Raw genomic sequence first — 57,671 nt, 5'->3', positions numbered from 1 at the left:
CTGAATCAGATCGGCAAAACACATGGTATATGTTAAATCCAAATAAACTGAACAAAAAGTATAGCACGCAAAAATTTGCTTTTATTGTAGATGAAGAGGAAAAAAATTCAATATTAAGAGCTGTACGATTTGTTAACAACACTTCTGTTGATTTGCCTTCTAATTCGTCTTTTTTGGAAAAGTTACTTTATACCAAAAAATTTGTTCCTTCATGTCTTTATTCAAGCTCCGAGAAAGCAGAAACCGGTGATGCCGTTGTTATAAATATAAACACAGCTCAAAAAAATAAAGAATGTTAACTCTATATTTGTTAAGTTTTCGTAAGTGCTAAATTAGTATAAAGCTCTTAAGGTGTTTTGATGTCACTCTAACTATGGCGAAGCGTTGTTGCCTGGCTCGAAAAAAGTGATGTATGTCATTCCCGCGAAAGCGGGAATCCAGAAAAAACACTTAAAATAAGCAAAATTATATAAAACTTTACTATATAATTCGTTTAAATATTCTCTGGATTCCCGCTTTCGCGGGAATGACATCAAAAATTTGATTCATGCAACAAGGCTAGCCACGAAGTGGCTGTGACCATCCAGTTCTTGTCATGCTGAACAAGTTTTGCGCATCTCTAGCAAAAGATCCTGAAATAAATTCAGGATGACTATTATTTTCTGGATGGCCACGGCGTCAAGGAACGCCTCGCCATGACGATTCCGGGAGCCATGCAATAAGGTCTTTAGTCGCTCGCCATGACGATTTGGGCAAGTTCTAGAGCCACGCAACAACGCCACTTTCTTAAAAAAAAGTTTTATTATTAGCACTATCTTTAAACTAATATTTAAAGATAAAGGTAAAAAACTTGCTTAATAAATAATGTTATCTTAATCTTTTATTAATTTATAGAATTATAAAGGTTATGAATCAGCTGTCTATCTTACTCTTTATATTAACGCGAATAGTGAATTAATGAGAGTATAAAAAAGAATAAGAAAAAGTAGACAGGATAAGGGATCATAGGCTATTTTTTTGGTTTAAAAACTAAAGGAAATAACCTATGAAAACTGATTTTACCTCATTATTTTGTTTTGTCGATGATTTGTTTAAAGAATTTGATAAAAATACTCTAGCAATTAATAGTAGCAAAGCTAAACCTGGTCCGAAAAGTTCTTTAACTAAAAGTGAAGTTTTAACCATATTAATAGGCTATTATCAATCATCATCAGATTGCTTTAAAAATTATTATAAATACACAATTTTACCTATACATTCCAAAGATTTTAAGCTAGTTTGTTATGAGCATTTTAATAAATTGATAGGAGAATATCTGCCTTATCTTACGATTTTACTAAATCATCTATTTGATAAATGCACCGGTACTTCGTTCGTAGATTCAACTTCTATTGCTGTTTGTAAGAATTATCGTATTTATTCACATAAGGTTTTTAATGGCTTAGCTGCTCGAGGAAAAACAACAAAAGGATGGTTTTTTGGACTTAAATTGCATTTGATTATAAACCCGCAAGGCTCTTTAATAAAGGCATCTTTCAGTAGTGGTAATAAAGATGATCGCAAACATTTTTCTTCTAGGATTAAAGATATTTTTGGCAAGGTATTTGGTGATCGTGGTTATATAAGTAAAGAGTTATTTAATGATTTACTTGATAAAAATATTCAGCTTATTACAAGAATTAAGAAAGGTATGAAAAATATCTTAATGCCTCTTAATGATAGAGCACTACTGCTAAAACGAGCTTTAGTTGAAACGGTTATCGGCAAAATAAAATTGCTCAATAAGTTCGAACATTCAAGGCATAGATCAGTCAAAAATGCCTTCTCTCATATGATCGCTTCTCTTATCAATTACCAGTTGCTCCCTACCAAGCCTTCTATCGACACGATACTTAATTCTTCATCTCTTTAATTCGCTATTCGCGTTATATTACTATCGGTATCATTATTTGGTTGTCAATTAGCACCTAATTATAAAAAGCCGACGATAGAATTACCTGATAGCTTTGATAAATCTTATATTGAAAAGAAAGAAGTTGTAACTCAGCAAAAAAGATGGTGGGCTAAATTCAATGACCCTGATCTGGAGGCTTTAATTACCGAATCGCTAAACGCCAATTCCGATATACTTATCGCCATGACGAACGTTTCGCAAGCTCAAGCACAATTAAATCTTAATAATGCCCAAAGATTTCCGCAAATTAATTTGCAAGGTTCGGCTAATAGGACAAAAAACGGTAAGCAAGTCAATTCTAAAAATAACAATAATAATATCAATCACAATATAGTTAATAATTTTAGCTTAGCCGGTGTATTAAACTATGAAATTGATTTATGGGGTGCAGCGGCAAATGCCGATAAAGCCGCACAGGCTTTATTAGTTTCAGCCGAAGAGAATAAGCAGGCAGTACGGGAAAGCGTCGCTACCAACACGGCAATAGCCTATTTTAATTTGCTTGCTTTGCATAAACAAATATATCTAACGAGTCACTTAATTACTATACAAAAGAAAATATACGAATTAAATAACAAGCTTTTCTTAGCAGGAACCAGCAACGAAATAGATTTAAGTCAGGCACAATCGTTACTAACGGTTACCGAATCTGAATTACCGATTTTGCAGCAGCAATTACAGGAGCAAAAACACGCTCTGGCAATTCTATTAGGGAGAACTCCTAAAGGTATAGTTAACGGCAGCTTTAATCATAATCAAACTATTGATAAATTAGTTGCTCCGACGGTTCCGGAAATATTACCGTCAAAGCTGTTAGAGCAACGTCCCGATATACGAGCGGCTGAGCAGAATTTAATTGCTGCGAATAGTAATATCGGTGTAGTGCGAGCGGCTTATTTTCCGAATTTATCATTAACGGGATTATTGGGGGTAGGGAGTAATAAAGCCGCTAACCCGGATATTGCATGAGATATAGGAGACAAAATCCTCGTAAAGCTGTATAATACTGGTATTTCATTAGAATAATACAAAGGATTTTGTCATGACAAATTGTATAGCATATAGTTACCAGTTTTCCAAAGTAAAAAATCGGACAATAGAGATAAATTTCACTGGAGGTGATATTAGTAGCGATGGAGGTGTGTTGTTATTAAGAGAAGCAGATAAAAGGCTTGGTATAACAGAGGAGCTTGCTAAAATATTTCCTGATAGACGAGATGGTAGTAAAATTACCCATAATATGGCAACAATGCTGAGGCAACGAATTTATGGTATTGCATTAGGTTATGAAGATTTAAATGACCACAATTATCTACGAAAATGTCCTGCTATGCAAACAGCTATGGAAACAATTGATGATATGGCAAGTAGTTCTACCTTATGTCGTATAGAAAACAATGCTGATAGACACTTTGCAATTAAAGTGCATGAACTAATGCTTGATAAATTTATTAAGTCTCATAAAATAGTACCAAAGCAGCTAATACTTGATTTTGATGCTACGGATGATGAAATTCATGGGCAACAGGAAGGTAAGTTTTATCATGGTTATTACGGTCATAATTGCTTTTTACCTTTGTATGTTTTTTGTGGAAAGCATCTGTTAGTTAGTTATCTTAGGACGTCAAAGCAGGATCAAGCAAAACATTCTTGGGCAATATTATCATTGTTAGTAAAACGTTTTCGCCAAGCTTGGCCAGAGGTAAAGATTATTTTTCGTGGTGATAGTGGATTTTGTCGTCATCAGATGTTTGATTGGTGTGATATTCATAATATAAAATATATTGTAGGAATGCCCCAAAATAACAGACTAAATGAGTTACTGAAACCTACAATGGAGAAGTCAAAAGCAGCATTTATTATAACCCAAGAAAAGCAACGTCTTTTTAGTGAGTTTCCATATAAGGCTGGTAGTTGGAGTCATGAACGTAGAATAATTGGTAAGGCAGAAATGACAATGCTTGGAGAAAATCCAAGGTATATAGTAACTAATTTATCAGATAAACCTGAAGATTTATACGACAAAGTTTACTGTGGTCGTGGTGATATGGAAAACCGTATAAAAGAGCAACAACTAGAATTATTTGCAGATCGTACTTCTTGTCATAGATGGTGGGCTAATCAGCTCAGAATGATTTTATCGGGTCTTGCATACACTTTAGTAGAATATATCAGAGGTAATTTATTACAAGGTAGTGCATTAGCAAAAGCACAAATAGGTACAATACGTTTAAAATTATTAAAAATTGGGGTAGCCCGGATATTGCATGAGATATAGGAGACAAAATCCTCGTAAAGCTGTATAATACTGGTATTTCATTAGAATAATACAAAGGATTTTGTCATGACAAATTGTATAGCATATAGTTACCAGTTTTCCAAAGTAAAAAATCGGACAATAGAGATAAATTTCACTGGAGGTGATATTAGTAGCGATGGAGGTGTGTTGTTATTAAGAGAAGCAGATAAAAGGCTTGGTATAACAGAGGAGCTTGCTAAAATATTTCCTGATAGACGAGATGGTAGTAAAATTACCCATAATATGGCAACAATGCTGAGGCAACGAATTTATGGTATTGCATTAGGTTATGAAGATTTAAATGACCACAATTATCTACGAAAATGTCCTGCTATGCAAACAGCTATGGAAACAATTGATGATATGGCAAGTAGTTCTACCTTATGTCGTATAGAAAACAATGCTGATAGACACTTTGCAATTAAAGTGCATGAACTAATGCTTGATAAATTTATTAAGTCTCATAAAATAGTACCAAAGCAGCTAATACTTGATTTTGATGCTACGGATGATGAAATTCATGGGCAACAGGAAGGTAAGTTTTATCATGGTTATTACGGTCATAATTGCTTTTTACCTTTGTATGTTTTTTGTGGAAAGCATCTGTTAGTTAGTTATCTTAGGACGTCAAAGCAGGATCAAGCAAAACATTCTTGGGCAATATTATCATTGTTAGTAAAACGTTTTCGCCAAGCTTGGCCAGAGGTAAAGATTATTTTTCGTGGTGATAGTGGATTTTGTCGTCATCAGATGTTTGATTGGTGTGATATTCATAATATAAAATATATTGTAGGAATGCCCCAAAATAACAGACTAAATGAGTTACTGAAACCTACAATGGAGAAGTCAAAAGCAGCATTTATTATAACCCAAGAAAAGCAACGTCTTTTTAGTGAGTTTCCATATAAGGCTGGTAGTTGGAGTCATGAACGTAGAATAATTGGTAAGGCAGAAATGACAATGCTTGGAGAAAATCCAAGGTATATAGTAACTAATTTATCAGATAAACCTGAAGATTTATACGACAAAGTTTACTGTGGTCGTGGTGATATGGAAAACCGTATAAAAGAGCAACAACTAGAATTATTTGCAGATCGTACTTCTTGTCATAGATGGTGGGCTAATCAGCTCAGAATGATTTTATCGGGTCTTGCATACACTTTAGTAGAATATATCAGAGGTAATTTATTACAAGGTAGTGCATTAGCAAAAGCACAAATAGGTACAATACGTTTAAAATTATTAAAAATTGGGGTAGTAATTATCCGTAATACTAGGCGTATTAAGTTTTTGTTATCTTCATCATATCCTTACCGACAGGTATGGAATCATGTGATGAAGAAATTAGCATTAGAATAACCTAGATTAGCACTGTTCCCGGTGCTTAGAAAAAATGGGGTAAGGGGCATTACATCTAAAATTTGAAAATAACGGCTTCAAAGCACTTTTTGGCAAAATTTTTACAAAAGTATCATTGCTAATATTATAAATTACTCAATTTCTTACTTTAAATCTCACTTCATGCAATATCCGGGTTAAGTGTTTTTTCTGGATTCCTGCTTTCGCAGGAATGACATATAGCACTTTTCTCGAGCCACGCAACAACGCCGTACCGACGTGGCAATGACAATACCTATACACCGTTACTAAGAACGACATCGTTTTTTAAAAAATTATTTGGTTATTGCTGTGAACATATCCGAGTTCTTCATCAAGCGCCCGGTATTTACTAGTTTATTCATGCTGACAATTTTATTGTTTGGCGTGTTTATAGCTAGAAGCTAATAAAACGGCTATAAAAAAAGACTTATGACATATAGTATAGATTTTCGTAGAAAGGTATTTAAGATAAAGAACAAAGAAGGTTTAAGTTATGTACAAACAGCCAAGCGTTTTGATGTAGGGAAGACAACATTAGTGCGTTGGGCAAAACGTTTGGAGCCTTCACGTACTCGTAATAAACCTGCAACAAAAATCAACATGGAAGCATTAAAACAAGATGTCAAGGACTATCCTGATGCTTATAATTATGAGAGAGCTGAACGTTTAGTTGTAAGTACACATGGCATTTGGAGAGCTCTTAAACGCTTAAATATTACATATAAAAAAAACACTGAATCACCCAAAAGCCAAAGCAAAAGAGAGGTTATGCTTTCAAAATAAAATTACTCAATATACACATGATGGAAAACCTATAGTATACTTGGATGAAAGTGGTTTTATGCATGACATGCCTCGTACTCATGGATATTCTATGAAGGGAGAAAGATGTTTTGGTACACATGATTGGGGAGCTAAAGGACGTACTAATGCTATAGGAGCCTTGCTAGACAAAGCACTTTTGACAGTTAGTCTTTTCGAACATAATATTGATACACAAACTTTTACTCATTGGGTAAAAGAGGATTTAATGCCTAAATTACCAGATGGTTGTGTAATTGTTTTAGATAATGCTGCTTTTCATAAGAATAAAGATATGCAATATTATATCAAAAATGCTGGGCATATCCTTGAATATTTACCGGCATATAGCCCAGATTTAAATCCAATTGAACATAAATGGGCTCAAGCTAAATCTATTAGGAGAAAATATCAATGTGATATTGATCAACTCTTTAGCCCGGATATTGCATGAGATATAGGAGACAAAATCCTCGTAAAGCTGTATAATACTGGTATTTCATTAGAATAATACAAAGGATTTTGTCTCCTATATCTCATGCAATATCCGGGTTAGCGTGTTACCGGATATTGATTTTCCGACGATTCAGGTTTCGGTAACCTTGCCCGGTGCCGATCCGTCTACTATGGCTTCTTCTGTTGCGTTGCCTTTGGAAAAGCAATTTTCTAATATTGCTAATATTGAGTCAATGAATTCAATTAACACCTCCGGCAATACACAAATCACCTTACAATTTTCCTTAGATAGGAATATAGATGCTGCCGCACAGGACGTGCAGGCGGCTATTTCATCGGCAGCAAAGCAATTACCTACCGATTTGGCCTAACCCTCCTTCTTATCGCAAGGTAAATCCGGCTGATGCTCCCATATTTTACCTATCTTTAACTTCCGATACTATGCCGTTATACCAAGTTGATTATTATGCGGAAACAATCATTGCTCAACGATTCTCAATGTTGTCGGGTGTGGCACAGGTACAAGTATATGGATCGCAGCAATATGCAATAAGGGTGCAGCTTGATCCGAGTAAACTAGCCGTTAATATGATAGGGATCGAGGAAGTAGCGAATGCACTTATGCAAAGTAATGTTAACCAGCCGACCGGAGCTTTATACGGGAAAGATATTTATTCGACGATTTTAGTCCCGGGGCAATTACAAAATGCTCAAGAATATAATGATTTGATATTAATGTATCGTAATGGCAATCCTTTATTTCTTAAAAATATCGGCATGGCAATAGATAGTGTTGCTAACAATAAAATAGCTGCTTGGTATAATAATAAACCCGGCATAATTTTGGCTATCCAGAAACAGCCTAACACTAATACTTTGGAGATTATCGATTCAATCAAAAAAATATTACCTTCATTACGTCGGCAGATTCCTGCCGGAGTTGATATAAATATTTTGTTTGACCGATCAGACTCTATTAAAGAATCGGTACATGATGTACAATTTACGCTACTCTTAGCTCTTTTGCTGGTGATAATAGTTATATTCATTTTCCTACATAATTTTTCTTCGACTATTATACCGGCACTGGCATTGCCTTTGTCGATAATAGGCAGCTTTTCGGTTATGTATATTCTAGATTTTAGCATAGATACCCTATCTCTTATGGCTATGACGTTAGCAGTCGGGTTTGTTGTCGATGATGCTATAGTAGTGCTAGAAAACATAACAAGACATATAGAAAATGGGCAAAGTAGATTACAAGCGACGATAGACGGCACCAAAGAAATTGTTTTTACTGTAATTTCCATGACTTTATCGCTAATAGCGGTTTTTATACCTTTATTATTAATGGGAGGAATTTTAGGCAGGTTATTAAATGAATTTGCCGTAACTATAACCTCGGCTATATTATTTTCAGGAATTATTTCTATTACAATTACTCCCGTATTATGTAATATGTTTTTAAAAGAAGGTAGGAATAACGAGTCATCCGAGAAAACTGAAAGAATAAGTGAAAAAGCCTTTGAATATATCAAAGAGAAATACCAAAAAAGCCTTGTAACGGTTATGGATTACGGCAGGGCTACTATGCTAGTGTTTATTATCATGATTTTAGCAACTATTTATCTTTTTACTATCGTATCCAAAGGCTTCTTACCGGACGAAGATTCAGGACAAGTATTAATTTCTACGGAAACCGCACAAAATATTTCTTTTGATGCGATGGTAAATCTACAAAAACAGGTTGTGGATATAGTGCTGCAAAATCCTTATATTGGAGCACTTGCTTCTTCGGTCGGTGCATCGGGGAGAAATTCTTCGATGAATCAAGGAATGGTGTTTATAAGCCTCAAGCCGAGAGATCAAAGACCCGGTTCCAATAAGGTAATTAATGAGCTTCGGGCAAAGCTCAATGATCTAACGGGCATAAAAGTTTATATACAAAATGTTCCGACGCTAAGCATTGGTGGACAGTCAACAAAAAGCCAGTATCAATATACGATGCAAGGCATCGATCAAGATGAGTTATTTAGTTTTGTGCCGAAGCTCCAAGCAAAACTTAGCAAAATAACGGGTTTTATTGATGTGACCTCGGATTTACAAATTGCACAACCGCAAACTAAACTAGAAGTTGACAGGTATAAAGCGGCACAGCTTGGAGTATCGTTGGAACAGATACAAACAACTTTATATAGTGCTTACGGTGCACAGCAAATTTCTACCCTCTATACTCCGACTGCTCAATATTTTGTGATTATGGAACTCGCACCGGAATATCAGACGGATCCATCCATGCTATCTTTACTTTATATTAAATCATCTAACGATGTCCTCGTGCCTTTATCTTCTGTTGCCAAAATAATTAATACCGTCGGACCGCTTAGTATTTCTCATTTCGGGCAGTTACCTTCCGTTACGGTTTCTTTTAACCTCAAACCGGGTTTTTCTTTAAGTTATGCGGTGCCGCAAGTGGAAGCGGCTATAAAAGAGTTGCAAATGCCTGCTAGCATAACGGGAGGCTTTCAAGGAACGGTTCAGGCTTTTCAGTCTTCTCTGTCTGATATGGGGCTACTTATGCTGCTTGCCGCTATATTAATCTATATAGTTCTTGGCATGTTATATGAGAATTTTTTGCACCCGATCTCCATCCTTGCAGGCTTACCGACTGCAGGTTTCGGTGCTCTTCTCACGTTAGTCTTATTCCATAAAGAACTTGATATTTATGGGTTTATCGGTTTGATTATGTTAATCGGTATCGTCAAGAAAAACGCTATCATCATTATTGATTTTGCCCTAGAAATTCAAAAGACTAGTAATAAAACTTCTAAAGAAATTATTTATGAAGCGTGTTTAGTTAGATTTAGACCGATTATGATGACGACGCTTGCGGCTTTAATGGGAGCGTTACCGATTGCTTTGGGACTAGGAGCTACCGGCGGCGAACGGCAATCTTTGGGTCTTGCGGTGGTTGGCGGATTACTAACCTCGCAATTATTAACTTTATATATTACGCCGGTAATCTTTTTATATTTAGAAGCGGCAAAAAACAAATGTACATTTTATATTTTTAGCAGGTAGTATTTGTTTAATGTATAGGCGTTGTTGCGTGGCTCGAAAAACCCCATCATGGCGAGACGCCTCTTGGCGTCGTGGCTCTAAAAAAGTGCTGTATGTCATTCCCGCGAAGGCGGGAATCCAGAAAAAACACTTAAAATAAGCAAAATTATATAGAAATTTACTATATAATTCGCTTAAATATTCTCTGGATTCCCGCCTTCGCGGGAATGACATCAAAAATTCGATCCATGCAACAAGACTGCTCAAGTCACGGCATGACACTGAACGCTTTGCAAAAATTCTATCCACGCAACAATGCCGCCTCGCCATTAAAGCTATATCTAATAAATGGACAAATAATAAACAATAAAGTAAAATCTGGTGTTATAATATATTTTTACTTATAAAATTTAGCATAAAGTGAACAAAAAATTTAACAATTCAAGATTTAATTTTATAGATTTCTTTACTTTATGTACAGTTATTATATTGATAACACTTGGCTTTTGGCAGCTTAGCCGTTTAAAAGAAAAAAAACTATTTCTAGAGGCTATGGATTATAATCTGACTAGCCCTGCCGTAGATTTAAATGCTTTAGAGGATAATTTAATTTACCGTAAAGTAAAAATTACCGGACATTTTTTAGTCGGTGCAGATATACATTTATACGGGCGTAGATCAATGTCGAAGGAAAAAGACGGTTATTATTTAGTGACGCCTTTTAAGACTACGAACGATAAAATTATTTTAGTAGCTCGCGGCTGGTTTAGTAATCGCCATAAAAACGCTATTTCTAGTGCTGCGAATGAGCAAACGCACGAAATTATCGGTGTCACTATGCCGACTGAAAAAATACGTTCTTTTATTCCCGATAATGACATAAAAAATAATGTCTGGTTTACTTTGGATTTGGTAGGTGCTTCTGACATTTTAGGGCTAAAGTTAGAAAATTTTTATGTAATTTTGGACGGCAAAGACATTAGCGGCTTAGATATTCTTATTCCTTTATCGATGAATCATTTAGCAAATATTAGAAACGATCATTTAGAATATGCTTTAACCTGGTTTGGACTCGCTATTTCTTTAATTGTGATTTATTATTTGCGTAAGACTAAACTCAAATCTTGAAATATACTATTCTTGGGTGGTTTTGGGTGTTGTTGCGTGGCTCGAATTTTCTATGTCATTCCCGCGAAGGCGGGAATCCAGAGAATATTTAAACGAATTATATAGTAAATTTTTATATAATTTTGCTTATTTTAAGTGTTTTTTCTGGATTCCCGCCTTTAGCTAGAATGACATATAGCACTTTTTTAGAGCCATGCAACAACGCTTGTATCAAGCTTTATGCAATATGCTGTATTATACTTACATCAACATTTATATTATTATCTCCGATTATTTTAACAAAGTTTAAGTCTTCCTCTCTCTCGACTTGATCTATCTCAGCAGGAGGAATATTACCGTAATCAATTATAGGTGCAGGTTCTGTTTTAGATATCAAGAGTTTTAGTATTTTAAGTTCTATCTCATTCTGCTTAGAGAAGTTACCCGTTATATCTTTAGCAGCAGAATAAGCGTTTAAAGCATCGGTATATTGTTTTTTTGTAAGTAAATAATCTCCTTTTTGAACATGTAAATCATGGTTTTGCAGATTCTTTTTTATTAATTCTTCAAAACATTTCAAAACGCCGGTAGAGTAGCCGGCAATTTTATAATATTTTATTGCTAAATTTAAATAGTAATCATTGTTTTTATTATACTTTATTGCTAGTTGCTCTAATACATTACCGATTCCTTTGTATGATGAAGTGTATGGTAAAGTTTTACAATCAATAGCCTGATTAAAATTCTTCCATGCGTTGCTAAACTCCCCTTTCTTACTATAAATCGTGCCGAGGTTGAAATGGGCTAAAGCTTTAGTTTCGCTTATTTCTTCAGGGGAATTATATTCTTCTAACCACCATATAGCTTCTTCATAATATTGTTCATCTATAGATTTCATTAGTTCCATATCCTTGATAAAAGGCGTATAGATTTCTTTTATTGTTTGTTTGCAATGCACTATTACGCTGTTGAATAAATAGTCTGATTGTTTCTTCAACTCTAAAGGAGGAGTTTTTAAAATTTCTGTGAAAAATGATAAATATTCGGTTTGTTGTTTAAAGATATAGCTATAATTATGTATTTGCTCTTGCTGCTGCGGTGCTTCTAAAAATTTTTCGATAATATCTAAGAGCTTGATAATCAAATTTTTAGGATTAGCATTACTTTTTTCCATTAGCTCATGAAACTTAAATATCTGCTGTAACCCTTGAAAATATTTAAGTTTTTCGATAGGTAGAAGGGTATAATTTTTATCCGCCGGCGGTAAAAGCTTTTTAATGAAAATGTTATTGTCATAATTATCAAAAAATATATGACAATTGACAGGTTTATAACAATTAAAATTTTTTTTATCGAAAGTATGGGCTATGATATCCATTACGTTTGTAATATTAAGTTCTATTGTAGTGTATAACTTATCTATAATATCTTGATATCCATTAAGATTAAAATTTAAAGGTTTTAGTTTTATGTTAACGGCGTCTAACTTAAAATCTTCAAATTTTATTTTAGGAATAAAAAGCCCAACTTCTTGAGGAATTTTAGGAAAAATTTTGATAAATGAAGATTCAAGCGAAGATAAATTATTTAAAAACTCCTTAGTACTTGTATCACTTTTGTTTATAATACTCCCTATTAATCTATTAATATTCTCTAATTCTCGTTCCCCTTTAGTTATAACTAACGCCACACTATGTTTTAATTTTTCTAGCTCTGATTTTGGAAAAATATTAATAAAATTTGCAATTATGGGATAGAATCCGCCGCTTTCTTCCGTTATTGAAGATTCGGGAGTGACAATTATAAATTGCAGGTCATTATTAGCTTTAAACAATCTCTTTAGAGAAAAAAGGTTAATTAATATTTGAGTTATATTTCTCGGTGAATCCTTATTTATCTCAAAGCCCGGACAGTCCCAAATTACGGTATCGCCAATTTTATATTTATTAGGGATATTGGGAGAGGTAGAAGGTTCGTTATGTATCTCTAAATCAAGATTACTAGAATTTTTTAATTGATAGACTTTTTGATCGGGATTATGAACAATTTCCAGTTTATCGTTAATTAATGACGATATCAAAGCACTTTTGCCGCCGCCTACAGCTCCTAATACTAAAACCCCTTTTCTTGTTATTTCCTCAGTTTTGTTATAAATTTCCGTCAATGAGGTAAATATTTGCTTTATTAATTGTAATTGTTGTAATCGTTCCTTCATATTCTTAATCTTTAAAATTAATTCTTGCCGTATCGCTCTTCCCGTTATTGTCAATAACCATTATAATATATTCTCCGATTTTTGCTTGCCATAATAATGGTTCATCGGCTTTAACTCTACTTATTAACTCATCGTTAACAAACCAAAAAATATCGGAAACGCTAGAATCAACGGTTGCCGCAAGATTTATCTTATCACCATTTTTAATTGAATAAACAGAATTTTTTATAGGAGAGGTAATTTTCGGCTTTTGATAGTGTTGATTTACCAAATTACTACAACAATTATCACAGTAGTTTTTGCCTAAAGGTTTCGGTAACAAATGAATACCGGCTTTTTTATATACCGACAGTAAATCGGTCGGCCAAAAATTTACTATTCTATATTCGGTTTGTCCTTCTATAAAGCTACAAGCCGGCATACCGGTATTGATATTTATTAAAATTTTCCTATATATTCCCGACGGTTTTATCGGTGATTTGCCTTTAATAAACCAGGTGTCGGTTTTAACTGGACACATGCCGTTATAAATATCGCCGGTGTCAGCACAGACTGTAACTTTGGTAATATCAAGCTCCTTTGCTTTATCAAGAATCAAATCTTTATCTTTGGTTTTATTTATTACCGCATTTATAATATTAAAAAACAAAGGAGCGGCAGCTTCTACTCCCGTAAACGACCCTCTAACTTGACCTTTAAAATCTCCGATCCATACGGCAAGCACGTATTTGCCGAATATACCGACCGTTAAAGCATCCCTAAACGAGCTAGAAGTACCGGTTTTCCAATATATCGGCAAGCTTTCTATTTTATTATATATGTGCGGGCGGGCGGTACCTTTTAAAATATCGAGAGTTAAGTAGCTCGCTTCTTTAGACAATAGTGTTTTAGATGTAAATCCTTGTTCTTGCTTTCTTAATTCTTTTAGCGGTTGATATGAACCTAACCCGGATATTGCATGAGATATAGGAGACAAAATCCTCGTAAAGCTGTATAATACTGGTATTTCATTAGAATAATACAAAGGATTTTGTCATGACAAATTGTATAGCATATAGTTACCAGTTTTCCAAAGTAAAAAATCGGACAATAGAGATAAATTTCACTTCATGCAATATCCGGGTTAGAGCTATTTTTCAGGAAGGTAGACGAAATTATGGATCTAGACCCATTAAAAAGGCTTTGTTGAGGCAAGGCATAATTGTTAGTCGTAGGAGAATTACAAGACTAATGAATGAAGCTGGCTTAGTATGTAAAACTAAGTATAAATTTAAAGCAACTACTGATTCTAAGCATAATAAGCAAGTTGCTCCTAATTTATTGGATAGACAGTTTAAAGTTTCTAATGTTAATTGTTATTGGGTTGGTGATATCACCTATATCCCAACTGGAGAAGGATGGTTATATTTAGCAACAGTTATTGATCTATTTTCTAGAAAAGTAATAGGCTGGTCAATGAATAGTAATATGAAAGCTGATTTAGTTAATAATGCTTTGCTAATGGCAATATGGCAACGTAAACCACCTAAAAAGCTTATTTGGCATACTGATAGAGGTAGCCAATATTGTTCTGATAGTCATTTAAAACTTATAAAACAACATGGTATTATACAGAGTATGAGTCGTAAAGGAAATTGCTGGGATAATGCTGTTGCTGAAAGCTTTTTTCATACTATAAAAACAGAATTAATTTATCAACATAAATTTAAAACTAGGGAGGAAGCAAAACATGCTATATTTGAATATATAGAGGTATTTTATAATCGTATAAGAATGCATTCTGCTAACGATTATCTATCACCAGTACAATACGAAAAAATACAAAAATGTGCGTAAAAAACTGTCCGGAAAACTGTTGACAGATCAGTTTGTACATAACTTAAACCTTCTTTGTTCTTTATCTTAAATACCTTTCTACGAAAATCTATACTATATGTCATAAGTCTTTTTTTATAGCCGTTTTATTAGCTTCTAGCTATAGAAAACAATGCTGATAGACACTTTGCAATTAAAGTGCATGAACTAATGCTTGATAAATTTATTAAGTCTCATAAAATAGTACCAAAGCAGCTAATACTTGATTTTGATGCTACGGATGATGAAATTCATGGGCAACAGGAAGGTAAGTTTTATCATGGTTATTACGGTCATAATTGCTTTTTACCTTTGTATGTTTTTTGTGGAAAGCATCTGTTAGTTAGTTATCTTAGGACGTCAAAGCAGGATCAAGCAAAACATTCTTGGGCAATATTATCATTGTTAGTAAAACGTTTTCGCCAAGCTTGGCCAGAGGTAAAGATTATTTTTCGTGGTGATAGTGGATTTTGTCGTCATCAGATGTTTGATTGGTGTGATATTCATAATATAAAATATATTGTAGGAATGCCCCAAAATAACAGACTAAATGAGTTACTGAAACCTACAATGGAGAAGTCAAAAGCAGCATTTATTATAACCCAAGAAAAGCAACGTCTTTTTAGTGAGTTTCCATATAAGGCTGGTAGTTGGAGTCATGAACGTAGAATAATTGGTAAGGCAGAAATGACAATGCTTGGAGAAAATCCAAGGTATATAGTAACTAATTTATCAGATAAACCTGAAGATTTATACGACAAAGTTTACTGTGGTCGTGGTGATATGGAAAACCGTATAAAAGAGCAACAACTAGAATTATTTGCAGATCGTACTTCTTGTCATAGATGGTGGGCTAATCAGCTCAGAATGATTTTATCGGGTCTTGCATACACTTTAGTAGAATATATCAGAGGTAATTTATTACAAGGTAGTGCATTAGCAAAAGCACAAATAGGTACAATACGTTTAAAATTATTAAAAATTGGGGTAGTAATTATCCGTAATACTAGGCGTATTAAGTTTTTGTTATCTTCATCATATCCTTACCGACAGGTATGGAATCATGTGATGAAGAAATTAGCATTAGAATAACCTAGATTAGCACTGTTCCCGGTGCTTAGAAAAAATGGGGTAAGGGGCATTACATCTAAAATTTGAAAATAACGGCTTCAAAGCACTTTTTGGCAAAATTTTTACAAAAGTATCATTGCTAATATTATAAATTACTCAATTTCTTACTTTAAATCTCACTTCATGCAATATCCGGGTTAAGTGTTTTTTCTGGATTCCTGCTTTCGCAGGAATGACATATAGCACTTTTCTCGAGCCACGCAACAACGCCGTACCGACGTGGCAATGACAATACCTATACACCGTTACTAAGAACGACATCGTTTTTTAAAAAATTATTTGGTTATTGCTGTGAACATATCCGAGTTCTTCATCAAGCGCCCGGTATTTACTAGTTTATTCATGCTGACAATTTTATTGTTTGGCGTGTTTATAGCTAGAAGCTAATAAAACGGCTATAAAAAAAGACTTATGACATATAGTATAGATTTTCGTAGAAAGGTATTTAAGATAAAGAACAAAGAAGGTTTAAGTTATGTACAAACAGCCAAGCGTTTTGATGTAGGGAAGACAACATTAGTGCGTTGGGCAAAACGTTTGGAGCCTTCACGTACTCGTAATAAACCTGCAACAAAAATCAACATGGAAGCATTAAAACAAGATGTCAAGGACTATCCTGATGCTTATAATTATGAGAGAGCTGAACGTTTAGTTGTAAGTACACATGGCATTTGGAGAGCTCTTAAACGCTTAAATATTACATATAAAAAAAACACTGAATCACCCAAAAGCCAAAGCAAAAGAGAGGTTATGCTTTCAAAATAAAATTACTCAATATACACATGATGGAAAACCTATAGTATACTTGGATGAAAGTGGTTTTATGCATGACATGCCTCGTACTCATGGATATTCTATGAAGGGAGAAAGATGTTTTGGTACACATGATTGGGGAGCTAAAGGACGTACTAATGCTATAGGAGCCTTGCTAGACAAAGCACTTTTGACAGTTAGTCTTTTCGAACATAATATTGATACACAAACTTTTACTCATTGGGTAAAAGAGGATTTAATGCCTAAATTACCAGATGGTTGTGTAATTGTTTTAGATAATGCTGCTTTTCATAAGAATAAAGATATGCAATATCCGGGTTAGCGTGTTACCGGATATTGATTTTCCGACGATTCAGGTTTCGGTAACCTTGCCCGGTGCCGATCCGTCTACTATGGCTTCTTCTGTTGCGTTGCCTTTGGAAAAGCAATTTTCTAATATTGCTAATATTGAGTCAATGAATTCAATTAACACCTCCGGCAATACACAAATCACCTTACAATTTTCCTTAGATAGGAATATAGATGCTGCCGCACAGGACGTGCAGGCGGCTATTTCATCGGCAGCAAAGCAATTACCTACCGATTTGGCCTAACCCTCCTTCTTATCGCAAGGTAAATCCGGCTGATGCTCCCATATTTTACCTATCTTTAACTTCCGATACTATGCCGTTATACCAAGTTGATTATTATGCGGAAACAATCATTGCTCAACGATTCTCAATGTTGTCGGGTGTGGCACAGGTACAAGTATATGGATCGCAGCAATATGCAATAAGGGTGCAGCTTGATCCGAGTAAACTAGCCGTTAATATGATAGGGATCGAGGAAGTAGCGAATGCACTTATGCAAAGTAATGTTAACCAGCCGACCGGAGCTTTATACGGGAAAGATATTTATTCGACGATTTTAGTCCCGGGGCAATTACAAAATGCTCAAGAATATAATGATTTGATATTAATGTATCGTAATGGCAATCCTTTATTTCTTAAAAATATCGGCATGGCAATAGATAGTGTTGCTAACAATAAAATAGCTGCTTGGTATAATAATAAACCCGGCATAATTTTGGCTATCCAGAAACAGCCTAACACTAATACTTTGGAGATTATCGATTCAATCAAAAAAATATTACCTTCATTACGTCGGCAGATTCCTGCCGGAGTTGATATAAATATTTTGTTTGACCGATCAGACTCTATTAAAGAATCGGTACATGATGTACAATTTACGCTACTCTTAGCTCTTTTGCTGGTGATAATAGTTATATTCATTTTCCTACATAATTTTTCTTCGACTATTATACCGGCACTGGCATTGCCTTTGTCGATAATAGGCAGCTTTTCGGTTATGTATATTCTAGATTTTAGCATAGATACCCTATCTCTTATGGCTATGACGTTAGCAGTCGGGTTTGTTGTCGATGATGCTATAGTAGTGCTAGAAAACATAACAAGACATATAGAAAATGGGCAAAGTAGATTACAAGCGACGATAGACGGCACCAAAGAAATTGTTTTTACTGTAATTTCCATGACTTTATCGCTAATAGCGGTTTTTATACCTTTATTATTAATGGGAGGAATTTTAGGCAGGTTATTAAATGAATTTGCCGTAACTATAACCTCGGCTATATTATTTTCAGGAATTATTTCTATTACAATTACTCCCGTATTATGTAATATGTTTTTAAAAGAAGGTAGGAATAACGAGTCATCCGAGAAAACTGAAAGAATAAGTGAAAAAGCCTTTGAATATATCAAAGAGAAATACCAAAAAAGCCTTGTAACGGTTATGGATTACGGCAGGGCTACTATGCTAGTGTTTATTATCATGATTTTAGCAACTATTTATCTTTTTACTATCGTATCCAAAGGCTTCTTACCGGACGAAGATTCAGGACAAGTATTAATTTCTACGGAAACCGCACAAAATATTTCTTTTGATGCGATGGTAAATCTACAAAAACAGGTTGTGGATATAGTGCTGCAAAATCCTTATATTGGAGCACTTGCTTCTTCGGTCGGTGCATCGGGGAGAAATTCTTCGATGAATCAAGGAATGGTGTTTATAAGCCTCAAGCCGAGAGATCAAAGACCCGGTTCCAATAAGGTAATTAATGAGCTTCGGGCAAAGCTCAATGATCTAACGGGCATAAAAGTTTATATACAAAATGTTCCGACGCTAAGCATTGGTGGACAGTCAACAAAAAGCCAGTATCAATATACGATGCAAGGCATCGATCAAGATGAGTTATTTAGTTTTGTGCCGAAGCTCCAAGCAAAACTTAGCAAAATAACGGGTTTTATTGATGTGACCTCGGATTTACAAATTGCACAACCGCAAACTAAACTAGAAGTTGACAGGTATAAAGCGGCACAGCTTGGAGTATCGTTGGAACAGATACAAACAACTTTATATAGTGCTTACGGTGCACAGCAAATTTCTACCCTCTATACTCCGACTGCTCAATATTTTGTGATTATGGAACTCGCACCGGAATATCAGACGGATCCATCCATGCTATCTTTACTTTATATTAAATCATCTAACGATGTCCTCGTGCCTTTATCTTCTGTTGCCAAAATAATTAATACCGTCGGACCGCTTAGTATTTCTCATTTCGGGCAGTTACCTTCCGTTACGGTTTCTTTTAACCTCAAACCGGGTTTTTCTTTAAGTTATGCGGTGCCGCAAGTGGAAGCGGCTATAAAAGAGTTGCAAATGCCTGCTAGCATAACGGGAGGCTTTCAAGGAACGGTTCAGGCTTTTCAGTCTTCTCTGTCTGATATGGGGCTACTTATGCTGCTTGCCGCTATATTAATCTATATAGTTCTTGGCATGTTATATGAGAATTTTTTGCACCCGATCTCCATCCTTGCAGGCTTACCGACTGCAGGTTTCGGTGCTCTTCTCACGTTAGTCTTATTCCATAAAGAACTTGATATTTATGGGTTTATCGGTTTGATTATGTTAATCGGTATCGTCAAGAAAAACGCTATCATCATTATTGATTTTGCCCTAGAAATTCAAAAGACTAGTAATAAAACTTCTAAAGAAATTATTTATGAAGCGTGTTTAGTTAGATTTAGACCGATTATGATGACGACGCTTGCGGCTTTAATGGGAGCGTTACCGATTGCTTTGGGACTAGGAGCTACCGGCGGCGAACGGCAATCTTTGGGTCTTGCGGTGGTTGGCGGATTACTAACCTCGCAATTATTAACTTTATATATTACGCCGGTAATCTTTTTATATTTAGAAGCGGCAAAAAACAAATGTACATTTTATATTTTTAGCAGGTAGTATTTGTTTAATGTATAGGCGTTGTTGCGTGGCTCGAAAAACCCCATCATGGCGAGACGCCTCTTGGCGTCGTGGCTCTAAAAAAGTGCTGTATGTCATTCCCGCGAAGGCGGGAATCCAGAAAAAACACTTAAAATAAGCAAAATTATATAGAAATTTACTATATAATTCGCTTAAATATTCTCTGGATTCCCGCCTTCGCGGGAATGACATCAAAAATTCGATCCATGCAACAAGACTGCTCAAGTCACGGCATGACACTGAACGCTTTGCAAAAATTCTATCCACGCAACAATGCCGCCTCGCCATTAAAGCTATATCTAATAAATGGACAAATAATAAACAATAAAGTAAAATCTGGTGTTATAATATATTTTTACTTATAAAATTTAGCATAAAGTGAACAAAAAATTTAACAATTCAAGATTTAATTTTATAGATTTCTTTACTTTATGTACAGTTATTATATTGATAACACTTGGCTTTTGGCAGCTTAGCCGTTTAAAAGAAAAAAAACTATTTCTAGAGGCTATGGATTATAATCTGACTAGCCCTGCCGTAGATTTAAATGCTTTAGAGGATAATTTAATTTACCGTAAAGTAAAAATTACCGGACATTTTTTAGTCGGTGCAGATATACATTTATACGGGCGTAGATCAATGTCGAAGGAAAAAGACGGTTATTATTTAGTGACGCCTTTTAAGACTACGAACGATAAAATTATTTTAGTAGCTCGCGGCTGGTTTAGTAATCGCCATAAAAACGCTATTTCTAGTGCTGCGAATGAGCAAACGCACGAAATTATCGGTGTCACTATGCCGACTGAAAAAATACGTTCTTTTATTCCCGATAATGACATAAAAAATAATGTCTGGTTTACTTTGGATTTGGTAGGTGCTTCTGACATTTTAGGGCTAAAGTTAGAAAATTTTTATGTAATTTTGGACGGCAAAGACATTAGCGGCTTAGATATTCTTATTCCTTTATCGATGAATCATTTAGCAAATATTAGAAACGATCATTTAGAATATGCTTTAACCTGGTTTGGACTCGCTATTTCTTTAATTGTGATTTATTATTTGCGTAAGACTAAACTCAAATCTTGAAATATACTATTCTTGGGTGGTTTTGGGTGTTGTTGCGTGGCTCGAATTTTCTATGTCATTCCCGCGAAGGCGGGAATCCAGAGAATATTTAAACGAATTATATAGTAAATTTTTATATAATTTTGCTTATTTTAAGTGTTTTTTCTGGATTCCCGCCTTTAGCTAGAATGACATATAGCACTTTTTTAGAGCCATGCAACAACGCTTGTATCAAGCTTTATGCAATATGCTGTATTATACTTACATCAACATTTATATTATTATCTCCGATTATTTTAACAAAGTTTAAGTCTTCCTCTCTCTCGACTTGATCTATCTCAGCAGGAGGAATATTACCGTAATCAATTATAGGTGCAGGTTCTGTTTTAGATATCAAGAGTTTTAGTATTTTAAGTTCTATCTCATTCTGCTTAGAGAAGTTACCCGTTATATCTTTAGCAGCAGAATAAGCGTTTAAAGCATCGGTATATTGTTTTTTTGTAAGTAAATAATCTCCTTTTTGAACATGTAAATCATGGTTTTGCAGATTCTTTTTTATTAATTCTTCAAAACATTTCAAAACGCCGGTAGAGTAGCCGGCAATTTTATAATATTTTATTGCTAAATTTAAATAGTAATCATTGTTTTTATTATACTTTATTGCTAGTTGCTCTAATACATTACCGATTCCTTTGTATGATGAAGTGTATGGTAAAGTTTTACAATCAATAGCCTGATTAAAATTCTTCCATGCGTTGCTAAACTCCCCTTTCTTACTATAAATCGTGCCGAGGTTGAAATGGGCTAAAGCTTTAGTTTCGCTTATTTCTTCAGGGGAATTATATTCTTCTAACCACCATATAGCTTCTTCATAATATTGTTCATCTATAGATTTCATTAGTTCCATATCCTTGATAAAAGGCGTATAGATTTCTTTTATTGTTTGTTTGCAATGCACTATTACGCTGTTGAATAAATAGTCTGATTGTTTCTTCAACTCTAAAGGAGGAGTTTTTAAAATTTCTGTGAAAAATGATAAATATTCGGTTTGTTGTTTAAAGATATAGCTATAATTATGTATTTGCTCTTGCTGCTGCGGTGCTTCTAAAAATTTTTCGATAATATCTAAGAGCTTGATAATCAAATTTTTAGGATTAGCATTACTTTTTTCCATTAGCTCATGAAACTTAAATATCTGCTGTAACCCTTGAAAATATTTAAGTTTTTCGATAGGTAGAAGGGTATAATTTTTATCCGCCGGCGGTAAAAGCTTTTTAATGAAAATGTTATTGTCATAATTATCAAAAAATATATGACAATTGACAGGTTTATAACAATTAAAATTTTTTTTATCGAAAGTATGGGCTATGATATCCATTACGTTTGTAATATTAAGTTCTATTGTAGTGTATAACTTATCTATAATATCTTGATATCCATTAAGATTAAAATTTAAAGGTTTTAGTTTTATGTTAACGGCGTCTAACTTAAAATCTTCAAATTTTATTTTAGGAATAAAAAGCCCAACTTCTTGAGGAATTTTAGGAAAAATTTTGATAAATGAAGATTCAAGCGAAGATAAATTATTTAAAAACTCCTTAGTACTTGTATCACTTTTGTTTATAATACTCCCTATTAATCTATTAATATTCTCTAATTCTCGTTCCCCTTTAGTTATAACTAACGCCACACTATGTTTTAATTTTTCTAGCTCTGATTTTGGAAAAATATTAATAAAATTTGCAATTATGGGATAGAATCCGCCGCTTTCTTCCGTTATTGAAGATTCGGGAGTGACAATTATAAATTGCAGGTCATTATTAGCTTTAAACAATCTCTTTAGAGAAAAAAGGTTAATTAATATTTGAGTTATATTTCTCGGTGAATCCTTATTTATCTCAAAGCCCGGACAGTCCCAAATTACGGTATCGCCAATTTTATATTTATTAGGGATATTGGGAGAGGTAGAAGGTTCGTTATGTATCTCTAAATCAAGATTACTAGAATTTTTTAATTGATAGACTTTTTGATCGGGATTATGAACAATTTCCAGTTTATCGTTAATTAATGACGATATCAAAGCACTTTTGCCGCCGCCTACAGCTCCTAATACTAAAACCCCTTTTCTTGTTATTTCCTCAGTTTTGTTATAAATTTCCGTCAATGAGGTAAATATTTGCTTTATTAATTGTAATTGTTGTAATCGTTCCTTCATATTCTTAATCTTTAAAATTAATTCTTGCCGTATCGCTCTTCCCGTTATTGTCAATAACCATTATAATATATTCTCCGATTTTTGCTTGCCATAATAATGGTTCATCGGCTTTAACTCTACTTATTAACTCATCGTTAACAAACCAAAAAATATCGGAAACGCTAGAATCAACGGTTGCCGCAAGATTTATCTTATCACCATTTTTAATTGAATAAACAGAATTTTTTATAGGAGAGGTAATTTTCGGCTTTTGATAGTGTTGATTTACCAAATTACTACAACAATTATCACAGTAGTTTTTGCCTAAAGGTTTCGGTAACAAATGAATACCGGCTTTTTTATATACCGACAGTAAATCGGTCGGCCAAAAATTTACTATTCTATATTCGGTTTGTCCTTCTATAAAGCTACAAGCCGGCATACCGGTATTGATATTTATTAAAATTTTCCTATATATTCCCGACGGTTTTATCGGTGATTTGCCTTTAATAAACCAGGTGTCGGTTTTAACTGGACACATGCCGTTATAAATATCGCCGGTGTCAGCACAGACTGTAACTTTGGTAATATCAAGCTCCTTTGCTTTATCAAGAATCAAATCTTTATCTTTGGTTTTATTTATTACCGCATTTATAATATTAAAAAACAAAGGAGCGGCAGCTTCTACTCCCGTAAACGACCCTCTAACTTGACCTTTAAAATCTCCGATCCATACGGCAAGCACGTATTTGCCGAATATACCGACCGTTAAAGCATCCCTAAACGAGCTAGAAGTACCGGTTTTCCAATATATCGGCAAGCTTTCTATTTTATTATATATGTGCGGGCGGGCGGTACCTTTTAAAATATCGAGAGTTAAGTAGCTCGCTTCTTTAGACAATAGTGTTTTAGATGTAAATCCTTGTTCTTGCTTTCTTAATTCTTTTAGCGGTTGATATGAACCTAACCCGGATATTGCATGAGATATAGGAGACAAAATCCTCGTAAAGCTGTATAATACTGGTATTTCATTAGAATAATACAAAGGATTTTGTCATGACAAATTGTATAGCATATAGTTACCAGTTTTCCAAAGTAAAAAATCGGACAATAGAGATAAATTTCACTTCATGCAATATCCGGGTTAGAGCTATTTTTCAGGAAGGTAGACGAAATTATGGATCTAGCCCGGATATTGCATGAAGTGAGATTTAAAGTAAGAAATTGAGTAATTTATAATATTAGCAATGATACTTTTGTAAAAATTTTGCCAAAAAGTGCTTTGAAGCCGTTATTTTCAAATTTTAGATGTAATGCCCCTTACCCCATTTTTTCTAAGCACCGGGAACAGTGCTAATCTAGGTTATTCTAATGCTAATTTCTTCATCACATGATTCCATACCTGTCGGTAAGGATATGATGAAGATAACAAAAACTTAATACGCCTAGTATTACGGATAATTACTACCCCAATTTTTAATAATTTTAAACGTATTGTACCTATTTGTGCTTTTGCTAATGCACTACCTTGTAATAAATTACCTCTGATATATTCTACTAAAGTGTATGCAAGACCCGATAAAATCATTCTGAGCTGATTAGCCCACCATCTATGACAAGAAGTACGATCTGCAAATAATTCTAGTTGTTGCTCTTTTATACGGTTTTCCATATCACCACGACCACAGTAAACTTTGTCGTATAAATCTTCAGGTTTATCTGATAAATTAGTTACTATATACCTTGGATTTTCTCCAAGCATTGTCATTTCTGCCTTACCAATTATTCTACGTTCATGACTCCAACTACCAGCCTTATATGGAAACTCACTAAAAAGACGTTGCTTTTCTTGGGTTATAATAAATGCTGCTTTTGACTTCTCCATTGTAGGTTTCAGTAACTCATTTAGTCTGTTATTTTGGGGCATTCCTACAATATATTTTATATTATGAATATCACACCAATCAAACATCTGATGACGACAAAATCCACTATCACCACGAAAAATAATCTTTACCTCTGGCCAAGCTTGGCGAAAACGTTTTACTAACAATGATAATATTGCCCAAGAATGTTTTGCTTGATCCTGCTTTGACGTCCTAAGATAACTAACTAACAGATGCTTTCCACAAAAAACATACAAAGGTAAAAAGCAATTATGACCGTAATAACCATGATAAAACTTACCTTCCTGTTGCCCATGAATTTCATCATCCGTAGCATCAAAATCAAGTATTAGCTGCTTTGGTACTATTTTATGAGACTTAATAAATTTATCAAGCATTAGTTCATGCACTTTAATTGCAAAGTGTCTATCAGCATTGTTTTCTATACGACATAAGGTAGAACTACTTGCCATATCATCAATTGTTTCCATAGCTGTTTGCATAGCAGGACATTTTCGTAGATAATTGTGGTCATTTAAATCTTCATAACCTAATGCAATACCATAAATTCGTTGCCTCAGCATTGTTGCCATATTATGGGTAATTTTACTACCATCTCGTCTATCAGGAAATATTTTAGCAAGCTCCTCTGTTATACCAAGCCTTTTATCTGCTTCTCTTAATAACAACACACCTCCATCGCTACTAATATCACCTCCAGTGAAATTTATCTCTATTGTCCGATTTTTTACTTTGGAAAACTGGTAACTATATGCTATACAATTTGTCATGACAAAATCCTTTGTATTATTCTAATGAAATACCAGTATTATACAGCTTTACGAGGATTTTGTCTCCTATATCTCATGCAATATCCGGGCTAAACAAGGAACCTTACCTTTAATTAGGGATGACACAACAAATTCTCCTAATTGTTGCTCACAGTTATAATCTGCTGCAAGCTTTAAAATACCTACCATCAATTTATTAGCCTGACGTGGTGTACAATGTTGATCAATTAGCAACCAAATTTTTTTATATATAGGAGTTGGTAGTATGTCATCCCGCAGAATAGAATAGCGAAAAGCTCCGGGTTTACGTACCAAGCTATTAATTAAATGACGATAATTAATGCATCTAGCTGCTTTTTGCTTGTCATCCCCTCTTACTCTAGGTAAATCCAAAACATGATCACTTCCCAAGTAACATGACAAACGATCATCATAAATATGTATTCCTAATTGATACCCTATTAATCTGGAAGGTACACTATACATAACTTTTTTTACTGTAATAGTGCTAGAAGTTGTCACCCTAGCTGTTGTTTGGCTAAAATCTATAGTTCTGTGGGCCGGCAATCCTTTTAAATAAGATCGTTCAATATAAAGTTGTGGTTGATGACGATTATTGTGTCGTTGAACAACAGAGTCTATAAAATTTTGATAGTCATCTATAGATTCAAAATTATAAGAACCACGCAATAAAAGAGCTTGCTCTAAACGTCTCTTAAGATGACCATGTGCAGCCTCAACGCTACCATTCTCATGTCCTTTCCCACGATTGTTTCTTGTAGCATGCATGCCATAATGAGCACATACTTCTTTATAAGAACATGTTATATCATCTGACTCCTCTTGCGATAAATTCTTGAAAGCAGCTGACAAACTGTCAGTCCTATGTTCTTCAGGACATCCTCCTAAACTCCATAATGCATCCTGAAGCGATTGAGAAAGAGCGGTAAAACTTTCTCCGCCCTGAATCACTTTCATAAAAGACCAATTACTATAAGCTAACCGAAAATGATACAATAGATGCTTAATTGTAAAGTGCCAGGAGAAAGGGTACAAATGGACGTTTGCAAAATTGCTAATAATTTATATCAATATACTGCTATAGATGATTGTACCAGGTATAAAGCTTTAGCTTTATATAATAGACGCACTGCTGTAAAACTTTGGATTTTTTAGATCAGGTTATAAAACGTATACCATTCCCTATACAACGCATACAAACTGATAGAGGGCAAGAATTTTTTGCTTATGTAGTTCAAGAATATTTAAGAGAACGAAAAATTAAATTTCGTCCTATCAAACCTTTATCTCCTCATTTAAATGGTAAAGTAGAAAGAACACAAAGAACAGATTTAGATGAATTTTACAGCAGCGTTGATCCTAAGGATTCAGAACTCCAAAACAAACTTATGGTTTGGGAAAAATATTATAATCAGCATAGAGTTCATAGCTCTCTCCACGGCAAAACTCCAAATGAGAAATATGAGAATTTAAAACATATTATTCCTTCCATACAAGAAATTAATGATAACTATAATTCAAAAAAAGAACCATTTGCTGTACAAAATTACAAACATGATCAAATGTTAAATGCTTTACTTAGCAAAAAACAATGACTTACGAGGATGTTTATTGTCACAGTAATAAACTAGAAAGTTACAACTTCATCTGACGACCAGATTGTAATAAGGTATATAAATCACACAAATATATCAAAATATCTATGGCTTTTTTCTGTAAGAAAATAGCTCTGCAATATCAAATTGATCGTGTGCAAAAGAATTAAATTACTCTTATTCTATTTGCAACAGCACCCTATTATGTTTAACGTTTATGTTGTTAACTTATTCACTTCTTCAATAGGTAAGTTAGTAGATTTTGAAATTATATAATTATCTATACCATGTTCTAAAAGTTTTTTTGCTACATTAATTTTAACTTGATCACTTGTCTCTTTTAATTCAGAATACATGGATATTATTTTTTCCCATTCATCATTAAGCAAATTAAATTTTGCTGATCTAATTTTATTTAATTCTTTAGGAATAGTTAAAGAATAACAAAGTTCTTTTTTTTCTGTTATTTGTAAATTACATTTTCCAAAATGGGCAAAAACTATTTGATAAAAATCTGAATTTACATCATTTAATTTTAATAGCAAAGTGCTTATAATTTTAGGTGTTACCTTAACAGCATTAAATATTACTGTAATTTTCACCGCTTTTCTTATAGCTTTCATTTTATCTGTAAAGCTTAAATCATAACATATTTCTGTATCATCGATCTTTATTAGTATAATATCTTGAGTTAGGTATTTGATACCAGTTTGAATAAAAAGTTCAATAATTTGTTTAATTAAAATTACATCTAGATAGATATTTTCCGTATTATCACTATTGAATTGAAATAAGATTTTTTTATTAAACAATAATGGTTTTTGCTCATCCACAATTTTTTGTAAAAAATCACGTAAATTAACTTCATCTAAGTTTATTTTTAAATTATGTTGTAATTGAAATATTACTTTACGTAAATATTCCCCACCTTCATTAATTTTGGATACTACCTTTGAAAGATTTTTGCTTTTTTGTAGGATTTGTTTAGGTTCTTTACATTGCTGTATATCTTGATTCAATGACTGAATTTTTTGATTTAAACTTTGGAATAAACTTATACAATTTTGATCAATATTGTTAAAAAATTCTGTTCTATACTGCAATACTTTTAGGAGAGTTTTTTTTCTTTCTTCATTTTGATGTGTAAGCTGATTTAAAAAAAATGCTATCAATTCTTTTTCTTTTTCTTTTGGGATAATAAAAGCAACTATAATTGTACTAATAAGTAAACATATATATGTAATATAAAAATAACTTATTGTAATCTTAATTTGAAGAGCAGGTAATATAAAATATTCACAAATCTGAATACTACAAAATGTGCCAATAATTAATGTAATAACTGCAACTTTCCATCTTATAAGCATAGCTAATACTACCGTATTTAAAGCAAAGATAATTAGTTGAGATGTAGCAAAGTTATTGATAATAACAAAAAAACTATTACATAAGGTTAAAAGAAAAAATATACTTATGAACCAAAGCATCTGTTTTAGTTTTTTATTTAACCCTGCAGGCCATATAGGGTAGCAAATAAATAAAGCAGACATAATTAACATTATTTGAAATATAGTAGTTAATAGTTTTTCTTCTACAACTAATACGAATATTTTTACTGTGTAAATAGTTGCTATGGTAGAGAAGAAAATAAAAACACCGAAAAAACTATAGGTGATATTATTTTTAGGAGTATTATTTTCTAAAAATTTAGTTAAATTAAACTTAGTAAAAGAATGATAAATACTAATAATTTTTCTTTTTCTTTCATCTTGAATAGCTTTTATGGTATAAGGATCTTTTATCATGCCCCATCCACCTGGTTGTTTTAATAAATAATGGCTACCAAACAGAAATAATAAATTTGCAATTATACCCGGAACTACACTATCTATACCTGTATTCATAAAGAATATACGCCAAATAACAACTGTTATAAAACCGGCTATCATGCCAATTAACACAGCTTTACCACTACTTCGAAATCCAACTACAGTAAAAATAAATGGTACAGTTACAATAGGCATGTAAAAACTTGCTGACATAAGCATTATATCAAGAATATTATTTTGTGAAATAGCAAGAAAAATTCCTAAAACACCAATTATTATTGATGCCAATCTGCATACAAATAGATTATTAGAATTACTATCTTTATTCATTATGTCAGAAGCTACAAGCATAGATGCAGCATTGATATGTGAATCTGCAGTAGACATAATAAGAGCTGCAAGCCCTGATACTATAATACCTTTCAGCCCTGGATAAGAATAGTTATCAATAATATATCCAAGCATTAAATTAGGTTGTAGTGTGGGATTGACTGAATATAGAAATATACTAATTAATGCTATAAAAATTTTCATTAATAACAAAATTAAAGTTGCAATTAAAAATGCTTTGCGTAGTTGAAAAATATTTTTTGCAATAGCAAAACGCTGAAAATATGCAGGATAAAATGATGGTAATGCAAAGTACAACGAAAGAGTAATAAAAATGAAAAATTCTTGAGAACTATTAAATATATCCCGGTAATTAAGTAAAGGAGAATTTTTTAGAATATCAATTATATCCTGAGAGGAATGTCTCCATATAGAGAATCCTAGAATTGGGATAAAGGCACAGAAAGTAAAAAATTGTAATACATCTGTAAAAGTTACAGCTCTTATTCCACCAAAACAAGAATATGATACAACTATTATTCCACTGATAAATATTGTATATGCTATGGGGACATCAAAAAAATGTCCTATTAAGCCACCAAAAACTTTGAGTTGTATACCAATAAAACCTACAGAGACAATTAATCCAGCAATTGCTGTAATAAGTTTTACATATTTCCCATATATATTACCCATTGCTGTAGCTATAGAAGTTGCACCTAAAAATTCACCCATACGTGGAACAAGCATATAGCAAAAAAGAAAAGAGAAGCAATTAGTAATATCAGCAATCAAAAATTTAAAACCATCCGTATAGGTTTTTTGTAGAACATTGGAAAACATCCCACCACCTACCCAAGTAGCTACTATCGTTGCCACAATATCACTTGTCCTAAAATCTTGCCTTCCTACAGCATATTCTTTAACTGTTTTAATTTTTCCTGATGAAAATATACCAACTATAAGATTAGCTAAAAGAAAAGTAATTAGAATTATTATATCTACACTCATTAATTTTACCTTCTAACTAAGTTATTTTGCAATTGATTCCCAATCCTAGCAACTAGTGACGATTCTTAGATAAGGATTATTTAGTTTTAGTTCCAAGTATAATAATTTTTGAATAAAATTATTATACTTTCATAAGATGCTTCTATAAAGGTAAAAGCTATTTATTAAGGTAAAACCAATCTTTACATATACATGGCTAATTCTATCTGTTGAGTATAAATAAATAGTTTTAATATCCATATCGTGTGCTAAACTAATTATTTTCAATATAATAGTTCTCCCTAAGCCTTGTAATCTAAATTGTTTTTGAACTGTTACAAAAGATAGAACTGCATTATTATCGTAAATACTCAACATCGAAGTAGCTACAGGAATATTTTTCCAATATAGTAAAAAAAACTTAGAATTTTTTAGAGCTGACATTGTTTTTATAAATAAAAACAATGTCTTATGCTCCTTGTTAATTGCGTTTGCAAGTACTTTAGCCCACAAATATATGTCTTGGGTCTCCAGGAACATTGAATCATTGTCATTTTTATAACAGTTTATTTTTTTTATATTATATGTTTCAAATTTCATTTCTAAAAGATTACCTTCTGATTGCAGATAATTAGAATTAATATTACATGTATTATATAAAAAAAATGGGTTATCTCCATAAAATGCTATTATCTCTTGTAACATAGATTCAGAATTTATATCCCAACATAGATTACATCTATGTAGTTTATGTGGAGATTTAAGGGCTACTAAACCTTTATCACAGATAGCTTGCCACCCATATAATTTTATTTTATTCCAATCATTTAAATAATATAATTTTATTGTTGTCATATGTTTGAATTATATTATATAAAAAGCTTTAGGGATTCTTAACTTAAGTTAAGAAATCTCAATCATTATAGTTAATATATAATAAGTATGATTTTATGCAAGTTATTAATGATTATTTAGAATTATGTTATTATTCTAAAAAGCTATTAGGTAAAATCTCGTTATTGAATAAAGGAAATATTGCGTTAGATATTTCTAAAATAAAACAAGCTATTTATTATGCTAAAAAATATCATGGTAATCAAAAAAGAAAAACAGGAGAACCTTACTACTCTCATCCTCTTGAAGTTGCATATATAATACTAGATTGGTCTCTAGATTCAGAAGTAATAATAGCTGCATTATTACATGATACTGTAGAAGATACGGAGTTCACTTTAGAAAAAATTACATTTCTCTTTAATCATAATATTTCTCAACTCGTAGCTAAGGTTACAAAGCTCAATGATTCAATTAATATTTATCGATTGACAGAAGAAGAAATCGTATTAAAGCTTACCTGTGGCAAACAATCCAGAAAAGCGATCTTGATTAAGCTAGTAGATAGATTACATAACTTGCACACAATAAAATATATGCCGCCTATAAAGCAAATAAAAAAGGCTAAGGAAACACTTAGAATTTATGTACCTCTTGCAAAATATTTAGGTATAAAAGAGATAGAGCAGGAATTAATAGAGCTTGCTGTTAGTATACTTCAACATCATTAGGGATAAGAGAATGCGTGGCTATTCGTTTTTTAGATGATGGGATTAGTACGGAAGGAAGCACAGGAAAAATGGTGATTACTATTCTAAGCAGCATAGCAGAAGCAGAACGTGCAAGTATACTTGAAAGAATTAGGAGGTCTAACGTGTGTGATTTATATACCTTATTACAATCTGGTCGTCAGATGAAGTTGTAACTTTCTAGTTTATTACTGTGACAATAAACATCCTCGTAAGTCATTGTTTTTTGCTAAGTAAAGCATTTAACATTTGATCATGTTTGTAATTTTGTACAGCAAATGGTTCTTTTTTTGAATTATAGTTATCATTAATTTCTTGTATGGAAGGAATAATATGTTTTAAATTCTCATATTTCTCATTTGGAGTTTTGCCGTGGAGAGAGCTATGAACTCTATGCTGATTATAATATTTTTCCCAAACCATAAGTTTGTTTTGGAGTTCTGAATCCTTAGGATCAACGCTGCTGTAAAATTCATCTAAATCTGTTCTTTGTGTTCTTTCTACTTTACCATTTAAATGAGGAGATAAAGGTTTGATAGGACGAAATTTAATTTTTCGTTCTCTTAAATATTCTTGAACTACATAAGCAAAAAATTCTTGCCCTCTATCAGTTTGTATGCGTTGTATAGGGAATGGTATACGTTTTATAACCTGATCTAAAAAATCCAAAGTTTTACAGCAGTGCGTCTATTATATAAAGCTAAAGCTTTATACCTGGTACAATCATCTATAGCAGTATATTGATATAAATTATTAGCAATTTTGCAAACGTCCATTTGTACCCTTTCTCCTGGCACTTTACAATTAACCCGGATATTGCATGAAGTGAGATTTAAAGTAAGAAATTGAGTAATTTATAATATTAGCAATGATACTTTTGTAAAAATTTTGCCAAAAAGTGCTTTGAAGCCGTTATTTTCAAATTTTAGATGTAATGCCCCTTACCCCATTTTTTCTAAGCACCGGGAACAGTGCTAATCTAGGTTATTCTAATGCTAATTTCTTCATCACATGATTCCATACCTGTCGGTAAGGATATGATGAAGATAACAAAAACTTAATACGCCTAGTATTACGGATAATTACTACCCCAATTTTTAATAATTTTAAACGTATTGTACCTATTTGTGCTTTTGCTAATGCACTACCTTGTAATAAATTACCTCTGATATATTCTACTAAAGTGTATGCAAGACCCGATAAAATCATTCTGAGCTGATTAGCCCACCATCTATGACAAGAAGTACGATCTGCAAATAATTCTAGTTGTTGCTCTTTTATACGGTTTTCCATATCACCACGACCACAGTAAACTTTGTCGTATAAATCTTCAGGTTTATCTGATAAATTAGTTACTATATACCTTGGATTTTCTCCAAGCATTGTCATTTCTGCCTTACCAATTATTCTACGTTCATGACTCCAACTACCAGCCTTATATGGAAACTCACTAAAAAGACGTTGCTTTTCTTGGGTTATAATAAATGCTGCTTTTGACTTCTCCATTGTAGGTTTCAGTAACTCATTTAGTCTGTTATTTTGGGGCATTCCTACAATATATTTTATATTATGAATATCACACCAATCAAACATCTGATGACGACAAAATCCACTATCACCACGAAAAATAATCTTTACCTCTGGCCAAGCTTGGCGAAAACGTTTTACTAACAATGATAATATTGCCCAAGAATGTTTTGCTTGATCCTGCTTTGACGTCCTAAGATAACTAACTAACAGATGCTTTCCACAAAAAACATACAAAGGTAAAAAGCAATTATGACCGTAATAACCATGATAAAACTTACCTTCCTGTTGCCCATGAATTTCATCATCCGTAGCATCAAAATCAAGTATTAGCTGCTTTGGTACTATTTTATGAGACTTAATAAATTTATCAAGCATTAGTTCATGCACTTTAATTGCAAAGTGTCTATCAGCATTGTTTTCTATACGACATAAGGTAGAACTACTTGCCATATCATCAATTGTTTCCATAGCTGTTTGCATAGCAGGACATTTTCGTAGATAATTGTGGTCATTTAAATCTTCATAACCTAATGCAATACCATAAATTCGTTGCCTCAGCATTGTTGCCATATTATGGGTAATTTTACTACCATCTCGTCTATCAGGAAATATTTTAGCAAGCTCCTCTGTTATACCAAGCCTTTTATCTGCTTCTCTTAATAACAACACACCTCCATCGCTACTAATATCACCTCCAGTGAAATTTATCTCTATTGTCCGATTTTTTACTTTGGAAAACTGGTAACTATATGCTATACAATTTGTCATGACAAAATCCTTTGTATTATTCTAATGAAATACCAGTATTATACAGCTTTACGAGGATTTTGTCTCCTATATCTCATGCAATATCCGGGCTAGACCCATTAAAAAGGCTTTGTTGAGGCAAGGCATAATTGTTAGTCGTAGGAGAATTACAAGACTAATGAATGAAGCTGGCTTAGTATGTAAAACTAAGTATAAATTTAAAGCAACTACTGATTCTAAGCATAATAAGCAAGTTGCTCCTAATTTATTGGATAGACAGTTTAAAGTTTCTAATGTTAATTGTTATTGGGTTGGTGATATCACCTATATCCCAACTGGAGAAGGATGGTTATATTTAGCAACAGTTATTGATCTATTTTCTAGAAAAGTAATAGGCTGGTCAATGAATAGTAATATGAAAGCTGATTTAGTTAATAATGCTTTGCTAATGGCAATATGGCAACGTAAACCACCTAAAAAGCTTATTTGGCATACTGATAGAGGTAGCCAATATTGTTCTGATAGTCATTTAAAACTTATAAAACAACATGGTATTATACAGAGTATGAGTCGTAAAGGAAATTGCTGGGATAATGCTGTTGCTGAAAGCTTTTTTCATACTATAAAAACAGAATTAATTTATCAACATAAATTTAAAACTAGGGAGGAAGCAAAACATGCTATATTTGAATATATAGAGGTATTTTATAATCGTATAAGAATGCATTCTGCTAACGATTATCTATCACCAGTACAATACGAAAAAATACAAAAATGTGCGTAAAAAACTGTCCGGAAAACTGTTGACAGATCAGTTTGTACATAACTTAAACCTTCTTTGTTCTTTATCTTAAATACCTTTCTACGAAAATCTATACTATATGTCATAAGTCTTTTTTTATAGCCGTTTTATTAGCTTCTAGCTATAGAAAACAATGCTGATAGACACTTTGCAATTATAAGTGCATGAACTAATGCTTGATAAATTTATTAAGTCTCATAAAATAGTACCAAAGCAGCTAATACTTGATTTTGATGCTACGGATGATGAAATTCATGGGCAACAGGAAGGTAAGTTTTATCATGGTTATTACGGTCATAATTGCTTTTTACCTTTGTATGTTTTTTGTGGAAAGCATCTGTTAGTTAGTTATCTTAGGACGTCAAAGCAGGATCAAGCAAAACATTCTTGGGCAATATTATCATTGTTAGTAAAACGTTTTCGCCAAGCTTGGCCAGAGGTAAAGATTATTTTTCGTGGTGATAGTGGATTTTGTCGTCATCAGATGTTTGATTGGTGTGATATTCATAATATAAAATATATTGTAGGAATGCCCCAAAATAACAGACTAAATGAGTTACTGAAACCTACAATGGAGAAGTCAAAAGCAGCATTTATTATAACCCAAGAAAAGCAACGTCTTTTTAGTGAGTTTCCATATAAGGCTGGTAGTTGGAGTCATGAACGTAGAATAATTGGTAAGGCAGAAATGACAATGCTTGGAGAAAATCCAAGGTATATAGTAACTAATTTATCAGATAAACCTGAAGATTTATACGACAAAGTTTACTGTGGTCGTGGTGATATGGAAAACCGTATAAAAGAGCAACAACTAGAATTATTTGCAGATCGTACTTCTTGTCATAGATGGTGGGCTAATCAGCTCAGAATGATTTTATCGGGTCTTGCATACACTTTAGTAGAATATATCAGAGGTAATTTATTACAAGGTAGTGCATTAGCAAAAGCACAAATAGGTACAATACGTTTAAAATTATTAAAAATTGGGGTAGTAATTATCCGTAATACTAGGCGTATTAAGTTTTTGTTATCTTCATCATATCCTTACCGACAGGTATGGAATCATGTGATGAAGAAATTAGCATTAGAATAACCTAGATTAGCACTGTTCCCGGTGCTTAGAAAAAATGGGGTAAGGGGCATTACATCTAAAATTTGAAAATAACGGCTTCAAAGCACTTTTTGGCAAAATTTTTACAAAAGTATCATTGCTAATATTATAAATTACTCAATTTCTTACTTTAAATCTCACTTCATGCAATATCCGGGCTAAATTAGCGAGCATGGCATAAAGCTTTACTAATTCTTCCATATTAACCTCTACTGCTCCGAGTACCATAGATAAGCCGTATATTTCCGGTTCTCGTAATTTAGCAATTTTTGCTTGTCGTAAAAATTCGTAGAAGTTAGGGTTTTTTAATTTAGAAGCAAGAAATATTACCGGTATATTACGGCTTTTTATTAACGACTCTCCGGCACTTAACCCGCCGGTAAAACTACTGTCAAAATTTTCCGGCTTATAGTTATTGTAATGGATAGGAGAATCTTTTAATAAAGTTAAAGGATGAATTAAAGATTGATCAAAGGCTAAAGCATAAACGAAAGGCTTTAAAGTTGAGCCTGGGGATCGGTAGGATTTAGTGCCGTTTATTTGTCCTTCTATATCGGCATCGAAAAAATCACCGGAGCCGACACTTGCCAGCACTTCCATATTAGTAAAATCCACCAGCATTGCAGCGGCATTTGTTACGCCATATTTCCGGTGTGCATTGATATATAGCCGAATTTGTGTCTCTAAAATAGTTTGTAAATTCTTATCTATAGTGGTGAAAATATCTTTAACACTACTATTTTGTGCTAATGTATCTAAAGTAAAGTGCGGTGCTATAAACGGTAAATTTTTAGTTTGATTAAATTTGATGGGTAAATTAAATAAATTACTATAAATAATATCTTTTGGGTGCTTTTCTAACCATTTAGAAAATAGATATTTGCGGGCTTTAAAAGCTTTACTTGTTTCATCTCCTATAATCGATGGTGCTTTTTTAACCGGATTTTGCGGTATTATGGCTAAACTTAAAATATCCAGTAAATTTAAATTTTTAAGCTCTCGCCCGAAATAAATATAGCTTGCAGCTGCTACACCTTCAATATTACCGCCGTAAGGAATTAAATTTAAATAGGCTTCTAAAATTTCGTTTTTTGAGTAATGTAACTCCAAATGCATTGCTTTAATAATTTGATATAATTTGCCAAGTATAGTGCCGGAATTTATCCCGAACCTTATACGTGCTACCTGCATGGTGATAGTAGAGGCACCGATTTTTCGACCGTTTTTTAAATAGGTAAAGTAAAAAGCTTTAAGTAATGAAATAGGGTTAATTCCGCAATGTGAATAAAAATATTTATCTTCATATAATAATACCGCTTCGATGAATTGAGGCGGTATCTCGTTAATCGGCGTATATATTCTATATTTGTCATCTTTTGAGAGAGAAATACGCATTAATTGCCCGTTCCTATCAAATACTTTTTGCGAAAAGCTAACTTTGTCAAGCAGCGGTGGAGGGGGTACTATGAAATATATTATAATGCCGATTGCTAATAGCGTGATAATTAGCTTTGTTTTAGAGAACAAAATATATACCGCTTATTGTTGTTTTATGTTGATGTTATTCTGTCATTCCTGCGGAGGTACGACCTTGCTGCATGGCTCGAAAAATGATTCCAATGTCATACCGTGGTCAAGCCACGGTATGACACCGTACTTGTAATAACCATTACGATAAATTATGAACCACGCAACAACACCCCGTTTGAACTAGAATAACAAAAATCAAAGCTTAATTATACCAGAATAACATAATAAAAAACGCTGTATTTTAATATTATATGTAATTAAAATATTAATAATGTATTGACTATTTAATTTGCTTTTTGTATAATGCATTTTGAATTAGTTGATAATCAGCTAACTAACTAATTTTTACTAATAAACCTACCTGTGCCTGTCTCAATTAATTTATGTAAATCATAGTTAAATCCTCAACATACAACACAAAATTACAAAATCTACCTATAATATCTACGTATAAATAAATCTCTTGACTTTAATTTTTTATCCTATATAATGACTTCTAATTATATAATAATTTATTAATATTTTAATAAAAACATTAAGAATTATGAAAAATACCTTTTCTAAAAAATCAAATACCTTGAAATATTTTTTGTTAGGCTGTGCTAATGCTGCAATGCTTACTGCATTGTCGGGCGAGGCGTTGGGGAAGGTTGGGCTTGCGGATATAATAGGCAAAAAAACTGAATATACAAAATTACTTCCTAACCCGGATATTGCATGAGATATAGGAGACAAAATCCTCGTAAAGCTGTATAATACTGGTATTTCATTAGAATAATACAAAGGATTTTGTCATGACAAATTGTATAGCATATAGTTACCAGTTTTCCAAAGTAAAAAATCGGACAATAGAGATAAATTTCACTGGAGGTGATATTAGTAGCGATGGAGGTGTGTTGTTATTAAGAGAAGCAGATAAAAGGCTTGGTATAACAGAGGAGCTTGCTAAAATATTTCCTGATAGACGAGATGGTAGTAAAATTACCCATAATATGGCAACAATGCTGAGGCAACGAATTTATGGTATTGCATTAGGTTATGAAGATTTAAATGACCACAATTATCTACGAAAATGTCCTGCTATGCAAACAGCTATGGAAACAATTGATGATATGGCAAGTAGTTCTACCTTATGTCGTATAGAAAACAATGCTGATAGACACTTTGCAATTAAAGTGCATGAACTAATGCTTGATAAATTTATTAAGTCTCATAAAATAGTACCAAAGCAGCTAATACTTGATTTTGATGCTACGGATGATGAAATTCATGGGCAACAGGAAGGTAAGTTTTATCATGGTTATTACGGTCATAATTGCTTTTTACCTTTGTATGTTTTTTGTGGAAAGCATCTGTTAGTTAGTTATCTTAGGACGTCAAAGCAGGATCAAGCAAAACATTCTTGGGCAATATTATCATTGTTAGTAAAACGTTTTCGCCAAGCTTGGCCAGAGGTAAAGATTATTTTTCGTGGTGATAGTGGATTTTGTCGTCATCAGATGTTTGATTGGTGTGATATTCATAATATAAAATATATTGTAGGAATGCCCCAAAATAACAGACTAAATGAGTTACTGAAACCTACAATGGAGAAGTCAAAAGCAGCATTTATTATAACCCAAGAAAAGCAACGTCTTTTTAGTGAGTTTCCATATAAGGCTGGTAGTTGGAGTCATGAACGTAGAATAATTGGTAAGGCAGAAATGACAATGCTTGGAGAAAATCCAAGGTATATAGTAACTAATTTATCAGATAAACCTGAAGATTTATACGACAAAGTTTACTGTGGTCGTGGTGATATGGAAAACCGTATAAAAGAGCAACAACTAGAATTATTTGCAGATCGTACTTCTTGTCATAGATGGTGGGCTAATCAGCTCAGAATGATTTTATCGGGTCTTGCATACACTTTAGTAGAATATATCAGAGGTAATTTATTACAAGGTAGTGCATTAGCAAAAGCACAAATAGGTACAATACGTTTAAAATTATTAAAAATTGGGGTAGTAATTATCCGTAATACTAGGCGTATTAAGTTTTTGTTATCTTCATCATATCCTTACCGACAGGTATGGAATCATGTGATGAAGAAATTAGCATTAGAATAACCTAGATTAGCACTGTTCTCGGTGCTTAGAAAAAATGGGGTAAGGGGCATTACATCTAAAATTTGAAAATAACGGCTTCAAAGCACTTTTTGGCAAAATTTTTACAAAAGTATCATTGCTAATATTATAAATTACTCAATTTCTTACTTTAAATCTCACTTCATGCAATATCCGGGCTAAACAACAGTTAGAAGCAATTGAAAGTCTATATGAAAAAGGTTTAACTATTGCTCAAAGAAAACAATTAGATATTGTTTTAAAAGATTTAAGAAATAATCCTGATATATATAAAGTTAACAAAGATATTGATGTAATAGCTGAGCAGCGTGAAAATAATACTGTTAAGCTTGGTATAATGAATAACGAAAAAATCTTAAATGCACTTTTCAAAACTAAAAATCCAGCTTTATTAGCATTAAAAGAAAGTGCTCAATCTGCTGTACACCAAGAAGTATTACAAAATATAAATAATCCTCTTGAATGCTTAGCCCGGATATTGCATGAGATATAGGAGACAAAATCCTCGTAAAGCTGTATAATACTGGTATTTCATTAGAATAATACAAAGGATTTTGTCATGACAAATTGTATAGCATATAGTTACCAGTTTTCCAAAGTAAAAAATCGGACAATAGAGATAAATTTCACTGGAGGTGATATTAGTAGCGATGGAGGTGTGTTGTTATTAAGAGAAGCAGATAAAAGGCTTGGTATAACAGAGGAGCTTGCTAAAATATTTCCTGATAGACGAGATGGTAGTAAAATTACCCATAATATGGCAACAATGCTGAGGCAACGAATTTATGGTATTGCATTAGGTTATGAAGATTTAAATGACCACAATTATCTACGAAAATGTCCTGCTATGCAAACAGCTATGGAAACAATTGATGATATGGCAAGTAGTTCTACCTTATGTCGTATAGAAAACAATGCTGATAGACACTTTGCAATTAAAGTGCATGAACTAATGCTTGATAAATTTATTAAGTCTCATAAAATAGTACCAAAGCAGCTAATACTTGATTTTGATGCTACGGATGATGAAATTCATGGGCAACAGGAAGGTAAGTTTTATCATGGTTATTACGGTCATAATTGCTTTTTACCTTTGTATGTTTTTTGTGGAAAGCATCTGTTAGTTAGTTATCTTAGGACGTCAAAGCAGGATCAAGCAAAACATTCTTGGGCAATATTATCATTGTTAGTAAAACGTTTTCGCCAAGCTTGGCCAGAGGTAAAGATTATTTTTCGTGGTGATAGTGGATTTTGTCGTCATCAGATGTTTGATTGGTGTGATATTCATAATATAAAATATATTGTAGGAATGCCCCAAAATAACAGACTAAATGAGTTACTGAAACCTACAATGGAGAAGTCAAAAGCAGCATTTATTATAACCCAAGAAAAGCAACGTCTTTTTAGTGAGTTTCCATATAAGGCTGGTAGTTGGAGTCATGAACGTAGAATAATTGGTAAGGCAGAAATGACAATGCTTGGAGAAAATCCAAGGTATATAGTAACTAATTTATCAGATAAACCTGAAGATTTATACGACAAAGTTTACTGTGGTCGTGGTGATATGGAAAACCGTATAAAAGAGCAACAACTAGAATTATTTGCAGATCGTACTTCTTGTCATAGATGGTGGGCTAATCAGCTCAGAATGATTTTATCGGGTCTTGCATACACTTTAGTAGAATATATCAGAGGTAATTTATTACAAGGTAGTGCATTAGCAAAAGCACAAATAGGTACAATACGTTTAAAATTATTAAAAATTGGGGTAGTAATTATCCGTAATACTAGGCGTATTAAGTTTTTGTTATCTTCATCATATCCTTACCGACAGGTATGGAATCATGTGATGAAGAAATTAGCATTAGAATAACCTAGATTAGCACTGTTCCCGGTGCTTAGAAAAAATGGGGTAAGGGGCATTACATCTAAAATTTGAAAATAACGGCTTCAAAGCACTTTTTGGCAAAATTTTTACAAAAGTATCATTGCTAATATTATAAATTACTCAATTTCTTACTTTAAATCTCACTTCATGCAATATCCGGGTTAGCATATATTCACACAGCTAAAAATAACATGTCTGATAATTATAAACAAAAAATAGTTACTGATTTTTTTGCTAGTGGCTTTGATAAAGAAAAAATTGAGCATTTACTTTTTAAAACTAATATTACCGACCCGAATGTTAGAAAAGATAATATTAAACCAGATTTTAGAGAAGCTGGTAATAGTGATTTATTAGCAGTAATAAAAACTCATGCGACTCCTGAGCAAAAAGCACTTTTACTTCAAGAATTTGAAAAATATGCTAAATCTACTATTGTAGAGCAATATTTAAAATCCTCAACTGATTCATTAAAAAGAGTATTACCTCTTGCAAATGCTAAATCGCTTGAAGATTATGCACAAACAATGGTTGATATTAAAACTCAAGGAATGGGATTTGTAGAAGCTAATAATATATTAAAGGCAAAAAATCTAATCACTAATGATTTAAACGAAGAAGAATTTCAAGCATTAGTAAAGGTCTTTAATAGTCGTGTGTACAATGAGCTGATGGGCGTTGTTGGTGAAAAAGTAAAAAGTGATGACGTAAGAAAAGATATAAAAGATAATAAAGAATTAGTCGGGCTAAATGCCCAAGCTCAACCTCAAATACAAGGAAACGGTGCACCGCCTCCGCCTCCTGGTAATGGAGCACCGCCACCGCCTCCTCTTCCCGGAGCAAGAAACGTTGGATTAGTAGTAAATAAATATTCAAATATTGAAGCTTTAAAAGGCGGTGTAAAAGATTATTTATATAATAAAGGTCAAGAATTAATAAAATTTGAAAAGAGAGATAATAGAGACGTACCGCTTCCACCTCCTGCACCGCCTGTTGATGAACCTGATGGGAATGTTGGGGTTGAAACTAAGTTAACTCCCGAAGGTAAGATTTACCAAGCTTATTATGCTCTTAAAAATCCTAAAAAACAACCTAACAATCAAAATAAATTAATATCTGCAGAAGAAGATTTAAAATCAGCAATACGACTTCGTGTTAGTGAAATTTTTGGAGATGATAATCCTGATTTAACTCCTAAACAGATTGTTGAATTATTTACTAATGAATCAGTAGATAAAGCTAAATTAAAAGCTGAATCTAAAGATATTTTTTTAAAGTTTAAAGAAGATGAGCATATAAACTATATATTATCAAATACTTCAAGTAAAAATATAGGTAGTGAACAATTTTTTGATAGTCTTTTTGAAGAAAAAAGAGAGGATGCACTTGAGCGTATGACCTTTTTTAATAAAGTGCATTTAGTACAGGATCCTTTAGATGCAAGAATAAACTTAGAGGTGGAATTTAAAATAGGAGATGATATAGCAGCTCAGAATTTAGTAAGCTATATTGCAGGTGAAAAAAATAAAATTCTTAGAGAAGACGAATTAAAAGATAAAAAACAAATTGTTGAAAGAGTCAATTTCTTAGCTACTCATGCAGCAATTTTTGACGCAAGAGATGCACATGGCGGCTTAGTAGAAACTGCAGTGAATAAAGAAGTAAAGAATATAGTTAACGATTTTGATAAAATTTCAACTGCAGATAAAATAGACTTATTGTTAAATAAGCAAGGTGTAAATAAGAGTATTGCAAAAGCCGGTGAGCATACTCAAAACACTCTAAAAACAAAGTTAAAAGAGTGGCTTAATGATAATATTATTCAGCTGCAACTGCAAAATAACCTTACAGCAGCAATAAATACGAAAATAAATACGAATGATTTAAATACGTTAACTGCTTTAGCTGATTATGAGCTAATAAGAAATTATTTTGAAGAATTAGTTGCTGCAAAAAAACAAATAATTGAAACAGCAAAATTATCAGGAGAGATCGCTGCAAGGATTCAGGAAAAAGACATTACTAATGATATAAGTAAGGCAATAAACGACTTGATGCCTGCGGGTTCTAAAAAATTCTCTAAAAAAGAAATAGCTCAATTAATTGAAAGCGGCACCGGTAAAGTAAAAAATGTACTTAAAGAAAAGAAGAAGCAAAGTATTGCTCGACTAGTAGTACCGATAGCCAATGTAGGAAATGGTGCTCCACCACCGCCGCCGCCGCCGCCTCCTCCTCCTCCTCCTTTAAGAAGAGGTGCTATTGCACTGGTTAATAATGAATTTACTAAAGACTTCCGTACTTTGCCAAACTCTGATGAATTTTTAAAGTCGTTAGATAATTTAGCTCAGCTAGAAAAAGAAAGAGCAGATTTTGCTAAGAATAATAAAGCTGACGACAAGCAAAAAGATAATGTTGCTGTTAAAGCAACCACTAAACTTGGGCAAAAATATCAAGATTTAATAAATACTAAATATGGTAAAAAAGATGATGGTAAAGAAGGTGATAAAAAAGATGACCGTAAAGGAGATTTTACAGTAGCATTAGCTGCAAAAAATCAAGGTTCAGATTTATTCAATGGTTTTATTCTTGAAGAATTAGCAGAAAAATTACAAGAGAGTAATCCAACTCTAAATGATGATACAAAATTAAATATTTTAAAAGAAGTTTTAAGTTCAGAATTTATCGGACCAGTACGTAAAGAAAGTTTTGAGTTACAACAAGAGCGTACTAAAATATTAGTCGAATTAGTGCAAGATGAAGGTTTTATTGCAACATATGAGAAAATTAACCTTGATGGTGCTAAAGCTTTTTATCAGGAAGTTGATCAAGTAACTGATGTAAGAATTCAAAATAATTTAAAGAAAGAAGCAGAAAAGCAAAGATTAAAAGAGGAAAAAGCTGCCAAAATGGAAGCTCAAAGGTTACTAGATGTAGAGCAAGAATTGCATTTAGCAGATATTGGAAATATGTTTGAGACTGCTGAAAAAATAGTCGAAATTAAAGAAAAGGCTAATATTGAAAAGAAAAAAAGAGCAGAAAAAAGAGTACAAATTAAACATAGAGTACAAGCAGGTCTTGAAGAAGAACAGCAGCAAAATTTAGCAAATGACGTAGTTGAGGATGAGGAAGTTGTTGTAGATAGAGAAATGCCGATACTTCCAGATAATGTACTACAAAATGGAGGTTTTGATGAAGGCAATGAAGAGATTGATTTTGACGAAGATGACTATGATGATGAAGATGATGAAATAGAGGAAGAAGATCAACAAGCTGACGAGCCGCAAGCCGTAGCTCTGCAGGAAGCTCTGCCGACTAAAGCTTATGAAGAGTTTAAGTCTGATATTACAGATCAAGCAAAGGAGCAAACTAAACAAGAAGAAAAGACAAAAATAGCTGAAGAAGAAGCTAACCCGCATATTGCATGAGATATAGGAGACAAAATCCTCGTAAAGCTGTATAATACTGGTATTTCATTAGAATAATACAAAGGATTTTGTCATGACAAATTGTATAGCATATAGTTACCAGTTTTCCAAAGTAAAAAATCGGACAATAGAGATAAATTTCACTGGAGGTGATATTAGTAGCGATGGAGGTGTGTTGTTATTAAGAGAAGCAGATAAAAGGCTTGGTATAACAGAGGAGCTTGCTAAAATATTTCCTGATAGACGAGATGGTAGTAAAATTACCCATAATATGGCAACAATGCTGAGGCAACGAATTTATGGTATTGCATTAGGTTATGAAGATTTAAATGACCACAATTATCTACGAAAATGTCCTGCTATGCAAACAGCTATGGAAACAATTGATGATATGGCAAGTAGTTCTACCTTATGTCGTATAGAAAACAATGCTGATAGACACTTTGCAATTAAAGTGCATGAACTAATGCTTGATAAATTTATTAAGTCTCATAAAATAGTACCAAAGCAGCTAATACTTGATTTTGATGCTACGGATGATGAAATTCATGGGCAACAGGAAGGTAAGTTTTATCATGGTTATTACGGTCATAATTGCTTTTTACCTTTGTATGTTTTTTGTGGAAAGCATCTGTTAGTTAGTTATCTTAGGACGTCAAAGCAGGATCAAGCAAAACATTCTTGGGCAATATTATCATTGTTAGTAAAACGTTTTCGCCAAGCTTGGCCAGAGGTAAAGATTATTTTTCGTGGTGATAGTGGATTTTGTCGTCATCAGATGTTTGATTGGTGTGATATTCATAATATAAAATATATTGTAGGAATGCCCCAAAATAACAGACTAAATGAGTTACTGAAACCTACAATGGAGAAGTCAAAAGCAGCATTTATTATAACCCAAGAAAAGCAACGTCTTTTTAGTGAGTTTCCATATAAGGCTGGTAGTTGGAGTCATGAACGTAGAATAATTGGTAAGGCAGAAATGACAATGCTTGGAGAAAATCCAAGGTATATAGTAACTAATTTATCAGATAAACCTGAAGATTTATACGACAAAGTTTACTGTGGTCGTGGTGATATGGAAAACCGTATAAAAGAGCAACAACTAGAATTATTTGCAGATCGTACTTCTTGTCATAGATGGTGGGCTAATCAGCTCAGAATGATTTTATCGGGTCTTGCATACACTTTAGTAGAATATATCAGAGGTAATTTATTACAAGGTAGTGCATTAGCAAAAGCACAAATAGGTACAATACGTTTAAAATTATTAAAAATTGGGGTAGTAATTATCCGTAATACTAGGCGTATTAAGTTTTTGTTATCTTCATCATATCCTTACCGACAGGTATGGAATCATGTGATGAAGAAATTAGCATTAGAATAACCTAGATTAGCACTGTTCCCGGTGCTTAGAAAAAATGGGGTAAGGGGCATTACATCTAAAATTTGAAAATAACGGCTTCAAAGCACTTTTTGGCAAAATTTTTACAAAAGTATCATTGCTAATATTATAAATTACTCAATTTCTTACTTTAAATCTCACTTCATGCAATATCCGGGCTAAGATGATTGCAGCTATCGAAGAGGCTAAAATTGCTGAAGAAGCAAAAAAGTTTGAAGCAGCGGAAAATTTAGCGATGAGTCAAGGCGTTCAACAAGATAAGGAAATGATAAATACAACGCATAGTACGGCACATATTCAAAATATTAATAATATTATCAGTAATGTTATCTCAAATAGAATGATGCATACTACAACGTCGGTTGCTGCGGTTGCTGCCGGTGATGAAGATGAGAGAGTTTTAGACAAAGGCGTCTGGATTGCAGGGCTTTACGGTACTAATAAGCAAGGATCGCAAAAAGGTTTTGCCGGTTATAAAGGTCATGCCTTAGGCTGTACAATCGGTTTTGACATCGGTTTTGATAACTATAAAGATATAGTAGGTATTGCTTATACTAAGCTAGATTCAAAGTTTAAATCTGTCGGTGGAAAATTAAATACTACTATCGATAGCCATATTTTAGCTTTATACGGTCAAAAAGAGTTACCGGAAAACTTTGCAGTGCAAGCAATGTTTGCTTATAACCATAATATTGTAAAGAGTAAAATTAACCGTTTAGGTACTATTACAACCGGTAAATATAAAAATGATAATTATAATTTTGAAACTTTATTAAGCTATAATTATCTGACCAGCGGCAATATCGCCTTTACTCCGAATATAGGTGTAAGATACGGATACTCTAAGGACGGTATGTATAAAGAAGGCGATATCGGTATACAACATTTAACTATTGCTGCTAAGAAGCAAAATTTGTGGACTGATATTTTAGGCGGTAGTGTAGCTTTAGCTCCGCAAAAAATATCTGAAGGGTTAAGTATTACGCCAATGCTTCAAGCATCTGTAGAAAATTACTTTAATAATAAAAGTAAGAAGCTTAATGCTAAAGTAAAATGGAAGAACCGAATAGTAGAAGATACTATAGTTTTACCAAAACAACCGAAAACCGGTTATAATATCGGTGCTAGTGTTCTTGCACAAAAAGGTAATGTTGATGTATTGGTCGAATATAACTGTCACTTACAAAAGAAATATCAAAGCCATCAAGGTTTTGTTAAGTTAAAAATTAATTTCTAAAAACTCTCCAAAACGTTTCAGTGTCATCTAGTTGCTTGACCCAGAAGTGTACGAACGTTCCCGATGTCATTCCCGCGCAGGCGGGAATCTAGACTTTTCTTTGTCATGCTGAACTTGTTTGCCGCACCTTTTTGTAATAGATCCTGAAATAAATTCAGTATGACTATTATTTTTCTGGATTCCCGTTTTCACGGGAATGACATACAACGAATACACTCATAAAAATTAATCCATGATTCTCAGTTTTTTTATAGCTTGTCTTAATAGTTGTATTATAATACTTGCAAAGTTAAATTAGATAAATAGAATCTATAAAAAATATAGGAGAGGAAAAAATATATGCTTAATATAAATTTTACTAAAGAAGAGTCGTTACACAATCAGGGAATAGTAGTTTTTATTAGTGATCAATTAAAGCTTGATAGTAATTTAATAGCACTTGATCAGCAACATCACGGTTTAATTTCTAAAACCATGCAGAATAAACTAAAATTTACCGGCAAATTCGGACAGGTGAAACTCATTACTTCCGTTATTAAAACCGGTGAAATTAAATATTTAATTCTAGTCGGTTTAGGAGCGGAAGAAAAATTAAAAGAATCACAAATTGAAGAATTAGGCGGTAAAATTTTATCGCAAAGCACTTGTGCAAAGATTAGCAGTATCGGGCTGAAATTAACCGGTAGGATCGGCAATTTTGCACCGCATATTTTTACTGCTCTAATAGCTAGCGGTGCTCTTCTTGCATCTTACCGATTTGATAAATATAGAACTACTTTAAAAGAAGAAGAGAAATTTGCCGTTGAGTCTTTGGAAATCGTTACTGATAACCAGCCTGAAGCAGAAAAATTATTTGAAGAGAAAAATTTAATCGCTAAAGCGGTATTTTTTACCAGAGACATTAGCAATGAGCCGGCAAATATCAAAAGCCCACAAGTTTATGCCGATAGAGCAGCAAAATACCTTGAAGAATTAGGAGTAGACGTTGCTATTATCGGCGAGCGAGAAATGAAAAATCTCGGTATGGGGGCGTTGCTCGGTGTCGGTCAAGGTTCACAAAATGAATCTAAATTAGTAGTTATGGAATATTACGGCAGCGATGAAGATACTGCTCCGATTGCTTTTGTCGGGAAGGGAGTTACATTTGATACGGGCGGAATTTCTATTAAGCCTGCCGGAAATATGGACTTGATGAAATATGATATGGCGGGATCGGCTGCCGTAGTCGGTGCTATTGCGGCACTTGCTGCTCGTAAAGCTAAAGTTAACGTAATCGGTGTAATCGGACTCGTTGAAAATATGCCTTCAGGTAATGCACAAAGACCCGGCGATGTTGTGACTACTATGTCCGGTAAGACTGCCGAGGTGCTAAACACCGATGCGGAAGGGCGGTTGGTTCTTGCCGATGCTATTTGGTATGCTCAAGAAAAATTTAAACCTGAATGCGTGATAAATCTTGCCACGCTTACCGGTGCTATCGTAGTAGCTTTGGGGCATACATATGGCGGGTGTTTTTCAAATAACGATGAGTTAGCAGAAAAATTAATTAAGAGCGGTGACAAAGTTAACGAAAAATTATGGCGGATGCCGCTACATAACGATTATGATGAAATGATTAATTCCGATATTGCCGATGTTGCAAATATCAGTAACGTTCCGGGAGCAGCCAGTAGTTCAACGGCAGCACATTTTATCAAACGTTTCGTAAAAGATGAAACGGCTTGGGCACATTTAGATATTGCCGGCGTTGCTGATCGTAAAAAAGCTTCTTCTCTTGGTCCTAAAGGTGCTGTAGGGTACGGCGTAAGGCTGCTTGAGCAATTTGTTAAGGACTATTATGAGCAAAGGTAATCCTCCTTATATATTTGTAGTCGGCAATGAAAAAGGCGGGGCAGGGAAAACTACCTGCTCCATGCATTTAGTAGTCGCTTTGCTTTATCAAGGATATAAGGTTGCAAGTATTGATATCGATTCACGCCAGGCCTCTTTAACAAATTACCTGAAAAATAGGGAGTTATATAATAAGCAAAATCCTGATAAACAAGTGGTAAGTCCTTGGCATTTTCATTTGTCTGAAACTCTTAAAGAAAATAAAGGCGACGAGGAAGAAGAGCAGAAAATATTATTTGAAAAAGCTCTAGTTGAAGCGAGTAGTGCTGATTATATAGTAATCGATACGCCCGGGAGTCATACATTTTTATCAAGGCTTGCTCATTCTTATGCCGATACAATCATTACGCCGATTAACGATAGTTTCCTTGATTTAGACGTAATAGCTAAAATTGATGATAAAGACAACATTATCAGCCCGTCAATTTATAGTCAAATGATTTGGGAGCAGAAAATGCAGCGTGCTGGTCGTGACGGCGGTAGTATTGAATGGGTTATTTTGCGTAATCGTTTAAGCAACCTTGATGCAGTAAATAAACGCCGAGTCGGTAACGTTTTAAATAAGCTTGCTAAAAGAATTAGCTTTAAATTAGCCGACGGTTTTAGCGAACGGGTAATATTTAGGGAATTATTTTTGCAAGGTTTAACTTTACTTGATTTAAAAAATGCTAACTATGATAAAGCGTTTAGTACGTCGCATGTTTTAGGGCGTCAGGAATTACGAAATTTTTTAAGTTTTCTAGGTATAAAGCCCAGTTTTTAATTGCACAATAGTAGGGTTTTATATATATCTAGAATATATTATTGCTCAAGACATGTCATCTCGTGGCTTGATCGGTGTTGTACGAACGTTAAAGAAAAGTGCCGTGTGTCATTCCCGCGAAAGCGGGAATCCAGAGAATATTTAAGCGAATTATATAGTAAATTTTTATATAATTTTACTTATTTTAGGTGTTTTTTCTGGATTCCCGCTTTTAGCTAGAATGACATACTGCTACTTTTGTCGATCCATGCAACAATGCCATGCGGGAATGACATATAACACTTTTTTCGAGCTACGCAACAACGCCCCTGTGCAGGAATGACATAAATTAGCTCATCATCAAATAAAACCAAAACAAAAAATGCATAAATATAGAACTCATAATTGTAATGAATTACAAATTACTCATGTCGGAGAGGAAGTTAAATTATCCGGCTGGATACATCGAAGAAGAGACCACGGTAATCTAGTTTTTATAGATTTACGAGATCATTTCGGCGTAACGCAATTAGTATTTACCGATCAAAATCCGGAGCTAATGGATGAGGCAAGTCGTTTGCGTTATGAGTCGGTAATTACTATTACCGGTAAAGTCGTAGCAAGGTCCGAGGATACTATCAACGATACGCTTACGACCGGACAAATTGAGATATTAGTTAAAGAATTTATTATTGAATCCGCTGCCGAAACTTTACCTTTTGTGATTAATATTGATAAAGAAGCACCGGAAGAAACTAGGCTTAAATATCGGTTTCTTGATTTAAGACGAGAAAAACTACATAATAATATTATTCTTAGATCGCAAATTATTTCGCATATACGTTATTTAATGACGCAAAGAGGATTTACGGAATTTCAAACACCGATTTTAACGGCAAGCTCGCCCGAAGGAGCTAGGGATTTTTTAGTACCGAGTAGGTTACATCCCGGTAAATTCTATGCACTACCTCAAGCACCTCAGCAATTTAAACAGTTATTAATGGTTTCGGGGTTTGACCGTTATTTTCAGATTGCACCGTGTTTTCGTGATGAAGACGCAAGGGCCGATAGATCGCCGGGCGAATTTTATCAGTTAGATATTGAAATGTCATTCGTCACGCAGGAAGACGTGTTTTACACAGTCGAGCCTGTTATGCATGAATTATTTACTAAATTTTCCGATAAGAAAATATCCTCATTGCCTTTTATCCGCATTCCCTACCATGAAGCGATGTTAAAATACGGCTCGGATAAACCTGATTTGCGTAATCCTATTATTATTGCCGACGTAACCGAAATATTTAAAGATTCTAATTTTACTATTTTTAAAGAGAATATTAAAAAAGGTTCGATCGTTCGAGCCATACCGGCACCCAAAGCTGCAAGTTTGCCTCGTAGCTTTTTCGATAAAATGATTGATTTTGCTATATCTGAAGGTGCGGGCGGTCTTGGCTATATTCAATTTAGCGATAGCGGTGAAGCCAAAGGACCGGTAGCAAAATTTTTAACGAAAGAGCAACTAGAAACTCTAAAAGCTACTGCTAATATTGAGAATGGTGATGCGGTATTTTTCTCAAGCGATAAAAAAGATAAAGCAGCAAAATTAGCCGGAAAAGTTAGGATAAAACTTGCAGAGGAGTTAGATTTACTGAAAAAAGATTGTTTTGAATTTTGTTGGATTACCGATTTCCCGTTTTATGAATTAAATGAAGAAACCGGTAAAGTGGATTTTAGTCATAATCCGTTTTCTATGCCGCAAGGTGGTTTAGAAGCCTTAGAAAATGCTAAAACTACCCAAGAATTGTTGGCAATTACCGCCTATCAGTATGATATTGTTTGTAACGGCATAGAACTTTCTAGCGGTGCAATTAGGAATCACAAACCGGATATAATGTATAAAGCTTTTGCTATTGCCGGCTATAGTGAAGAGGAAGTAGATAAAAGATTCGGCGGTATGATTAGAGCGTTTAAATTCGGTGCACCGCCGCACGGCGGAATAGCACCGGGCATCGACCGGATTGTTATGTTACTAGCCGATGCAGCTAATATTAGAGAAATAATCGCCTTTCCGCTTAATCAACAAGCTGAAGATTTGCTAATGAATGCCCCGAATTATGTAGAAGAGAAGTCTTTAAAAGAACTCAATATAGCATTATCGCCTTCTGCGAAGAATAATAAATAGCTTAACGTGTCATCCTTTCGAAAGAGGAGCGTTGTTGCGTGGCTCGAAAAAAGTGCTGTATGTCATTCCCGCGAAGGCGAGAATCCAGAAAAAACACTTAAAATAAGCAAAATTATATAAAAATTTACTATATAATTCGCTTAAATATTCTCTGGATTCTCGCCTTCGCGGGAATGACATCAAAAATTCGAGCCATGTAACAATACTTTCAGTCGCTCGCAATGACGTTTGGGGTATCCACGCAACAATGCCTCACCTTCGCAATAATGACATCAAAAATAGGAAAATTTAATAATATGCCGAGACCTAATTTTTCTGAACCTCATAATAAACTACAAGAAATTATTAGAGTTAATCATGCCGGCGAATACGGTGCAAAAAGAATTTACCAAGGGCAATTAAAATATACAAAATCCTCAACGGATTACGCATTAATAACAGAAATGCTTGAGCAAGAAGAAATACACTTAAATTATTTTATCGATGAATTACTAAAACGACAAATCAGACCGACAATTTTAATATTTTTCTGGCATCAATTCGGTTATTTGCTAGGAGCGGCATCGGCTATATTAGGTCCTAAAACTGCTATGCTGATAACTCAAGCGGTAGAAGAAGTAATAGAAGATCACTATCAAAAACAGATAGATTATTTAAAGGATAAAGATACGGAATTATTAGACAATATAACACAGTTTCAAGCTGACGAAATTGCCCACAAAAACACTGCTATAATAAATGATAGCGAAAAAGCTTTCCTTGCACCGATAATTAGCAAAATAGTTAAGCTAATTTGCCATATTTCCATTAATTTAAGTAAGAAGATTTAATAACAGAAATAAGTGGTGTTGCATGGCTCAATAAAAGCAGTAGTATGTCATTCCCGCGTAGGCGGGAATCCAGGCTTTTCTTTATCATGTTGAATTTATTTAAGCATTTCTTACAAAAGATCCTAAAACGAGTTCAGGATGACTATAATATTTTTCTGGATTCCCGTTTTCACGGGAATGACATCGAAATTGTTTGTATTTTGAGAGGTGAGCACTAGAGTATACAAATTTTTGAAGTTCCATCTGAGTCTATATGAGTGATTTACAAAGACAAGCATCAGACCCTGAATATTCCGTTTGGGTGGCGGCATCTGCCGGCACTGGAAAAACAAAAATCCTAACCGACCGTGTTTTGCGGTTATTAATCAAAGGTGCAGAATTTAAAAATATTCTCTGCCTTACTTTTACTAATGCCGCTGCTTTAGAGATGCAAACAAGGATTAGTAATAAACTCAGAAATTTTGCCCTTGCAGATGTAAGTAAATTAGAGGAGGAGCTTTTTTTAATAACGGGCGAAAAGCCTTTAGCTAGCGAAATAGCTAATGCTCAAACTTTATATCCTAGATTATTAAATACCGATGCCCCGCTAAATATCTATACCATTCATGCCTTTTGTCAAAGAATCCTTAAATCTTTTCCGCTTGAAGCCGGTGTTACGCCTGAGTTCCAAATTCTTGATGATTCTCTACTGCAAGACATTTTTCTGAAAATAAAAAGTGAGATTTATTTAAATCCTACACACCACTCGCTTATTAATTTTTTGCTTAGCAATTTTCATGAAACAACCATACAAGATATTTTTGATGAAATAATAACGCAAAAAATCAAATTTAAAAAACTATTTACGTTAGAGTCACGTGAAGTAAATAACGAATTATCCGCTGCTAAGCAATTATCGCATATGTACGATAATATAAAATCATTACTAGCAAAATATTCATTAAATATTAGCCCAAAAGAGTTATTTTTTACTAAAGACGGTAGCAAACGGAAAAGCATTTTTTCTAAAGAATTACAAAAACAATATCTGAAATTGTTAGTAGAGCTTGAAAATATTAGTACAGAAATTTATAGATTAGACCAATTAAGCAAAGCAGAAGAAATAACTTATTATTCAACTTTACTTATCAACCTCGCACAAATTTTTCTTAAAAAATATGAGCAATATAAGCTAGATAATAATTTTCTCGATTATGATGACCTTATTTATTATACGAAATTATTGTTGTCTAATGATAATATAGAGTGGGTGTTGCATAAGCTAGAAGGCGAAATACATCATATACTTATCGATGAAGCACAAGATACTGCACCCGATCAATGGGCAATTATCAGTGCAATCATTACCGAATTTAATACTTCCGCTAAGTCTAATAGCAGTATTTTTGTAGTTGGAGACGAAAAACAATCAATTTTTAGCTTTCAGGGAGCTAACCTTACTATTTTCAATAATATTAATAATGTTTTAAAAGACAACCTGGCTAAAGCTAATAAAAAATTTAAAAATATTACGCTTGAATGGTCATATAGATCAACTGAGGAAATTTTACAGGTTGTTCACAAAGTTCTCAAACAAATAAAAATCGATAACTCTTCGTTATTTATTTCCGATAATCCGTTAATTTCATCCTTTCGTCGGGTTAACAAATCCCACAACGGCAGTGTTGAATTATGGCCATTAGTCGTTGCCGATAAAAAGGAAGAATTATTTTGGTCACTACCGGAAGAGTATAATAAATCACTATCTTCCGCCGAGCTACTAATTGAAAAAATCACTGATTTTATAAAAGATCAAATAAAAAGCAAAAGAATTTTACCCTCTACCGGTCAAGAAATAACACCAAAGGATTTTATGATTTTGGTTAGAAAAAGAGACGATTTTAGTAACGGGCTGATAAATCACCTTAAACAATCAGGGCTTAAGGTAGAAGGCAGCGACAGGGTAACGCTAAAAGAAAATTTATCGGTAATGGATTTAACTTCAATAGCAAAATTTGTTTTGTTGCCGGATGATGATTTAAATCTAGCAAGCTTACTTAAATCGCCGATAATCGGTATGAGTGAAGGGCAGTTATATGAGCTTGCCTTGAGTCGCAAGGATTGTTCTTTATGGGCAGCTTTATTTGATAATATTTTACTCTACAAAAATATATATGAAAAATTAAGTTACTTGATAGAAATCTATCAAACTTCAAATGCCGGAAATTTTTTTATTTCAGTAATTAATAATTTAAATTTAAGAGAAATTTTAAATACCGCCAACGGAGCGGATAGTGATGATGCTATAAATGAATTGCTTTCTTTAAGTGCTGATTATGCTCATAAAATTGATAATTCTTTACAAGGATTTATAGCTTGGTTTGAAAATAACGACATTAAAATTAAACGAGATATTGAGCATTCAGATAAAATAAGAATAATGACCGTTCACGGTTCTAAAGGGTTGCAATCCCCGATTGTTATATTATGCGATAATACTATAATGCCCATTAACAAAAACAAATTTATCTGGACGGAAGAGGGAGAAGTATTTTTTTCTACGCAAACTAGCAATAGCCCTGATTTTTTTAAGGATTTAAAAGAACAAGAGCAACAAAAAGATATTCAAGAATATATTAGGCTGCTTTACGTTGCTATGACCAGAGCAGAAGATCATTTAATTATCTGCGGTTACAGCAATAAAGCCAAAATACCGGAAAATTGTTGGTATCAACTTGTAGCAAAATCAATTATTGTTGTGTAGCTCGAATTTTTGATGTCATTCCCGCGCAGGCGGGAATCCAGAAAAAACACTTAAAATAAGCAAAATTATATAAAAATTTACTATATAATTCGCTTAAATATTCTCTGGATTCCCGCCTTCGCGGGAATGACATATAGCACTTTTTGCTATTTTTTCTTTAGATTGCCACGGAGATAGCTGTGCATCTCCGTGCAATGGCGAAGTGGGATTGATTTGCTGTTTATGCCATAATTCGGCATAGCGACCTTTTTGTTGTAATAAAGTTTGATGGGTGCCACGTTCTAATATGTAGCCGTTATCTATAACAATAATCTCATCGGCATCGATAATTGTCGATAATCTATGAGCAATGATTAAAGTGGTATGTTGGCTGGAGATTTCCTTAAGGCTAGCTTGAATTAACTTTTCGGTTTTGGTGTCAAGTGAGGAAGTAGCCTCATCAAAAATATATATTGACGGATTTTTAAGGATAGTTCTAGCAATGGCAATGCGTTGTTTCTCTCCGCCGGAAAGTTTAAGCCCACGCTCGCCTACCATTGCATTATATCCTTCAGGCAGCGAGGTAATAAACTCATGAATATGTGCATTGGCGGAAGCCTTTAAAACCTCATCATCGGAAGCTGCACTATTCCCGTAAGCAATATTATAATAAATAGTGTCGTTAAATAAAACGGTATCTTGCGGTACGATGCCAATAGCTTTGCGTAACGACTCTTGCGTTACCTCTCTTATATCTTGTCCGTCAATAGTAATTTTCCCGCCCGTTACATCGTAAAATCTAAAAAGCAACCTTGAGATTGTTGACTTACCTGCTCCGCTGCTACCTACAATAGCTAAAGTCTTA

The 57,671-nt window shown here is 33.5% G+C and carries 46 protein-coding genes and 5 pseudogenes (2 of these 51 only partly in view); 35 read left to right on the top strand and 16 right to left on the bottom strand.

Translation table 11 applies throughout. The features are described from left to right. The 9 genes from AAGD48_RS07325 to AAGD48_RS07285 all read left to right on the top strand — a co-directional run. On the top strand, positions 1 to 299 hold the 3' portion of the coding sequence (locus AAGD48_RS07325; protein WP_341789568.1) for a hypothetical protein. Its footprint begins 115 nt before the window's first position; the window shows 299 of its 414 coding nt (coding positions 116-414); its start codon lies off the left edge, out of view; the stop codon is at positions 297 to 299. A 746-nt stretch (positions 300 to 1,045) separates the two neighbouring features. Next, positions 1,046 to 1,912, top strand: a complete 867-nt coding sequence (locus tag AAGD48_RS07320) for an IS982 family transposase (protein WP_341789395.1) — start codon at positions 1,046 to 1,048, stop codon at positions 1,910 to 1,912. 6 nt (positions 1,913 to 1,918) lie between these two features. Beyond that, a complete protein-coding gene (locus tag AAGD48_RS07315; protein WP_341790765.1) occupies positions 1,919 to 2,923 on the top strand; it encodes an efflux transporter outer membrane subunit in 1,005 nt (334 codons plus the stop codon). 73 nt (positions 2,924 to 2,996) lie between these two features. Then, the gene (locus AAGD48_RS07310; RefSeq protein WP_341789567.1) at positions 2,997 to 4,232 is read left to right on the top strand and encodes an IS1380 family transposase; all 1,236 of its coding nucleotides are present in this window, start codon (positions 2,997 to 2,999) and stop codon (positions 4,230 to 4,232) included. Positions 4,233 to 4,298: 66 nt separating this feature from the next. Continuing rightward, the gene (locus AAGD48_RS07305; protein ID WP_341789277.1) at positions 4,299 to 5,612 is read left to right on the top strand and encodes an IS1380 family transposase; all 1,314 of its coding nucleotides are present in this window, start codon (positions 4,299 to 4,301) and stop codon (positions 5,610 to 5,612) included. 450 nt (positions 5,613 to 6,062) lie between these two features. Then, a complete protein-coding gene (locus AAGD48_RS07300) occupies positions 6,063 to 6,416 on the top strand; it encodes an IS630 transposase-related protein (protein ID WP_341789396.1) in 354 nt (117 codons plus the stop codon). After that, positions 6,346 to 6,888 (top strand): IS630 family transposase, encoded by a 543-nt coding sequence (locus AAGD48_RS07295; RefSeq protein WP_341790764.1) that lies wholly within the window; start codon positions 6,346 to 6,348, stop codon positions 6,886 to 6,888. The genes AAGD48_RS07300 and AAGD48_RS07295 overlap by 71 nt, the downstream gene beginning before the upstream one ends. A gap of 103 nt (positions 6,889 to 6,991) precedes the next feature. Further along, positions 6,992 to 7,261, top strand: a complete 270-nt coding sequence (locus AAGD48_RS07290; RefSeq protein ID WP_341789564.1) for an efflux RND transporter permease subunit — start codon at positions 6,992 to 6,994, stop codon at positions 7,259 to 7,261. Next, a complete protein-coding gene (locus tag AAGD48_RS07285) occupies positions 7,191 to 9,971 on the top strand; it encodes an efflux RND transporter permease subunit (RefSeq protein ID WP_341789563.1) in 2,781 nt (926 codons plus the stop codon). Before AAGD48_RS07290 ends, AAGD48_RS07285 begins: the two co-directional genes overlap by 71 nt. Here the strand turns inward: AAGD48_RS07285 and AAGD48_RS07280 are convergent. After that, a complete protein-coding gene (locus AAGD48_RS07280) occupies positions 9,924 to 10,070 on the bottom strand; it encodes a hypothetical protein (RefSeq protein WP_341789562.1) in 147 nt (48 codons plus the stop codon). The two genes, AAGD48_RS07285 and AAGD48_RS07280, sit on opposite strands and share 48 nt — an antisense overlap. A 107-nt stretch (positions 10,071 to 10,177) precedes the next feature. On the opposite strand from AAGD48_RS07280, the gene AAGD48_RS07275 reads away from it, so the two are divergent. Beyond that, positions 10,178 to 10,357, top strand: coding sequence for a hypothetical protein (locus AAGD48_RS07275; RefSeq protein WP_341789561.1), 180 nt, complete (start codon positions 10,178 to 10,180; stop codon positions 10,355 to 10,357). 49 nt (positions 10,358 to 10,406) lie between these two features. Beyond that, positions 10,407 to 11,078 (top strand): SURF1 family protein, encoded by a 672-nt coding sequence (locus tag AAGD48_RS07270; protein WP_341790763.1) that lies wholly within the window; start codon positions 10,407 to 10,409, stop codon positions 11,076 to 11,078. A gap of 217 nt (positions 11,079 to 11,295) precedes the next feature. Here the strand turns inward: AAGD48_RS07270 and AAGD48_RS07265 are convergent, their stop codons facing one another. Next, the gene (locus AAGD48_RS07265; protein WP_341789560.1) at positions 11,296 to 13,272 is read right to left on the bottom strand and encodes a hypothetical protein; all 1,977 of its coding nucleotides are present in this window, start codon (positions 13,270 to 13,272) and stop codon (positions 11,296 to 11,298) included. Positions 13,273 to 13,276: 4 nt separating this feature from the next. Further along, positions 13,277 to 14,182, bottom strand: a pseudogene (locus tag AAGD48_RS07260) (penicillin-binding protein 1C); the annotation flags it as partial. Positions 14,183 to 14,307: 125 nt separating this feature from the next. On the opposite strand from AAGD48_RS07260, the gene AAGD48_RS07255 reads away from it, so the two are divergent. The 6 genes from AAGD48_RS07255 (at position 14,308) to AAGD48_RS07230 (ending at position 20,334) form a co-directional block, all read left to right on the top strand. Continuing rightward, complete coding sequence (locus AAGD48_RS07255; protein WP_341789566.1) at positions 14,308 to 15,108, top strand: IS3 family transposase; 801 nt, start codon at positions 14,308 to 14,310, stop codon at positions 15,106 to 15,108. Positions 15,109 to 15,297: 189 nt separating this feature from the next. Continuing rightward, the gene (locus AAGD48_RS07250) at positions 15,298 to 16,218 is read left to right on the top strand and encodes an IS1380 family transposase (protein WP_341789433.1); all 921 of its coding nucleotides are present in this window, start codon (positions 15,298 to 15,300) and stop codon (positions 16,216 to 16,218) included. Positions 16,219 to 16,668: 450 nt separating this feature from the next. Further along, a complete protein-coding gene (locus tag AAGD48_RS07245; protein WP_341789396.1) occupies positions 16,669 to 17,022 on the top strand; it encodes an IS630 transposase-related protein in 354 nt (117 codons plus the stop codon). 58 nt (positions 17,023 to 17,080) lie between these two features. Next, on the top strand, positions 17,081 to 17,353 hold the full coding sequence (locus tag AAGD48_RS07240; RefSeq protein ID WP_341789565.1) for a transposase: 273 nt from the start codon (positions 17,081 to 17,083) through the stop codon (positions 17,351 to 17,353). A 1-nt stretch (position 17,354) separates the two neighbouring features. After that, positions 17,355 to 17,624: an efflux RND transporter permease subunit gene (locus AAGD48_RS07235; protein WP_341789564.1), complete on the top strand. Its 270-nt coding sequence runs from the start codon at positions 17,355 to 17,357 to the stop codon at positions 17,622 to 17,624. Beyond that, positions 17,554 to 20,334: an efflux RND transporter permease subunit gene (locus tag AAGD48_RS07230; RefSeq protein WP_341789563.1), complete on the top strand. Its 2,781-nt coding sequence runs from the start codon at positions 17,554 to 17,556 to the stop codon at positions 20,332 to 20,334. The genes AAGD48_RS07235 and AAGD48_RS07230 overlap by 71 nt, the downstream gene beginning before the upstream one ends. Here the strand turns inward: AAGD48_RS07230 and AAGD48_RS07225 are convergent. Beyond that, positions 20,287 to 20,433 carry a hypothetical protein gene (locus AAGD48_RS07225; protein WP_341789562.1) on the bottom strand — a complete coding sequence of 49 codons (147 nt, stop codon included), beginning with the start codon at positions 20,431 to 20,433 and terminating at the stop codon, positions 20,287 to 20,289. The genes AAGD48_RS07230 and AAGD48_RS07225 overlap by 48 nt on opposite strands. A gap of 107 nt (positions 20,434 to 20,540) precedes the next feature. Between AAGD48_RS07225 and AAGD48_RS07220 the strand changes: the two genes are divergently transcribed. Both AAGD48_RS07220 and AAGD48_RS07215 read left to right on the top strand, forming a co-directional pair. Next, positions 20,541 to 20,720 (top strand): hypothetical protein, encoded by a 180-nt coding sequence (locus tag AAGD48_RS07220; protein WP_341789561.1) that lies wholly within the window; start codon positions 20,541 to 20,543, stop codon positions 20,718 to 20,720. A gap of 49 nt (positions 20,721 to 20,769) precedes the next feature. Then, positions 20,770 to 21,441: an SURF1 family protein gene (locus AAGD48_RS07215; RefSeq protein WP_341790763.1), complete on the top strand. Its 672-nt coding sequence runs from the start codon at positions 20,770 to 20,772 to the stop codon at positions 21,439 to 21,441. 217 nt (positions 21,442 to 21,658) lie between these two features. On the opposite strand, the gene AAGD48_RS07210 is transcribed toward AAGD48_RS07215, so the two are convergent. Together AAGD48_RS07210 and AAGD48_RS07205 are read right to left on the bottom strand one after the other, a co-directional pair. After that, a complete protein-coding gene (locus AAGD48_RS07210) occupies positions 21,659 to 23,635 on the bottom strand; it encodes a hypothetical protein (RefSeq protein WP_341789560.1) in 1,977 nt (658 codons plus the stop codon). Between the two features lie 4 nt (positions 23,636 to 23,639). After that, positions 23,640 to 24,545 (bottom strand): annotated as a pseudogene (locus AAGD48_RS07205) (penicillin-binding protein 1C); the annotation flags it as partial. A gap of 125 nt (positions 24,546 to 24,670) precedes the next feature. Here AAGD48_RS07205 and AAGD48_RS07200 point away from each other — a divergent pair. Beyond that, complete coding sequence (locus AAGD48_RS07200; protein ID WP_341789559.1) at positions 24,671 to 24,817, top strand: hypothetical protein; 147 nt, start codon at positions 24,671 to 24,673, stop codon at positions 24,815 to 24,817. A gap of 160 nt (positions 24,818 to 24,977) precedes the next feature. Here the strand turns inward: AAGD48_RS07200 and AAGD48_RS07195 are convergent, their stop codons facing one another. Next, a complete protein-coding gene (locus AAGD48_RS07195) occupies positions 24,978 to 26,291 on the bottom strand; it encodes an IS1380 family transposase (RefSeq protein WP_341789277.1) in 1,314 nt (437 codons plus the stop codon). Positions 26,292 to 26,357: 66 nt separating this feature from the next. Further along, positions 26,358 to 27,269, bottom strand: coding sequence for a Mu transposase domain-containing protein (locus AAGD48_RS07190; protein ID WP_341789558.1), 912 nt, complete (start codon positions 27,267 to 27,269; stop codon positions 26,358 to 26,360). A gap of 185 nt (positions 27,270 to 27,454) precedes the next feature. Between AAGD48_RS07190 and AAGD48_RS07185 the strand changes: the two genes are divergently transcribed. After that, a complete protein-coding gene (locus tag AAGD48_RS07185; RefSeq protein ID WP_410526010.1) occupies positions 27,455 to 27,907 on the top strand; it encodes an integrase core domain-containing protein in 453 nt (150 codons plus the stop codon). A 215-nt stretch (positions 27,908 to 28,122) separates the two neighbouring features. Here AAGD48_RS07185 and AAGD48_RS07180 read toward each other — a convergent pair whose 3' ends face one another. Together AAGD48_RS07180 and AAGD48_RS07175 are read right to left on the bottom strand one after the other, a co-directional pair. Next, positions 28,123 to 31,077 carry a sodium:solute symporter family transporter gene (locus tag AAGD48_RS07180; RefSeq protein ID WP_341789557.1) on the bottom strand — a complete coding sequence of 985 codons (2,955 nt, stop codon included), beginning with the start codon at positions 31,075 to 31,077 and terminating at the stop codon, positions 28,123 to 28,125. A gap of 129 nt (positions 31,078 to 31,206) precedes the next feature. Continuing rightward, positions 31,207 to 31,911, bottom strand: coding sequence for a GNAT family N-acetyltransferase (locus AAGD48_RS07175; protein WP_341789556.1), 705 nt, complete (start codon positions 31,909 to 31,911; stop codon positions 31,207 to 31,209). A 95-nt stretch (positions 31,912 to 32,006) separates the two neighbouring features. On the opposite strand from AAGD48_RS07175, the gene AAGD48_RS07170 reads away from it, so the two are divergent. After that, positions 32,007 to 32,621, top strand: coding sequence for an HD domain-containing protein (locus tag AAGD48_RS07170; protein WP_341789555.1), 615 nt, complete (start codon positions 32,007 to 32,009; stop codon positions 32,619 to 32,621). Between the two features lie 14 nt (positions 32,622 to 32,635). Continuing rightward, positions 32,636 to 32,749: pseudogene (locus AAGD48_RS10665) on the top strand (recombinase family protein); the annotation flags it as partial. A gap of 106 nt (positions 32,750 to 32,855) precedes the next feature. On the opposite strand, the gene AAGD48_RS07165 reads toward AAGD48_RS10665, so the two are convergent. Continuing rightward, positions 32,856 to 33,308, bottom strand: a complete 453-nt coding sequence (locus tag AAGD48_RS07165; RefSeq protein ID WP_410526010.1) for an integrase core domain-containing protein — start codon at positions 33,306 to 33,308, stop codon at positions 32,856 to 32,858. A gap of 315 nt (positions 33,309 to 33,623) precedes the next feature. After that, positions 33,624 to 34,937, bottom strand: a complete 1,314-nt coding sequence (locus tag AAGD48_RS07160; RefSeq protein WP_341789277.1) for an IS1380 family transposase — start codon at positions 34,935 to 34,937, stop codon at positions 33,624 to 33,626. 112 nt (positions 34,938 to 35,049) lie between these two features. Here AAGD48_RS07160 and AAGD48_RS07155 point away from each other — a divergent pair, with 112 nt between their 5' ends. Then, on the top strand, positions 35,050 to 35,700 hold the full coding sequence (locus AAGD48_RS07155) for an IS3 family transposase (RefSeq protein WP_341789554.1): 651 nt from the start codon (positions 35,050 to 35,052) through the stop codon (positions 35,698 to 35,700). A 190-nt stretch (positions 35,701 to 35,890) separates the two neighbouring features. Beyond that, entirely contained in the window at positions 35,891 to 36,811 is a 921-nt protein-coding gene (locus tag AAGD48_RS07150; RefSeq protein ID WP_341789433.1) for an IS1380 family transposase, read from the top strand. Positions 36,812 to 36,991: 180 nt separating this feature from the next. Here the strand turns inward: AAGD48_RS07150 and pbpC are convergent. Beyond that, positions 36,992 to 38,356, bottom strand: a pseudogene (pbpC, locus tag AAGD48_RS07145) (penicillin-binding protein 1C); the annotation flags it as partial. A gap of 480 nt (positions 38,357 to 38,836) precedes the next feature. Then, complete coding sequence (locus tag AAGD48_RS07140) at positions 38,837 to 39,094, bottom strand: hypothetical protein (RefSeq protein ID WP_341789432.1); 258 nt, start codon at positions 39,092 to 39,094, stop codon at positions 38,837 to 38,839. A 59-nt stretch (positions 39,095 to 39,153) separates the two neighbouring features. Between AAGD48_RS07140 and AAGD48_RS07135 the strand changes: the two genes are divergently transcribed. After that, entirely contained in the window at positions 39,154 to 40,467 is a 1,314-nt protein-coding gene (locus AAGD48_RS07135) for an IS1380 family transposase (protein WP_341789277.1), read from the top strand. A gap of 392 nt (positions 40,468 to 40,859) precedes the next feature. On the opposite strand, the gene AAGD48_RS07130 is transcribed toward AAGD48_RS07135, so the two are convergent. Next, positions 40,860 to 40,985 carry a hypothetical protein gene (locus AAGD48_RS07130; protein ID WP_341789553.1) on the bottom strand — a complete coding sequence of 42 codons (126 nt, stop codon included), beginning with the start codon at positions 40,983 to 40,985 and terminating at the stop codon, positions 40,860 to 40,862. Positions 40,986 to 41,044: 59 nt separating this feature from the next. Here AAGD48_RS07130 and AAGD48_RS07125 point away from each other — a divergent pair, with 59 nt between their 5' ends. The 9 genes from AAGD48_RS07125 to AAGD48_RS07085 all read left to right on the top strand — a co-directional run bounded on the left by AAGD48_RS07125 (position 41,045) and on the right by AAGD48_RS07085 (position 56,827). Further along, on the top strand, positions 41,045 to 42,358 hold the full coding sequence (locus AAGD48_RS07125; RefSeq protein ID WP_341789277.1) for an IS1380 family transposase: 1,314 nt from the start codon (positions 41,045 to 41,047) through the stop codon (positions 42,356 to 42,358). Positions 42,359 to 42,564: 206 nt separating this feature from the next. After that, entirely contained in the window at positions 42,565 to 45,798 is a 3,234-nt protein-coding gene (locus AAGD48_RS07120; RefSeq protein WP_341789551.1) for a hypothetical protein, read from the top strand. Positions 45,799 to 45,871: 73 nt separating this feature from the next. Then, positions 45,872 to 47,185, top strand: coding sequence for an IS1380 family transposase (locus tag AAGD48_RS07115; RefSeq protein WP_341789277.1), 1,314 nt, complete (start codon positions 45,872 to 45,874; stop codon positions 47,183 to 47,185). A 181-nt stretch (positions 47,186 to 47,366) separates the two neighbouring features. After that, entirely contained in the window at positions 47,367 to 48,440 is a 1,074-nt protein-coding gene (locus AAGD48_RS07110; RefSeq protein ID WP_341789552.1) for an autotransporter outer membrane beta-barrel domain-containing protein, read from the top strand. A gap of 339 nt (positions 48,441 to 48,779) precedes the next feature. Then, a complete protein-coding gene (locus AAGD48_RS07105; RefSeq protein WP_341789549.1) occupies positions 48,780 to 50,291 on the top strand; it encodes a leucyl aminopeptidase in 1,512 nt (503 codons plus the stop codon). Then, positions 50,278 to 51,093, top strand: a complete 816-nt coding sequence (locus tag AAGD48_RS07100) for a division plane positioning ATPase MipZ (protein WP_341789548.1) — start codon at positions 50,278 to 50,280, stop codon at positions 51,091 to 51,093. The genes AAGD48_RS07105 and AAGD48_RS07100 overlap by 14 nt, the downstream gene beginning before the upstream one ends. A gap of 361 nt (positions 51,094 to 51,454) precedes the next feature. Further along, positions 51,455 to 53,254: an aspartate--tRNA ligase gene (gene aspS, locus AAGD48_RS07095; RefSeq protein WP_341789547.1), complete on the top strand. Its 1,800-nt coding sequence runs from the start codon at positions 51,455 to 51,457 to the stop codon at positions 53,252 to 53,254. Between the two features lie 296 nt (positions 53,255 to 53,550). Then, positions 53,551 to 54,084, top strand: coding sequence for a demethoxyubiquinone hydroxylase family protein (locus tag AAGD48_RS07090; RefSeq protein WP_341790762.1), 534 nt, complete (start codon positions 53,551 to 53,553; stop codon positions 54,082 to 54,084). 253 nt (positions 54,085 to 54,337) lie between these two features. Further along, positions 54,338 to 56,827: a UvrD-helicase domain-containing protein gene (locus AAGD48_RS07085; protein ID WP_341789546.1), complete on the top strand. Its 2,490-nt coding sequence runs from the start codon at positions 54,338 to 54,340 to the stop codon at positions 56,825 to 56,827. A gap of 213 nt (positions 56,828 to 57,040) precedes the next feature. On the opposite strand, the pseudogene AAGD48_RS07080 reads toward AAGD48_RS07085, so the two are convergent. Further along, a pseudogene (locus tag AAGD48_RS07080) lies at positions 57,041 to 57,671 on the bottom strand (ABCB family ABC transporter ATP-binding protein/permease); its annotated part runs 1,118 nt beyond the window's last position; the annotation flags it as partial.

It is taken from the genome of Rickettsia endosymbiont of Polydrusus tereticollis, from assembly GCF_964026385.1.
In the GTDB taxonomy this organism is placed as follows: Bacteria; Pseudomonadota; Alphaproteobacteria; order Rickettsiales; family Rickettsiaceae; genus Rickettsia.
This window is presented reverse-complemented; position numbering and strand designations above follow the sequence as displayed.

Excerpts from the sequence above, each read along its gene's own strand:
- AAGD48_RS07320 (WP_341789395.1), top strand. The coding sequence starts at position 1,046 with ATGAAAACTGATTTTACCTCATTATTTTGTTTTGTCGATGATTTGTTT.
- AAGD48_RS07310 (WP_341789567.1), top strand. The coding sequence starts at position 2,997 with ATGACAAATTGTATAGCATATAGTTACCAGTTTTCCAAAGTAAAAAAT.
- AAGD48_RS07305 (WP_341789277.1), top strand. The coding sequence starts at position 4,299 with ATGACAAATTGTATAGCATATAGTTACCAGTTTTCCAAAGTAAAAAAT.
- AAGD48_RS07300 (WP_341789396.1), top strand. The coding sequence starts at position 6,063 with ATGACATATAGTATAGATTTTCGTAGAAAGGTATTTAAGATAAAGAAC.
- AAGD48_RS07285 (WP_341789563.1), top strand. The coding sequence starts at position 7,191 with ATGCTGCCGCACAGGACGTGCAGGCGGCTATTTCATCGGCAGCAAAGC.
- AAGD48_RS07280 (WP_341789562.1), bottom strand. The coding sequence starts at position 10,070 with ATGACATACAGCACTTTTTTAGAGCCACGACGCCAAGAGGCGTCTCGC.
- AAGD48_RS07275 (WP_341789561.1), top strand. The coding sequence starts at position 10,178 with ATGACATCAAAAATTCGATCCATGCAACAAGACTGCTCAAGTCACGGC.
- AAGD48_RS07265 (WP_341789560.1), bottom strand. The coding sequence starts at position 13,272 with ATGAAGGAACGATTACAACAATTACAATTAATAAAGCAAATATTTACC.
- AAGD48_RS07255 (WP_341789566.1), top strand. The coding sequence starts at position 14,308 with ATGACAAATTGTATAGCATATAGTTACCAGTTTTCCAAAGTAAAAAAT.
- AAGD48_RS07250 (WP_341789433.1), top strand. The coding sequence starts at position 15,298 with ATGCTTGATAAATTTATTAAGTCTCATAAAATAGTACCAAAGCAGCTA.
- AAGD48_RS07245 (WP_341789396.1), top strand. The coding sequence starts at position 16,669 with ATGACATATAGTATAGATTTTCGTAGAAAGGTATTTAAGATAAAGAAC.
- AAGD48_RS07240 (WP_341789565.1), top strand. The coding sequence starts at position 17,081 with ATGCATGACATGCCTCGTACTCATGGATATTCTATGAAGGGAGAAAGA.
- AAGD48_RS07230 (WP_341789563.1), top strand. The coding sequence starts at position 17,554 with ATGCTGCCGCACAGGACGTGCAGGCGGCTATTTCATCGGCAGCAAAGC.
- AAGD48_RS07225 (WP_341789562.1), bottom strand. The coding sequence starts at position 20,433 with ATGACATACAGCACTTTTTTAGAGCCACGACGCCAAGAGGCGTCTCGC.
- AAGD48_RS07220 (WP_341789561.1), top strand. The coding sequence starts at position 20,541 with ATGACATCAAAAATTCGATCCATGCAACAAGACTGCTCAAGTCACGGC.
- AAGD48_RS07210 (WP_341789560.1), bottom strand. The coding sequence starts at position 23,635 with ATGAAGGAACGATTACAACAATTACAATTAATAAAGCAAATATTTACC.
- AAGD48_RS07200 (WP_341789559.1), top strand. The coding sequence starts at position 24,671 with ATGACAAATTGTATAGCATATAGTTACCAGTTTTCCAAAGTAAAAAAT.
- AAGD48_RS07195 (WP_341789277.1), bottom strand. The coding sequence starts at position 26,291 with ATGACAAATTGTATAGCATATAGTTACCAGTTTTCCAAAGTAAAAAAT.
- AAGD48_RS07190 (WP_341789558.1), bottom strand. The coding sequence starts at position 27,269 with ATGAAAGTGATTCAGGGCGGAGAAAGTTTTACCGCTCTTTCTCAATCG.
- AAGD48_RS07180 (WP_341789557.1), bottom strand. The coding sequence starts at position 31,077 with ATGAGTGTAGATATAATAATTCTAATTACTTTTCTTTTAGCTAATCTT.
- AAGD48_RS07175 (WP_341789556.1), bottom strand. The coding sequence starts at position 31,911 with ATGACAACAATAAAATTATATTATTTAAATGATTGGAATAAAATAAAA.
- AAGD48_RS07170 (WP_341789555.1), top strand. The coding sequence starts at position 32,007 with ATGCAAGTTATTAATGATTATTTAGAATTATGTTATTATTCTAAAAAG.
- AAGD48_RS07160 (WP_341789277.1), bottom strand. The coding sequence starts at position 34,937 with ATGACAAATTGTATAGCATATAGTTACCAGTTTTCCAAAGTAAAAAAT.
- AAGD48_RS07150 (WP_341789433.1), top strand. The coding sequence starts at position 35,891 with ATGCTTGATAAATTTATTAAGTCTCATAAAATAGTACCAAAGCAGCTA.
- AAGD48_RS07135 (WP_341789277.1), top strand. The coding sequence starts at position 39,154 with ATGACAAATTGTATAGCATATAGTTACCAGTTTTCCAAAGTAAAAAAT.
- AAGD48_RS07125 (WP_341789277.1), top strand. The coding sequence starts at position 41,045 with ATGACAAATTGTATAGCATATAGTTACCAGTTTTCCAAAGTAAAAAAT.
- AAGD48_RS07120 (WP_341789551.1), top strand. The coding sequence starts at position 42,565 with ATGTCTGATAATTATAAACAAAAAATAGTTACTGATTTTTTTGCTAGT.
- AAGD48_RS07115 (WP_341789277.1), top strand. The coding sequence starts at position 45,872 with ATGACAAATTGTATAGCATATAGTTACCAGTTTTCCAAAGTAAAAAAT.
- AAGD48_RS07110 (WP_341789552.1), top strand. The coding sequence starts at position 47,367 with ATGATTGCAGCTATCGAAGAGGCTAAAATTGCTGAAGAAGCAAAAAAG.
- AAGD48_RS07105 (WP_341789549.1), top strand. The coding sequence starts at position 48,780 with ATGCTTAATATAAATTTTACTAAAGAAGAGTCGTTACACAATCAGGGA.
- AAGD48_RS07100 (WP_341789548.1), top strand. The coding sequence starts at position 50,278 with ATGAGCAAAGGTAATCCTCCTTATATATTTGTAGTCGGCAATGAAAAA.
- aspS (WP_341789547.1), top strand. The coding sequence starts at position 51,455 with ATGCATAAATATAGAACTCATAATTGTAATGAATTACAAATTACTCAT.
- AAGD48_RS07090 (WP_341790762.1), top strand. The coding sequence starts at position 53,551 with ATGCCGAGACCTAATTTTTCTGAACCTCATAATAAACTACAAGAAATT.
- AAGD48_RS07085 (WP_341789546.1), top strand. The coding sequence starts at position 54,338 with ATGAGTGATTTACAAAGACAAGCATCAGACCCTGAATATTCCGTTTGG.